The organism is Caulobacter sp. BE254, from assembly GCF_031457295.1.
Lineage (GTDB): Bacteria > Pseudomonadota > Alphaproteobacteria > Caulobacterales > Caulobacteraceae > Caulobacter.
Genome location: NZ_JAVDWJ010000018.1, coordinates 1 through 54,754 on the forward strand (window position 1 = coordinate 1; position 54,754 = coordinate 54,754).

A 54,754-nucleotide genomic window follows, 5' to 3' on the forward strand; every position below is an offset into this window, starting at 1 on the left:
GATCCCGAAACGCGACGAGGCCGTGCGCCCAAGATCCTCCCCCTGTGGGGGAGGTGTCGGCGAAGCCGACGGAGGGGGGAGTGATGGGCTATGGCGAGACCTTACATCCACGATCCCAAACCTCCCCCCACCGATCGCTGCGCGATCGCCTCCCCCACAGGGGGAGGAGCTGAAAAACAAAGGGCGGCTGGATCGCTCCAGCCGCCCTTCGTGTTTCACGTGAAACACCAAGCTTAAGTGTTCATGCTCTGGAAGAAATCGCCATTGGTCTTCGACTGGCGCATCTTCTCCAGCAGGAACTCGATGGCGTCCGAAGCGCCCATCGGGTTGAGAATGCGGCGCAGGACGTAAGTCTTCTGCAGCTGGTCGCGCGGGGTGATCAGCTCTTCCTTGCGGGTGCCGGACTTCAGCACGTCGATGGCCGGGAAGATGCGCTTGTCGGCGACCTTGCGGTCCAGCACGATTTCCGAGTTGCCGGTGCCCTTGAACTCTTCGAAGATCACTTCGTCCATGCGGCTGCCGGTGTCGATCAGGGCGGTGGCGATGATCGACAGCGAACCGCCCTCCTCCACGTTGCGCGCCGCGCCGAAGAAGCGCTTGGGGCGCTGCAGGGCGTTGGCGTCGACGCCGCCGGTCAGCACCTTGCCCGACGACGGGACGGTGGTGTTGTAGGCACGGCCCAGGCGGGTGACCGAGTCCAGCAGGATCACCACGTCGCGCTTGTGCTCGACCAGGCGCTTGGCCTTCTCGATGACCATCTCGGCCACTTGCACGTGGCGGGTCGCCGGCTCGTCGAAGGTCGAGGCGATGACCTCGCCCTTCACCGTGCGCTGCATGTCGGTGACTTCTTCCGGACGCTCGTCGATCAGCAGGACGATCAGGTAGCATTCGGGGTGGTTGGTCTCGATCGACTTGGCGATGTTCTGCAGCATCACCGTCTTGCCGACCCGCGGCGGGGCGACGATTAGGCAGCGCTGGCCCTTGCCCAGCGGGGCGACGATGTCGATGACCCGGCCCGAGCGATCCTTGATGGTCGGATCGGGCAGTTCCATGTGCAGGCGCTCTTCGGGATAGAGCGGCGTCAGGTTGTCGAAGTGGACCTTGTGCTTGACGTTGTCCGGGCCCTCGAAATTGATCTTCGAGACGCCGGTCAGGGCGAAATAGCGTTCGCCTTCGCGCGGCGAGCGGATGGCGCCCTCGATGGTGTCGCCGGTGCGCAGGCCGAACTTGCGGATCTGCGAGGGCGACACGTAGATATCGTCCGGACCCGGAAGATAGTTGGCCTCCGGCGAGCGCAGGAAGCCGAAGCCGTCCTGCACCACTTCCATCGTGCCCGAGCCCGAGATCTCCACGCCTTCCTCGGCCAGGGTCTTGAGGATCGCGAACATCATGTCCTGCTTGCGCATGGAATTGGCGTTCTCGACCTCGAAGGTCTCAGCGAAGGCCAGCAGGTCGGCCGGGGATTTCTCCTTCAGCTCCTGCAGCGACATGGTCTTCAGGCCCATGGCCGCGACGGCGGCGCTGATCTCGGAGTCGTCGTCGCCGTCGTCGCCGTTGGCGGACGGGGTCTCGGCGGCCTCGACCGTCGTGTCGACGACGGGTTCCAGCTCGAGGCCAGGTTGGTTTTCGGTTTGGTCAGTCATAGTGACACTCAACGTCGCTCGGCCCGCGAAACCGCGAGCCGGGCCTTGGTTCTAGAACGGACTCGTCGCGGTGAGGCGGCGAGCGGGTCGCGCCATGACGACGGCGCGTATCGATCGGGGGACAGACCTTCGAAGCTCTTGGCGAAGCGAGAGGCTCCGGGGCGCGTCAGGACGAGCGCCGGTCCGTGGGAGGCGGGAACAGGCCGCGAGGCGACATGTCTCCCGGATGGGAACCACAAGCGGCCTCGCCGGTCAAGCGAAGCCGCTGGGCAGCCGGGCCGACTAGTGGCCCAGGAACTTGGTCGTCACCGACAGCACGATGACGATGGCCGCCAGGAACGGCAGCTCGTTGGTCATCCGCCAGAACTTCTCCGACCGGGTGTTGGTCCCGGCGGCGAACTGGCGGCGGGCCTTGGAGACGAAGCCGTGCCAGGCGAACAGGAAGACCAGGGCGGCGATCTTGGTCAGGGCCCAGGGCTTCAGATAGAAGTCGGGACCCAGGCGCTGGGTGTCGATCATCGCCAGCAGCAGCCCCATCAGCAGGGCCAGGATCATCGCCGGATTGATGATGATCCGCAGCGTCCGCAGCTCGGCCAGCTTGAACACCGCGTCCATCTCCGAGCCGGGCTCGGTCTTCATGTGATAGACGAACAGCCGCGGCAGGATCAGCATGCCGGCGATCCAGGCCATGACGAAGATGATGTGCAGGCCGCGGATCAGGTCGAAGTGACCGGCCAGGAAATCCATCATGCGCAAGCTCCCTGCGTGTTCGGACATTGCGTGCGATCAGCGTCGCAGCGCCAGGCGCAGGTCGTGACCAGCCGATCCCGGGCGCCGACAGCCGCCTGAATGGCGCGGCCCAGGCCCCGGATGAAACCGGGCGCGACGCCCAGGGCCGGCACGCGCACATAGGCCGGACAGCCCGCCTTGGTCGCCACCTCGCGATACTCGTGGTCAAGCTCGACCAGGGTCTCGATGTGCTCGGAGACGAAGGCGATCGGGGTCACGACCAGGGCCAGACCCTGCTGGCTGGCGGCGCGGATCTCGTCCTCGGTCGACGGACCGATCCATTTCATCGGCCCGACGCGGCTCTGGTAGGTCACCCGCCAGTCCCAGCCCTCCCCCAGCCGGGCGGCCACCGCCGCGGCCGTGGCCTCGACCTGCCGCTGGTAGGGATCGCCGGCCAGGATCACCTTTTCCGGCAGGCCGTGGGCTGAGAACAGCAGGCGCGCCGGACCCGGACGTCCAGCCTTGTCATAGGCGGTCTCGATCAGGTCGGCATGGGCCTGAACCAGAGCCTCGTCGACCGGATAGCAGCAGACCGTCGAAACGCGCCCCGGCCCGCCGCGGTAGGCTCGGTTCCAAGCCTTCAGAGAAGACCCCGTCGTCGTCGTCGAATATTGCGGATAGAGCGGCAGCAGCACCACCTCGTCGGGCGCGAAGGCCTTCACGGCCCTGGCGGTCTGGTCAGTCAGCGGCTTCCAGTAGCGCATGGCGATGAAGCAGCGCACGTCCGCGTCGGGGAACCGCGCGGCCAGGTCCGCCTCCAGCGCCTTCGCCTGCTTCTCCGTCTCGGGCAGCAGGGGCGAACCGCCACCCATCAGGGCGTAGTTTTCCTTGGCCAGCTTGGCGCGGGTCCCGGCGATCAGGGCGGCGATCGGATAGCGCAGCAAGGCCGGCAAGCCAATGATCGCCGGATCGCGGAACAGGTTGAACAGGAACGGCCGCACCGTGTCCGGACCGTCCGGGCCGCCCAGATTGAACAGGACGACAGCGATCTTGCGCCTCTTTCCTGTCAGGCTGGTCACTTGCCGGTGACCCGGGCCAGCACCGCCTCGACATGGGCGATCGGCGTGTCGGGCAGGATGCCGTGACCCAGGTTGAAGATGTAGGGTCCCTGCCCCCACTGCTCCAGCAGCTGGTCGACCCGCGCCAGCAGGGCGTCGCCGCCGGCCCGCAGCAGCAGCGGATCGAGCGCGCCCTGTATGGCCTTGGTCTTCTGGATCGCCTGACCCAAAGCCGCGGAGGCCTGGGTGTCCAGCGCCACGCCCTGGACCGGCGCGACCCGGGCATAGGTCTCGACCAGGGTTCCGGCCCCGCGGGGGAAGCCGATCACCGGCGTCGTCACGCCCCGGGCCCGCAGACCCTCGACGATGGCGGTATGCGGCCGGGTTACCAAGCGCTCGAACAGCGGCTCGGACAGGCCCTCGGCCCAGCTCTCGAACAGCTTCAGCACCTGGGCGCCGGACGCCGCCTGCATGGCCAGGTAGTCGATCGTCGCGTCGACCAGAACCTGGATCAGGGCGTCCAGCTTTTCGGCGTTCTGGTAGGCGAAGGTCCGCGCGCCGGAGCGGTCGCTGGAACCGCCCTCGATCATGTAGGTCGCCACGGTCCAGGGCGCGCCGGCGAAACCGATCAGGGTCCGGTCGGGCTCCAGGGCCGAGCGCACGCGGCTCAGCGTCTCGCCCACCGCGCCCAGGGCCTGGCCGGCCTGGCCGGTCAGCTCTCGCATCGACTCGATCGACGGCAGCTCGCCCAGCTTGGGCCCCTCGCCCGCCTCGAACCAGACCTTCTGGCCCAGGGCCTGCGGGATCAGCAGGATGTCGGCGAAGACGATGGCCGCGTCATAGGGGAACCGCCGCATGGGCTGCAGGGTGACCTCGGCGGCCTTTTCCGGGTTCAGGCAGAAATCGATGAAGGTCGGCTCGGTCGCCCGCACCGCTCGGTACTCCGGCAGGTACCGGCCGGCCTGGCGCATGAACCAGACAGGCGGGCGTTCGGCGCTCGCGCCGTCCAGGACGGAAAGGAGCTTGGGCTTTTCGAGCAGGGTCATGCTGGCCTTAAATCCCGTCAGGGCCGTGGGCTCAAGCCCGTATCGCCCCGGAGGCCTTCTTCCCTTCTTCCTTCATTCTTTAAGAAGATTTTAAGGAAGATTGTAGGAGATGGTGAGCAAGTGCCTAACGGGGAAAACCCGTTTGCGCCGCACCATGCCCCCTGCCCATCGCCAATCCGTCCAAGCTCGGTCCCCATGTGGGTTCGAGGCTGTGAACTTTGGGGATAGTCCGCTAGCGCTTCGAAATTCCTAACGAAACGTTAAGATGGTGAACGGCGCCGTAACCATGAGCGTTCGCTCATCCCCGGTCTGGGGGAATCGAATTCGCACGGGCTGTGAAGACGATCCGAGACTGGGGATTGTCCGCGATCAACGCGACCGTTTAACACAGGGGCAGTTCGACGCACCGCAACGAGCCGGGATTCACCCCCGCTCATCCCCAGGGGCCAGGCCAGTGGTTAAGCAACCGTTAACGGATGATCCACAGGAAGCTGGCGCCCCCGAGGGTGAAAGGACCGCGCCGCGCTTCGCGACCTACTTCCACATCCACCTGGTGTCGGACTCCACGGGTGAGACCCTGAACGCCATGGCCCGGGCGGTTTGCGCCCGGTTCACCGACATCCTGCCGATCGAACACATCTACGCCCTGGTGCGTTCCACGCGCCAACTGGACCGAGCGCTGGAGGAGATCGCCGGGGCGCCGGGCGTGGTCATGCACACGATCATCGATCCAAACCTGCGTGCCGCCCTGGAGGAAGGCTGCCGGCGGCTGGAGATGCCCTGCATCGCCGCTCTCGACCCGGTGGTCAGCGCCATGTCGCGCTATCTGGGCGCGCGGATCTCGACCCGGGTCGGGGCCCAGCACGCCCTGAACAACGACTATTTCGACCGCATCGAGGCCCTGGACTACGCCATCGCCCATGACGACGGCCAGGGGGGCCAGGACCTGACCCAGGCAGACGTCATCCTGGTGGGGGTGTCGCGCACTTCCAAGACCCCGACCTGCATCTATCTGGCCCACCGCGGCGTGCGAGCCGCCAATGTGCCGCTGGTCCCGGGCCGGCCGCCGCCTGACGAGCTGTTCACCCTGAAGAACACCCTGATCGTCGGCCTGATGACCTCGCCCGAGCGGCTGATCCAGATCCGCCGCAACCGCCTGCTGTCGTTGAAGGAGAGCCGCGAGAGCGACTATATCGACACCGACGCGGTGCGGCAGGAGATCATCGCCGCGCGTCGGCTGTTCGAGCGCCAGGGCTGGCCGATCATCGACGTCACCCGCCGGTCGGTCGAGGAGACGGCGGCGGCGATCATCAACCTGCTGTCGGGCGGCCGCGGCCAGGTCGAGGTGCTGGGATGACCGCCTCACCCCGCACCCCCGTCACCCTGGCGTCCAAGAGCGCGGCCCGCCAGGCGATCCTGCGCAACGCCGGCGTGGCCTTCGAGGCGGTCGGCTCCGGCGTCGACGAGGACGCCGCCAAGGCCGGCCTGCTGGCCGAAGGCGCCTCGCCGCGCGAGGTCGCCGACGCCCTGGCCGAGCTGAAGGCGTTCAAGGTCTCGACCAAGCGTCCCGGCCTGGTGATCGGCTCGGACCAGACCCTGGACCTGGACGGCGTGCTGTTCGACAAGGTCGACACGGTCGAGGCCGCCCGCGAGCGACTGCTCCAACTGCGCGGCAAGGTCCACAAGCTGCACTCGGCCGTCGTCGTGGCTCGCGACGGCCAGCCGATCTGGCGGGTGGTCGAGACCACCCGGCTGTCGGTCCGCAATTTCAGCGACGCCTGGCTGGACGGCTATCTGGCGCGCAACGCTCCCGACATCCTGTCCTCGGTCGGCTGCTACTTCCTCGAGGGCGAGGGCGTGCAGCTGTTCGACCGCATCGACGGCGACTATTTCGCCATCCTGGGCCTGCCGGTCGTCGGCCTGTTCGATTTCCTGCGTCTGCATGGAGCCCTCGAGACATGAGCGTGACGGGTGCGGCCATCGTGGCGGGCGTCTGCGGCCAGCCGATCCGCCATTCGATGAGCCCGGTGATCCACAACGCCTGGATCGCCGCGGCCGGGCTGAACGCCGCGTACGTGCCGTTCGCCCCGGGCGAGGACAATTTCGAAGCCTTCGTCGAGGGCCTGCGCGGCGGCGCCATCTGCGGCCTCAACGTCACCATTCCGTTCAAGGAACAGGCCCTGGCCTGCGCCGATCGCTGCAGCGACCTGGCCAAGCTGGCCGGCGCCGCCAACCTGCTGGTGTTCGAGACCGACGGGACGATCGCCGCCGACAACACCGACGGCCCGGGGCTGCTGGACGCCATCGCCGTCCAGGCGCCGGGCTTCGACCTGGCCGCCTCGCCGGTGGTGATCCTGGGGGCCGGCGGCGCAGCTCGCGGCGCGGCCGCCGCCCTGGCCCTGGCCGGCGCGCCTCGGGTCAGCCTCGTCAACCGCACCTTCGCCCGGGCCGAGGCCATCGCCCGCTCGATCGGCGGGGTGGTCGAGGCCGCGTCGGACGACGAGCTCGACGCCCTGCTCGCCCAGGCCGGCCTGGTGATCAACGCCACCTCCCTGGGCCTGGGCGGCGGCCCCGGTCCCGCCGCCCGCCTGGAGCTGACGCCGCAAACCGCCGTGGTGGTCGACATGGTGTACAAGCCGCTGCGCACCGAGTTCCTGCGCCGCGCCGAGGCGGCGGGTCGCCGGACGGTGGACGGTCTGGAGATGCTGCTGCGCCAGGCGGTCCCCAGCTTCGAGGCCTTCTTCGGCGTCGCGCCGCCGGCCGGGGTCGACGTTCGCGCCCTGGCCCTGGCCCAACTGGGCGAGGCGGACCGATGATCGTCGTCGGCCTGACCGGTTCGATCGGCATGGGCAAGTCGACGACGGCCCAGATGTTCATCGACGAGGGCGTGCCGGTCTATGATTCCGACGCGGCGGTGCACGCGCTCTACGCCAGCGGCGGAGCGGCGGTCGCCCCGGTCCAGGCGGCCTTTCCCGGCGTGGTGGTCGACGGGGCCATCGACCGGGCCCGGCTCAGCGCGGCGGTGATGGGCGATTCCGAAGCCCTGGCGGTGCTGGAATCGATCGTCCATCCGCTGGTCGGCGCTCATCGGATCGGCTTCTTCGAGGACGCCGAGGCTCAGGGGGCCGACATCGTCGTACTCGACATCCCCCTGCTCTACGAGACCGGCGGCGAGAAGAAGGTCGACGAGGTGGTCGTCGTCTCCGCCCCCGCCGACGTCCAGCGCCGGCGGGTGCTGGCGCGGCCGGGCATGGATCCGGCCAAGTTCGAGGCCATCCTGGCCCGCCAGACGCCGGACGCCGAGAAGCGAGCCCGGGCCGATTTCGTGATCGACACCGGCCAGGGCCTGGACGCCGCCCGCGACCAGGTCCGCGACATCCTGACTCGCCTGCGAGCCCCGGCCGCGCTTGAAGGCGGCGACGAACAGGGTCATTGAAAGCCGATGGCGCGGGAAATCATCCTCGATACCGAAACCACCGGTTTCGACCCCAAGACCGGCGACCGCCTGGTCGAAATCGGCTGCATCGAGGTGGTCGACTTCATGCCCACGGGCCGGTCGTTCCACGAATATTGCGACCCCCTGCGCGACATGCCGGCCGAGGCCCAGAAGGTGCACGGCCTGTCGTCCGAGTTCCTGACCGGCAAGCCCAAGTTCCACGAGATCGCCGACCGCTTCCTGGAGTTCGTCGGCGACAGTCCGGTGATCGCCCACAACGCCGCCTTCGACCGCAGCTTCGTCAATTTCGAGCTGGAGAAGTGCAACCGCCCGCCCCTGCCCGAGGCGCGCTGGGTCGACACCCTGGCCATGGCCAAGAAGCGCTTTCCGGGCATGTACAACTCGCTCGACGCGCTGTGCAAACGCTTCAAGATCAGCCTCGACAGCCGCGACAAGCACGGGGCCCTGATCGACGCCCACCTGCTGGCCGAGGTCTATCTGGAGCTGCAAGGCGGCAAGGAGCGGGCGCTGGAGCTGACGGCGGTGGTCGCCGCCACCGCCGTCTCGGCCGCCCGCGCCGGATCGTACGGCGCCCGGCCCCGGCCGCTGGCCCCGCGCTCGACCGAGGAAGAGCGCCAGATCCACGCGGCGTTCGTGCGCAAGAACCTCAAGGACAAGGCCGTCTGGATCCAGTTCGGGGTCGGGGTTGTCGTCGAGGGCTGAGCCCTTCGGCCAAAGCTCCCACGAACTAGGATTCAAAGAACCAAGGCGTCATGGCGTCGGCCCGGCTTTCCAAAAGGCCCGGCCGATGCGATTTCACCTCCGCCCGCAGCGTCAGCAAGCGAGTCCGCTGCGGACCTGAAGGCGTTCGACCGAGCGCCTCGTCGATCTTCTCCAGCAGGGTGTCGTTCAGCAACAGCGCGGCCTTGACCCCCTCGAGCATCAGCACGCGAAGCTCGTTGCCTCGGCGGATCTTGCGACGGCGGGGTGGTTTGGACTTGGGCATGAGGTTCTCCGTGCTTGAAGAGGTCTTTGGCGGACACGGCTCTTCGACCTCGGGCTTGCGCTGGCGAGTGGATGGGGAGGCGCGGAGCGGTCCGGGCCTGGCCCGGATGACCGTGGGTATTGAGTGTGCGTTTCGGCTAGACCTGACCGCTCCGCGAAACCGTTCTTCTCAAGGGACGGCGATTGAGGGCTTGTTTCATCCCGATCGACGTTTCCCCTCAGGCGGGCAGGATCAAAGTCGCCCGGAAGGGGCCGTCGGCGACTCCGACTGATCCTCGAACAGGCCGGTTTGAACCTCCCGGCCCCGTCGACCCGCCTGTCCCGCCATCGTCCCCGGCTGACCTTGGAGCCTTCTGAGCCCCGCCGCCCGCCGCGGTCCGATCGCCAGGCCCAGGCGGCCCCGCTCGGTTCCACCCCCATCGCCTGCTTGGGCCGGTACCAAGAGCCCTCCCCCGCGATGGGGACAGCTTCGATTGTGCGGGAGGTTTGAGGTCCGAGGACTTGTGACGCTGATTATTTTTCAGGGCGTTGAAAAGACTGGGGTTCTTTGCACCGCCAGCGGGGATTGAGCGTCGTCTGTCCCCTTGGAACCCTCTCTCTTTGAGAGAGGGAGGGGCCCGCCGCGAAGCGGTGGGAGGGTGAGAGGTTTCACCGCTGGCCGGAAAATCCCGATTCCCATCGTTGCGTAATCTTTGCGGTGCTCCAGCATCTCGCCATGGACGCCACCGCTAACGCCCGCCGCCTTCGCCAGAACCAGACCCTGGCCGAGAAGGCGTTCTGGAAGCTGGTGCGCAACCGCCGGCTGGGCGGCTTCAGGTTCCTGCGACAGGTCTCGATCCACAGCTATTTCGCCGACTTCGTCTGCGAGGCGGGCAAGCTGATCGTCGAACTGGACGGCGCCGCTCACGAGGAACGGGAGGATTACGACGCCCGCCGCACGCAGGTGCTCGAACTGTTTGGCTATTTGATCCTGAGGTTCCCCAACGAGCAGGTCCTGGCCGATCCCGGCGGGGTCGCCGACGACATCCTGGCCGTGCTTCGACCGGAGAGGGTGTAGCCTCTCACCCTCCCACCGCCTGCGGCGGCGGGCCCCTCCCTCTCTCTATGAGAGAGGGGTTTAAGTCCGTGAAGGGTCGAAAGCCGTAGCTATCGCCCGCACCGAAAATGGAACACCACCCGCTAGACCAACAGATCCGCCGTCACCGGCGCGTGGTCGCTGGGCCGTTCCCACTCGCGCACCGTGTCGTGAACCTTGGACGAGACCTTGCCGTCGATGATCGCCGCGTCGCGCAGGCCGGGGCTGGCCAGGATGTGGTCCAGGCGCAGGCCGCGGTTGGACTTGCGGAAGTCGGCGGCGCGGTAGCTCCACCAGCTGAACAGCTTCTCGGGTTCCGGCGTGGCCAGGCGCGGCAGGTCCAGCAGGTCCATCGACTTGATCATCGCGTCGAAGGCTTCGAGCTCAGCCGGCGTGTGGCTGACAACCTTCAGCATCTGGCGGTGACTCCAGACGTCGTTTTCGCCGGGCGCGATGTTCAGGTCGCCGGTGACGATCAGCGGCGCCTTGGGATCACGCTTCTTCAAGGCGGCGGTGAGGGTTTCATAGAAGTCGAGCTTGTGGTCGAACTTCGGGTTGCCGATGCGGTCGGGCGTGTCGCCGCCCGCCGGGATGTAGAAGTTCTGGATGTCGACGCCGGCCACCTTGACTGCGACGCAGCGGGCATGGCCCTCGCGGCAGTTCATCAGCGTGGGCACGTCCTCGAACGGCAGGCGCGAGGCGATGGCCACCCCATGCCAGCCCTTCTGGCCCATGATCTTGATGTGCGGCAGGCCCATGGCGACGAAGGCCTCGCGGGGGAACTCCCCCTCCTGGCACTTGATCTCCTGCAGGCAGAGCACGTCGGGCGCCTGCTCGTCGACGAAACGGGCGGCCTGTTCGGCGCGCAGGCGGACGGAATTGACGTTCCAGGTGGCGATACGGAGGCGCATGATCTTCCTCTAGGGCCGGGGACCGCCGGACCACAACGAAAAACGCCCAGGCGCTCGGCGCCTGGGCGAAAGTCGGGTCTCTCATGCCGCCGCCGGGAGGGGATAGGTCCGGCACGGTTGCGATGGGCGGGTCGGGCGCTCATCGCCATGCGTGTTAAATCTGCCACGGCGAGAATCTAAGTCAAGAACAATCGCGTTAACATCTTGCATGTTGTGAAATTGTCGCATTTCGGCCGCGTCGGCGGCGCTTTATGCAACTACGGCTTGCCGACCCGGCGGCGTGGATCGGTAAGGACGAACAGTTTCGGGTCCAGGCCGGCGGTGTTCTCGAAGTCGACCAGCCGCACGCGCGTCTCCCCGCCCTTGGTGTCGGTGACGGTCCAGCCGGTCAGGGTCGGCGCGTTGCTGAAGTTCAGGGCGATGCGGCCAAGGGTCTGGCGCTTGGCGTCGACGGCGGTGATCGTGAAGCCGTCGGCCAGCTTGCGCACGCCGGTGATGACCACGCCGCGGTCCAGCCGCACCTCGCGGGCCAGCAGCAGGTTCAGCGGCGTGCGGCTGAGCGGATAGCTCTCGAAGGTCTTCAGCCGGCTGTTGAAGATGTTCACGGCGCTGCCGTTGCTGACCACCAGCAGGCCGCCCGGGCCGTCATAGGCGAAGCGGGCCTTGCCGGGGCGCTGCAGGTAGAAGGTCCCCTGGGTCTGGGCGCCGCGGGCGTCGGTCTGGACGAAACGGCCCTTGGCCGAGCCCAGCGTCTGGATATAGGCGGTGGCCTTGTCGACCAGGGCCTGCTCCTCGGGCGTCAGCGTGGCGGCGGCGGCGGCGGGCCGGGACGCGGCCAAGGCCTGGCCCGACAGGGCGGCGGCCAGGCCGAAGCCGGCGGTGGCGAGGATCAGACGGCGGGTCGGGGTCGTGGTGGTCATGCGATCTCCTAGGCTCCAACCTTTGCCCCGCCCATGCGACGAGCGAAAGGCCGCGCCGCGACCATTTTCCGGCGCCGCGATGAAGCGCCGTTCATCGGCGGCTGGGGACAGGCGCATGCGCCTGTCCCCGACATCATCCGCGGCGGCCCCTACATCGGCGGGGGCGGCGGGGCCAGGATCTCGCGCTTGCCGGCGTGGTTGGCGGCGCCGACCACGCCCTCCTTCTCCATCCGCTCCATCAGCGAGGCGGCGCGGTTGTAGCCGATCTGCAGGCGGCGTTGGATGTAGCTGGTCGAGGCCTTGCGGTCGCGGGTGACCACCGCCACGGCGTGGTCGTAGAGGTCGTTGGCCCCGCCCTCGCCGGCGAAGGCGCCCTCGATGGCCTCCTCCTGCTCCTCGTCGCCGCCGGCCGTGACCTCCTCCAGATAGTTGGGGATGCCCTGGTCGCGCAGGAACTTGGCCACCGCCTCGACCTCGCCGTCGCTGACGAACGGGCCGTGCAGGCGGGTGATGCGGCCGCCGCCGGCCATGTACAGCATGTCGCCCTGGCCCAGCAGTTGCTCGGCCCCCTGTTCGCCGAGGATGGTGCGGGCGTCGATCTTGCTGGTGACCTGGAAGCTGATCCTGGTCGGGAAGTTGGCCTTGATGGTGCCGGTGATGACGTCGACCGACGGGCGCTGGGTGGCCATGATCAGGTGGATGCCGGCGGCGCGGGCCATCTGGGCCAGGCGCTGGACGGCGCCTTCGATGTCCTTGCCGGCCACCATCATCAGGTCGGCGACCTCGTCGATGACCACCACCAGGTAGGGCATCGGCTCGGGGCGGATCTTCTCGGTCTCGTAGATCGGCCGGCCGGCGTCGTCGAACCCCGTCTGGACGGTCCGCTCGAAGTGCTCGCCCTTGTCCAGGGCCTCGACGGCCTTCTCGTTGAAGCCGCCGATGTTGCGCACGCCGATCTTCGACATCCGCCGGTAGCGGTCCTCCATCTCGCGCACCGTCCACTTCAGGGCGACGACCGCCTTCTTGGGATCGGTGACCACCGGGGCCAGCAGGTGCGGGATGCCGTCGTAGACGCTGAGCTCCAGCATCTTGGGGTCGATCATGATGAAGCGGCACTTCTCGGGCGGCAGCTTGTACAGGATCGACAGGATCATGGCGTTGACGCCGACCGACTTGCCCGAGCCGGTGGTGCCGGCGATCAGCAGGTGAGGCATCTTGGCCAGGTCGGCGATGTAGGTCTCGCCGCCGATCGTCTCGCCCAGGGCCATGGGCAGGATGTGGGTGGCTTTGTCGTAGTCGGACGATGACAGGAGGTCGCGCAGATAGACCGTCTCGCGGCGCGAGTTGGGCATCTCGATGCCGATGGCGTTGCGGCCCTGGGCCACGGCGACGCGGCACGAGATCACGCTCATCGAACGGGCGATGTCGTCGGCCAGGGCCACGACCCGGGCGGTCTTGGTGCCGGCGGCCGGCACCAGTTCGTACATGGTGACCACGGGACCGGGGCGGATCTGGTCGATCTGGCCGCGCACGCCGAACTCGGCCAGCACGCTTTCCAGCAGCCGGGCGTTCTGGCGCAGGGCCTCCTCGTCGAACTCGGCCGAGCGCGGCTTGGGCTTGGCCAGCATGGCCAGCTCCGGCAGCTGGAAGCCGCCCTCGTCCTCGAAGTCGAAGGCCTTCTGCTGCTCGCGCTGTTCGCGGGCGTTGGCCTTGCCCGGGACCTTGGGCTGGGCGATGGCCAGGGGGCGGACCTCGAAGCTGGGCTCGAAGGCGTCGTCGTCCTCGACCGGCGGCGGCGGGGCCTTGGCCGGCTTGGCGGGCTTGCGGGGCGCGGCTTCAGGTTCGATCTCGATGACCGGCGCGGCAGCCTTGCGCGGGGCCTTCGGACGGGCGGCGGGTTCAGGTTGGGGGGCCGCGACGGGCGCGGCCGGGCGCTCGCGCGGCTGCATCAGGCCGTGGACCAGGTCGCCGATCGCCTCGGGATCGATGCGGCGCACGCCGATGGCGTAGCCCAGGGCCACGACCGCGCCGATCGCCAGCAGCACGGCGGCGATCAGGTGGGCGCCGGGCAGGCGGGCGAAGCCGAGCAGCCCGGCCAGCAGGTTCAGCAGGCCGTCGCCCCAGAACCCGCCCAGGCCCTTGGCCAGCGGCCAGGCGGCGGGACGCGGCGGGGCGGCCAGCAGTCCGGCCAGGGCCAGCAGGCCCAGGCCGCCGACCAGGGCGCGGACCCGCAGATCGCGGCGGTGGGCGGCCGGGTCGGGCTGGGTGACGCGCGACAGGCCGAACACCAGCATCAGGGCCGCGGCCATCCAGCCGGCCAGGCCCATCGACTGCATGACGACGTCGGCCAGGGCCGCGCCGGCTCCGCCGAGCGCATTGGTGGCCGGTAGACCGGTGGCGGCGTTCAGGCTGGGATCGGCGGCGTTGTAGGTGGCGACCGACAGCAACAGCCCCGCCCCGATCACGCAGATCACCCCGCCCCGGAAGCGGGCCGACCAGGGCTGGGCCCAGCCGTAGCGCACCGCGTCCCAGACCAGTTCAACGCTCGATCGTCGCGCCGCTCGCGCCATCAGAAGTCACCTTGCACTCGTAGACCCCGCTGTTTTGCCCCAAGAGGGTTAAGGGGCGTTTACTTTGATGGGGTCGGGGCGTGGTTTGAGGTCGCGGGCCGGTGACCAAAAATGGCTGTCCTTCCGGATCGGCGCTCGGCTCCGCCGAGCTTGTCCGGGATGACGGGTTTTTAGAGCTGATCCGCAGGCGAGGCTGACCCAGGGAGAGCATCCTGAAACAGGAACAAAAAGCGAACATACGTCCGGACTCGACGTGGCCGGGAGTCATTCTGGCGCGTAGCCCGCCGCTGTTGGCGGGTCAGTGGGTGCGGTCATGGACAAGGAGCTTTTGAGTCAGTTGCCGATCATTCTGTCGGCGGTCGCGGGGGTGTTCACCGCCCTGGCGACCTTGGTGTGGGCGTTCCGGCGGCGGCCCTGAGGGTCGCCGCCGCGAGGCCTCAGGCCGTGCCCAGATAGTCCTTCTTGCCGATCTCGACGCCGTTCTTGCGCAGGATCGCGTAGGCGGTGGTCAGGTGGAAGAAGAAGTTCGGCTGGGCCTGCCCCTGCAGATAGGCCAGGCCCTTGACCACGCTGGTCTCGCCGCGGCGGGTCAGGGTGATGTCGCGATCCTCGGCGTTCTCGAACCTGGCCGGGTCCAGGCCCTCGACATAGGTGACGGCGCGATCGATCCGGGCGATCAGCGCTTCGAACGTGGTCTCGGCGTCGTCCCAGGCCGGAACCTCCTCGCCGGCCAGGCGCGCGCAGCAGCCCTTGGCGAAGTCGGTGGCGATCTGCACCTGGCGCAGCAGCGGGAACATGTCGGGGAACAGCCGGGCCTTCAGCAGGGCGTCGGGGTCCAGCTTGCGGGTCTCGACATGGGCGGCGGCCTTGGTCAGCACGCCCTTCAGGCCCTTCAGCCCCTGGACGAAGACGGGGACGCTGGCCTGGTGGATGGTGAGGGTCATGGGAACTCCGGGATGGATGCGGATGAATTAGCCTGCGTTGGACGGTGCGCAAACGCTTCTTCCCGCCATCATCCCCCGACTCGTTCCACGACCGTCGGGTTTGGGAAGGCGTGAGTTTGTTGGCTCCCGACGGCGGTGGGAGAAATCCTCGTCCTTCGACAAGCTCAGGATGAGGATTTCTACTGAACCGCCGTCAAATTCGTCCTCATCCTGAGCCTGTCGAAGGACGAGGACGCCCCCAGGCGTCGGTTCCCAGATAAAGCGAGGATAACGACGTTTGGATGATGTGGCTTAGGCCGCCGCGTCCTCGGCGTCGTAGCGGGCCCGGGCCGCGCGGATGTCGGCGTGGTTGCGTTCGGCCCAGGCCACCAGCGCGGCCACGGGCTCCAGCAACGAGGTCCCCAGCGGCGACAGGCTGTATTCGACGCTGGGCGGCTTGGTCGGAAACACCTGGCGGCCGATCAGCCCGTCGCGCTGCAGGTCGCGCAGGGTCTGGGTCAGCATGCGCTGGGAGATGTCGGGCACCGTGCGGCGCAGGACGCCAAATCGACGCGGCCCATCGGCCAGGGCGATCAGCAGCAGGGTGCTCCACTTGTCGCCCAGCTGGTCGAGCACGTCGCGCACCGGACAGCCGGCCGGACTGAGGTCGTTCGACGACATCCAGCCCTGGAAGCCCTGGACCAGGCTGGCCGCCGCGGCGGTGGGCGGGTTCGGCGCGGGCGGTTCCCTCAAGCTGCCTATCTCCCGTCAAACTGCCGTCTTTACGGCGGCGATCCAGTCTCACATCTACACGTGGTCTCATTTCGAGACCACTGAAAAGGACGAAACCCATGAGCGCCTCCTCTCCCCGCCTCCTGGTCACCGGCGCCGGCGGCCAGCTGGGTCGTCGCGTCGTCGAGCTGCTGCTCGAAGCCGGCGTTCCCGGCCTCGTCGCCGCCAGTCGCGACCCTTCCAAGCTGGCCGACCTGACGACCCGGGGCGTCGAGACCCGCCGCGTCGATTTCGACGACCCGGCCTCGCTGGCCGAAGCCTTCGCCGGTGTCGAGCGCCTGCTGCTGATCAGCACCGACAGCATGGGCGAGCCCGGCCATCGCATCGGCCAGCACCGCGCCGCGATCGCCGCGGCCGAAGCGGCCAAGGTCAAGCACGTGGTCTACACCTCCGCGCCGGGCGCGCGGCCCCAGGTCGGCGGCGGGGTCATCGACGACCACTTCTGGACCGAGCAGGCCCTGGCCGCCAGCGCCATCCCCGGCTGGACCATCCTGCGCCACAACATCTATGCCGAAGTCCTGCTGATGGGCGCGTCCCAGGCCGTGACCAGCGGCGCGCTCTATTCGGCCACCGCCGGCGCCGGCCGCGCCTATGTCAGCCGCGAGGACTGCGCCCGCGCCGACACCGCGGCCCTGGTCAAGGGCGAGGGCCGCCAGATCCTCGACGTCTCCGGCCCCGCCGCCGTGACCCAGGACGAGGTCGCCGCCCTCCTGTCCCAGCTCTCGGGCAAGTCGGTCAAGCACCAGGACCTGCCGCTGGCGGCCTATCGCGAAGGCCTGGTGGCCGCCGGCCTGCCGCCGTTCTACGCGGATATCCTGGCAAGCTTCGACCACGCCGCCAGCGAGGGCCAGCAGGCCATCGTCACCGACGTGGTCGAGACCCTGACGGGCAAGCCGCCGGTCTCGGTCGCGGCGTTCCTGGAGGCGAACCGGGCGGCCTTCAGCTAGGCCGCAACGGAACGGGCGCGTCAGCGCGGGGTTTCTCAGGGGTTCAATTCACTCCCTCAAGGAGCTTCCCGATGAAAGTCAGCGACGCGATGACCAGCCAGGTCTCCACCGCCGCCCCCACCGACACCGTGCGCAAGGTCGCCCAGGTGATGGCCCATGTCGAAACCGGCGCCGTGCCGATCGTCGAGAACGGCAAGGTGGTGGGCCTGGTCACCGACCGCGACATCGTCCTGCGCGTGGTCGCCGAGGGCCGCAGCTTCGACAGCCCCATTTCCGAGGCGATGAGCGAGGGCGAGGTCCAGAGCGTCAAGGAGGACGACGTCCTGGCCGACGCCACCGCCAAGATGGCCAGCCACCAGATCCGCCGCCTGGTCGTGCTCAACGAGGCCGGAAACCTGACCGGCATCCTGTCCCTGGGCGACGTGGCCAAGGACTACGGCGCCAAGCAGGTGGGTCGGACGCTGGAGGAGATCTCGGCGGAGGGCGGCGAGGCGGCGCACTAGCGCAGTGGCTCACCCACTTGCCCCCACCTGACCGCTTCGCGGTCTGTCCGCCCCCATAGGGGGCGGAGCCTTGCACCGGAGCGCTCTTCCCCCTTCGGGGGAAGACGATCGCGAAGCGATCCGTAGGGGGCAAGTGTTCACCGCACAAAAGAAAAAGGGCGGCCCCTTTCGGAGCCGCCCTTTCCGTAGCTGAAGCTCGAACCCCGCCTAGACCAGCGAGCTGTCGATGCCCTTGCAGGCTTCCATCAGGCCCTTCACCGACTCGACGGACTTGGCGAACATCGCCTTTTCCGCGTCGTTGGTTTCGAACTCGATGACCTTCTCCGCGCCGCCGGCGCCGATCACGACCGGCACGCCGACATAGAGGCCGTCCAGGCCGTATTGGCCGGTCAGGAAGGTGGCGCACGGCAGGACGCGCTTCTTGTCCTTCAGGTACGAGGTCGCCATGGCGATCGCCGATTCCGCCGGGGCGTAGAAGGCCGAGCCGGTCTTCAGCAGGGCGACGATCTCGCCGCCGCCCTTGCGGGTGCGGTCGACGATGGCGTCCAGCTTTTCCTGGGTCAGCCAGCCTTGCTTGACCAGTTCCGGCAGCGGCAGGCCGCCGACCGTCGAGTGACGGACCATCGGCACCATGTCGTCGCCGTGACCGCCCAGGGTCCAGGCGTGGATGTCTTCCACCGACACGCCGGTGGCCTCGGCCAGGAAGTAGGCGAAGCGCGCCGAGTCCAGGACGCCGGCCATGCCGATGACCTTTTCCTTGGGCAGGCCCGAGAACTGCTGCAGCGCCCAGACCATGGCGTCCAGCGGGTTGGTGATGCAGATGACGAAGGCGTTGGGGGCGTGGGCCTTGATGCCTTCGCCGACGGCCTTCATGACCTTCAGGTTGATGCCAAGCAGGTCGTCGCGGCTCATGCCCGGCTTGCGCGGCACGCCGGCGGTTACGATGCAGACGTCGGCGCCGGCGATGTCGGCATAGTCGTTGACGCCCTTCAGCGCGACGTCCTTGCCGAACACGGCCGAGGCCTCGGCGATGTCCAGGGCCTTGCCCTGCGGGGTGCCTTCGGCGATGTCGAACAGCAGGATGTCGCCCAGCTCCTCGCGCGCGGCGATGTGGGCCAGGGTGCCGCCGATCATGCCGGCGCCGATGAGGGCGATCTTCGCGCGAGCCATGGGGTCTCCGTCAAGGCTGTGGACGAGAATGTCGGGCGCGGTCTACGCCCGCTGCGGTTCAGTCTCAAGCCCTCTTTCCCGTTTCGCCGCGGTGCGGCAAGACTGCCTGGAGGACGGCTCGGGACGCCCTTGGGGAGACGCGGGATGAGCAAGACCGATCCGGGGAACTATTTCGAGGACTTCAGGCTCGGCCAGGTCATCGTCCACGCCACCCCGCGCACCATCACCGCCGGCGACGTGGCGCTGTACACGGCGCTTTACGGGCCGCGCTTCGCGCTGTTCTCGTCCGACGTCTTCGCGCGCGATTGCGGACTGGAGACCGCCCCGGTCGACCCGCTGGTCGCTTTCCACGTGGTGTTCGGCAAGACCGTGCCCGACATCAGCCTGAACGCCGTGGCCAACCTCGGCTACGCCGAGGGCCGCTTCCTGGCGCCCGTGCATCCGGGCGACACCCTGTCGGCCCGGTCCGAGGTGATCGGGCTGAAGGAGAACTCCAACGGCAAGACCGGCGTCGTTCATGTCCGCACCACGGGCGTGAACCAGCGCGGCGTGGCGGTGCTGAGCTATGTGCGCTGGGTGATGGTCAGGAAGCGCGACCCGGCCGCGAGGGTCGAGGCGTCGTCGGTTCCGCAACTGGCCGACGCCGTGGCGGCCGGCGACCTGGCCCCGCCGCCGGGCCTGGACTTCAAGCGCTACGACTTCGCCCACGCCGGCGCGCCGCACGGCTATGAGGACTACGAAATCGGCGAGAGGATCGACCATGTCGACGGCATGGTGGTCGAGGAGGCCGAGGCGCAGCTGGCCACGCGGCTGTGGCAGAACACCGCCAAGGTCCATTTCAACCAGTTCGAGCGCGGCAAGGACCCGTCCGGGCGGCGGCTGGTCTATGGCGGGGTGGTAATCTCGACCGCCAAGGCCCTGTCGTTCAACGGCCTGCAGAACACCGGCCTGATCCTGGCGATCAACGGCGGCCGCCATGTCAGCCCTTACTATGCCGGCGGCACGGTGTTCGCCTGGTCGCAGGTGCTGGACAAGGCCGAGCTGTCGCCGACCGTCGGGGCGCTGCGCCTGCGGCTGGTGGCCACCGTCGACCGGCCTTGCGCCGACTTCCCCGACAAGGACGAGACCGGGGCCTACGCGCCCGGCGTCATCCTCGACTTCGACCATTGGGCGGCGGTTCCCAGGCGTGGCTGAGTTCGTCCTCGATCCGGCCTTCGCGGCCACCTCGGCGGCGTTGGGCGACCTGCCGCTGTGCCAGGCCCGCCTGCAGCTGGACGCCCGCTATCCGTGGGTGGTGTTGATCCCGCGCCTTGCCGGCCTGCGCGAGCTGGAGGACCTGTCCCCGGCCGACCGCATCCGGCTGGTGGAGGAGACGGTGCTGGCCGGCGCCGCCGTCCGCGCCGTGGGGCGCGCGCTGGGCCTGGCGGTGGACAAGCTCAATGTCGGCGCGCTGGGCAACGTCACCCCGCAGCTGCATGTCCATGTCGTGGGCCGTCGGGCCGGTGATCCGGCCTGGCCGGGACCGGTCTGGGGCCATTCGCCGGGCGACGCCTATGAGCCTGAAGCGCTGGAGTGGGCGATCGCGGCGGCGAAGGCGGCGTTGTCCGTCTAGGCCCTATCGGCGCTTCTTCCGGCTCGACCCCTTGGCCGCCTTGCCCTTGGCCTTGCGCGACGTCACGGCCTTGCCCTTGCCGCCCTTCTTGCCCTTGACCGCCGTGGCCTTGCCCTTGCCGGCCTTGCGGGCGGCGGCGGCGCACTTGGCCTTGGCGGCCTTCAGCGCCTTGCCCTTCTTGCCCCGGGTCGAGCAGGCCTGGGCCTTGGCCGGCGCGGCGGCCACGATGCGCGGCGCGGCCGGGCGCGCGCCCCAGATGACCGGCCCACGGCCGGTCGGGACATAGCCGGCCGGCACCGTCGCCTGGGCCAGGCGGCGGGCGGTGACCAGGATCTGCGTCCCGTTCTCGTTCAGCTTGCCGGTCCACGACCCGTCGCCACGCGGCGTCAGGTCCAAGGTCGCCAGCTGACCGGCGCGCGGCGAGAACCGGGCCAGGAAGCCGCTGTCGGAGCGGTCGACGACGTCGATCAGGCCGGTGGAACCCACGGCGCCGGCGCGGCGCGGGTCGCGCCAGGCGCCTTCCACGGGACCGCCGCCGCCGACCCTGTCAACCAGCTGCAGCACGTACAGCCCCGCCCCGTCCGGCCCCTCGATCGACCAGCCGCCGTCCAGCGGGCCCTGCAGGCCCTGGGCGGCCAGGATCGAGCCCTTGACCCGCAGGTCGTAGGCCTCGGCGACCGGCACATAGCCGCCCTGCGGGATGGCGTGGCCGGGCAGTTCGTCGGGGTCGGGCGCGGGGATCGGCAGGATGGTCGGCTTGTGCGGCGGGGCCGGCGCCTGGGGCGCGTCCTCTTCCTCGTCGGTCGTCTGCGGGCCGCTCTGGGAGATCAGGTCGGCCAGGGGATCGACGGCCTGGTCGGCCGAGACCGCCGTGTCCGGGGCCGGCGGGGCGGCCACGACGGGGATGGCGTCCGGATTGGCGGCGGGCGGCAGGGTGGTCTGGGGCGCCGGGCTGGAGGCCGGCGCCGGCGGAGCGGGCGCGCTCGCCATCGGCGCGGTGACGACCGGCGCCTCCTGGGCCCAGGACAGGACGGGAGCGGCGGAAAGGGCCAGCAGGGAGATCAGGAGCGCGCGCATGAGGGGCTGGGACGGTCTTTCGGGTCTAGGCGGCCGAGCGTTCGGCGATGGCGGCGGCCACCGCCACCAGCCGTTCAGCCTGAACCAGGTGCAGCCGCTCGGCCATCCGGCCCTCGACCCGCAGGGCGCCCTTGCCGGCGTTCTCGGGGGCGGCGAAAGCGGCGATCACCGCCCGGCTCCAGGCGATCTCGTCGGCGGTGGGCGAGAAGGCGCGGTTGCAGATCGGAAGATGCTTGGGATGGATCAGGGTCTTGCCGTCGAAGCCGAAGTCGACCGCCTGGCCGCAGACCGCCTCCAGGGCGTCCAGGTCGTCGATGTCGTTGTGCACCCCGTCGAGGATGGTCAGGCCGTGGGCCCGGGCGGCGGCCACCGACAGCGACAGGATCGGCAGGAAGGCCTCGCGGCCGGGCGTCTGGCGGGCCCGCATCTCCTTGGCCAGGTCGTTGACCCCCATCACCCAGCCCGAAAGCCGGGTGGCGCGCGCGGAGCCTGCGATCTCCCACAGGTGGAAGGCGGCCTTGGCGGTCTCGATCATGGTCCACAGCTGGGTGTGGACCGGGGCGGCGTGCAGGGCGGCCTGGTAGGCGTGGACGTCGGCGGCGTCGTTGACCTTTGGCACGAGCACCGCGTCCGGGCCGGCCTCGGCGAGCGCCTTCAGGTCGGCCTCGCCCCAGGGGGTGTCCAGGCCGTTGGTCCGCACGACCACCTCGCGCGGGCCGAAGCCCCCGGCCTTGACCGCCGCCACGGCGGCCTGCCGGGCGGCGTCCTTCATCTCCGGCGCGACGGCGTCCTCGAGGTCCAGGATGATCACGTCGGCGTCCAGCGTGCGCGCCTTGTCCACCGCCTTGGCGTTGGAGGCGGGCATGTACAGGGCGCTACGGCGCGGCCGGGCGAGGTCGGACATGGGGCTCCCGCGAGACGTCTTGCTGTTGCCCTTTCTCTTAAGCACCGGAACGACGCCACCGGAAGCCAGATTCCCCGGCCACATTCCCCGGAATGGGGTTAAGCTCGGCGCCATGACCACGCGCTACGACGACACCGCCAAGAACGTCCTGGGCCAGGAGCTGCAGCCCTGCTCGCTGAACCCGGTGACCGGCTTCTATCGCAACGGCTGCTGCGAGACCGGGCCGCACGACCTGGGCCTGCACACGGTCTGCGCGGTGATGACGGCGGAATTCCTGGCCTTCTCGGTCGCCACCGGCAACGACCTGTCGACCCCGCGCCCGGAATTCGCCTTCCGCGGCCTGCTGCCCGGCGACCGCTGGTGCCTGTGCGCCGGCCGCTGGAAGGAAGCCCTCGACGCCGGCGTCGCCCCGCAGGTGGTGCTGGAGGCCACGCACGAGGAGATGCTGGCGGTGGTGCCGCTGGGCGTGCTGAAGGACCACGCGGTGGCGTGAGGTCGTAGCCTGAGCATAGAGAAGTTGTCATCCCGGCCGAAGCGAAGCGTAGGGCCGGGATCCAGGACAACCGCACCGCATCAGCCCAGTCCCCTGGGTCCCGGACAGCCTCTACGAGGCTTCCGGGATGACAACGGATTTTATCTAGACCAGCGGCTTCAGCTCCCCCAGCATCGTCGGGATCAGTTCCGACACGGTCGGGTGGATGTGCACCGCGCGCTGGATCACCGTGTAGGGGGCCTTGGCGTACATCAGGTCGATCAGGCCGTGGACCGCCTCGTCGCCGTTCAGGCCCAGGATCGCCGCGCCGAGGATCTGCCTGGTCTCGGCGTCGACCACCACCTTCATGAAGCCCTGGGTCTCGCCCTTCTCGACCGCCCGGCCGACCCGGGTCATGGGGCGCTGGCCGACCAGCAGCGGCCGCCCGGTCGCGCGGGCCTGGGCCTCGGTCAGGCCGACGCGGCCCAGCGGCGGATCGATGAACAGGCCGTAGCAGGGGATGCGGTCGCTGACCTTCCTGGGATCGCCGTCCAGCAGGTTGGCGGCGATGATCTCGAAATCGTTGTAGGCGGTGTGGGTGAAGGCCCCCTTGCCGTTGCAGTCGCCCATCGCCCAGACCCCGGGATTGCTGGTCTTCAACTGATCGTCGACGACCACGTAGCCGCGGGGGTCTAGGTCGATCCCGGCCTTGTCCAGGCCCAGGTCGTCGGTGTTGGGCCTGCGGCCGATGGCCAGCAGGACGTGCGAGCCCACCACCTGGGGCGCGCCGTCCTCGCAGGTGACGTGGACGCAGACGCCCTCGTCACTCCCTTCCGTCTTGCCGGGCGCGAAGGCGATGCACTCGGCGTTGAGGCGGATGTTCACCCCCTCGGCCTCGAGGATCTCGCGCACGGCGTCGGAGATTTCCGGGTCCTCGCGGCCGATCAGCCGCCGGCCCATCTCGACCACGGTCACCTCGGCGCCAAAGCGCCGGTACATCTGGGCGAACTCCAGGCCGATATAGCTGCCGCCGACGATGACCAGATGCCGGGGCAGCGTCTCGACCTCCATCATGCCGACATTGGTCAGGTACGAGATCTCGGCCAACCCGGGCATGTCCGGCGCATTGGCGCGGCCGCCGACATTGAGGAAGATCTTCGGGGCGGTCAGCAAGTCGTCGCCGACCCGCACGGTGTCGGGGCCCTCGAAACGGGCGTGGCCTCGGAAGACCGTGCAGCCCTTCATGCCGCCCAGCCACTTTTCCAGGCTGCCACGGGCGTTGAGGGTGACCGCCCGAGCCCGGTCGTGGACCCGCTTCATGTCCACCGCGACCTCGCCCTGGAGGACGACGCCGTATTCCCCCGACCGCCGCGCCAGGTGGGCGGCGTAGGCGCTGGCCACCAGGGTCTTGGTCGGCATGCAGCCGGTGTTGACGCAGGTGCCGCCGAAGTCCTTGCGCTCGACCAGGGCGACGGTCCAGCCGGCGTCCGTCAAGCGGCCGGCCAGCGACGGCCCCGCCTGACCGGCTCCGATGATGATGGCGTCGAAGCGTTGAGCCGCCATGGTCAGAGGGCCGAGACGACCAGGGCCGCGCCGCCCACGGCGACCACGTCCTCCAGCAGGCCGGCCGGCAGGTCGCGGCCGAACGCCTTGGCCAGGCGGCCGCGGACGTCCGCCCCGCCCAGGGTCCCGACTACGGCGCCGATCGCCCCGAGCACCGCGCCCGCGATCCAGGCGTCCGACGCGATGCAGACCGCCGCCCCGCAAAACGCGCCGCTGAGGAGCCGCGTGCCGAACTGCACCGGGACCTTTCGGCTGGGGGTCTTGGGCAGCTGGTCGCCGACCAGTTCCAGGACGGCCAGGGCGGTGAACGTCCAGGTCGCGATCGTCCCGCCCAGCCAGGCCAGCGGCGTGCCTTCGAGCGGGATCAGACCCAGATGCGCGCCCCAGGCGACGGCGGCCGGAGCGGTCATGGCGCGAAGGCCCGCGACCACCCCGATCAGCAGGGCGAACAGATAGAGTGACATGCGGATCTCCGGGCGTCAGGCGCCGCCGTGATCTGGCGCGCCAAGGGATCAAACCGCAAGAGTGAACGGCGTTCTTGGACGTTTCGGCTCTGGCCGACGCCTTGCGTCCTTCGAGGCTCGGCTACGCCTCGCACCTCAGGATGAGGATTTCAGCAAGACGCTCCTCATCCTGAGGCGCCGCGAAGCGGCCTCGAAGGACGCACGGCCTCAGCCCAGCGGATAGTCCGCCTCCAGCCGGTAGGCCGAGCCCTCGCTGGTCCGCCAGCTGGAATAGAGGCCGAAGCGGTCGACGCGGAACGGCGGCGAATGCAGCAGGTTGTTGGCCTGGATCCAGGCGGCGACCTCGGGGACGGCGGGTCGCTTCAGATAGGCCAGGGTGACGTGCGGCGTATAGACCCGGGTCTCCGGCTTGAGGCCAGCCCGGCGGGCCGCGCTCTCGTTGGCCTTGGCCAGGCGGCGCAGGTCGGGGTTCTCGGCGAGCCCGGCCCAGACCGCGTGGATCTCGACGCCCTCGCCGAAATGGCCGACGCCCTGCAGTTCGAGGTCCAGGGCCGGGGCCTGGATCCCCCGCAGTGCCTCGTCCAGGTCGGCGGCGGTGGTTTCCTGCACGTCGCCGATGAACTTCAAGGTGACGTGGAACGCCTCGCGCGGCCGCCAGCGCGCGCCCTCGATCCCGTGCTGGCGGGACAGGAGGTGCTCGCCGACCTCGGCGGGAATGGCGATGGCGGTGAACAGGCGGATCATGGGAGAGGTTTAGCCGATCCTCCCCCCGTGGGGGAGGTGTCGGCGAAGCCGACGGAGGGGGGATGGTCGGAAGGCCACCACAACTCGGATTGACGACCCTACAACTCCCCCCACCGGCCTTCGGCCGCCTCCCCCACAGGGGGAGGATTTAGGGACAGGGATTGGGCTGAAGCGCGTGCAGCGCGTTGACGGCTTTTTCCATCTCCTCGGTCCAGGTCAGGTCGAAGGCGGCGATATTGGTCTTCAGCTGGTCCATTGAGGTGGCGCCGATGATGGTGGCGGTGACGAACGCGCGGGTGTCGCAGAACTTCAGGGCCAGCTGCGCCGGGTCGACGCCGAAACGGCCGGCCAGCTCGACATAGCCGCGGATCGCCTCCTCGGCCCCGGGACCTTCGTAGCGCTGCATGCGGTTGTAGAGCGCCTTGCGCGAGCCGGCCGGCAACTTGCCGTCCAGGTACTTGCCGGTCAGGGCGCCCTGGGCCAGCGGCGAATAGGCCAGCAGGCCGACCTGCTCGCGCATGGCGATCTCGGCCAGGCCGTATTCGAAGGTGCGGTTGGCCAGGTGGTAGGCGTTCTGGATCGAGGCGATGCGCGGCAGGCCGCGCTGTTCGGACTCCGCCAGGAAGCGCATCACGCCCCACGGAAACTCGTTGGAGACCCCGACGGAGCGGATCGCCCCCTTCTTCACGTGGGCGTCCAGGGCCTGCAGGATGTCGCCGAAGGCCTCGAAGTCCTGCTCGTAGTCCTTGAAGGTCTGGCCGCCGAACACCCGCACCGGGCGGTCGGGCCAGTGCAGCTGGTAGAGGTCCAGATAGTCGGTCTGCAGGCGTTTCAGCGACTGCTCGACCGCGTAGTCGATCTGGGCCTTGGTCTGGCGGGTCGAGCCGCCGTCCGGCCGCATCCAGGACAGGCCGCCGAACGCGGCGCCGCGGCCGGCCACCTTGGAGGCCAGGACGATCTCCTGGCGCTTGCCGGTCTTCTTCAGCCACGAGCCGATATGGCGCTCGGTCGAGCCTTGCGTCTCAGGATTGGGCGGGCTGGCGTACATCTCGGCGGTGTCCCAGAAGGTCACGCCCTGGCCGAGCGCGTAGTCCATCTGTTCGTGGGCTTCCGCCTCGCTGTTCTGCGAGCCCCAGGTCATGGTGCCCAGGCAGCAGCGCGAGACCTGGATGCCGGTCCGGCCGAGTTCGACGTAGTCCATGTCGCCCCTTTCAAGGATGTGCCGGATCCATCTTAAGGGCGGCGCGCGCCACGGAAAGCGCAACATCTTGCATGATACTCGCGGGGCCCCGATATTCGGGAGGCGTCCAAGATGGGCGCGCTGCTTTTTCGAAGGGCCTTAACCCGATGAACGACTTCAACCGCGGCTACGCGCGCTCGATCCCGGCGGATCGCGCCGACATGTCGGTTGACGCCGGCCTGCGTAGTTTCATGCTCGGCGTCTACAACAAGGTGGCGCTGGGTCTTCTGCTTTCCGCCGTCCTGGCCTTCCTGACGACCGCCTATGCGCCGGTCGCCAACCTGCTCTACGTCCTGACCCCGGACGGCCGCCTGGCCGGCTTCACGGTGCTGGGCATGGTGCTGCGCTTCGCGCCGCTGGCCATGATCCTGGTGTCGATCTTCGCCATGCGCAACCCGACCGCCCGCTCGTCCGGCGCGCTGTACTGGGCGCTGGTGGCCTCGATCGGCGCGGGCCTGGGCCTGTGGCTGCTGGTCTACCAGATCCAGTCGGTGTTCACGACGTTCCTGATCACCGCCATCGCCTTCGGCGGCCTCTCCCTGTTCGGCTACACCACCAAGAAGGACCTGACCGGTTTCGGCAGCTTCCTGATCATGGGCCTGATCGGCCTGGTGCTGGCCTCGCTGGTCCAGATGTTCCTGCACCTGCCGGGCCTGAGCTTCATCATCAGCATCCTGGGCGTGTTCATCTTCGCGGGCCTGATCGCCTACGACACCCAGAACCTGAAGATGAGCTACTACCAGATGGGCGGCGACCAGAACTCGATGGCCGTGGCCACCAACTACGGCGCGCTGAACCTCTATCTGAACTTCATCAATCTGTTCCAGTTCCTGCTCAGCATCTTCGGCTCGCGCCGCTAGATCCGGGTTCGGACCTGAAACGCGAAAGCCCCGGCGGGAAACCGCCGGGGCTTTTTGTTTGGGCGTGGGCGTCCAGCCGCCAATCCTCAATCCACCACCTTGAACCGGCCCTTGTCGAACATCCGCAGCACTTGGCTGAGGTCATGGCCGCGCTTCAGGGTCAGGCCGCCCTGGCCGATCACCGCCCATTCGCCCTGCTTGCGGGCCAGGGCCGGACGCTTCTCGATCCGGTAGAGCGGGGCTTCGGCCGCGTGGCGGAACACCGAGAACACCGCATGGTCGCTTTGGCCGGCCATGCCGTAGTCGCGCCACTCGCCGGCGGCGACCATCCGGCCATACAGCCGCAAGAGCTGGTCGATCTCGCGACGCTCGAAGAAAACGACGCCGGCGGCGGGGCGGGAATCCAGGGCCATCGGACGAATCCTAAACCCAAATCGGGCCCGGACGCGAGCGGCGCCGTGCACGCTCCTTGTCGGCGTTGCGGCGACGCTACAGTCGCGCTTGATAATGTCTGGCCCGCCGCCGCCGGACACGAAATGACCTTAATTTGGACCCGCCGCCGCCCGCTTGCCCCGCCATCTTGACGGTGTCGGCTGATCGGACATCCTGCGGTTCAGGATCCTGAACAGCCCCCCCAGCCCCCTTGATCGTGGGCCGGTCGGCCGACAGACGACCCCTCTATTTGATACCCGCTCGAGACCCCGCGTGGCGCCCCTCTCCACGCGGGGTTTTCGCGTGCGCGCTGTCCCGTGGCCGTTGAAACGGCGGACACATCCCCGACACGAACGGCCGTGAAACGACCTTGTTCACGCCCTTCCAGCGCCGGCTTGGCCCGTCATAAGAGCAGTGTCGGCTGATCGGACGTCCTGGCTCGGACCCTGATTGCCCCCCAGCCCTCCGACCCGGGCTCCGGTCAGCCGACGGTCTAACATTCCCCTCCCCTAAGAGGCCCGCGCGGTGTCCCCTCCCTGCGCGGGCTTTTCTTTTGGGCGCGGGTCCTCCCCCTGTGGAGGCGATCGCGTAGCGATCGGCGGGGGGAGTGCTACGAGGGCGGCTTTACGGATCGACGATCCGACAACTCCTCCGTCGGCTGCGCCGACACCTCCCCCACAGGGGGAGGATCTTCTACTTCTCCGCGGCTTCCTGCAGCACGCCGATCACCCGGCCGCCCTTGGCGCCCTGGACGATGATCACCGTCTTCAGCGTCTCGTCGGCGGGCGCCGGCAGGCGGTACAGCTTCGGCCGGCCGTTCCAGGCGCCCAGGCGGACCAGTTCGCGCACGACGTTGCGGTGGACCAGGGTCTGGCCGCGGTTGTCGCCGCGCTTGACGGCGATGTCCTGCTCGCGCGCGTCGTAGCGCACCAGCCAGACCTCGCCGCCGCCGCGCGGCGCGGGGCCCGAACCGACCGCGACGCGGCGGCCGTCGCCGACGAACTCCATGTCCGGCGGGTCGGACGGGGCCTTGGCGGCCTCCTTGACCAGGGTCTCGACCGCCTCGGCCTTGGCCCCCGAGGCCTGCTGGTGGCCGGCGACCACCACCTGCGGGGTCGGCACGTCGCGCAGCGAGAACCGCGTGGCGTAGGCGCGCTGGCGCGCGGCGAAGGCCGGCTTGGCGAAGGTGTCGGTCCAGCCCAGATAGTCCCAGTAGTCGACCGAATAGGTCAGGGCCAGAACGCCCTTCTCGTCGGCCATGTCGGCGACGACCTGGTTGGCCTTGCCGCAGGACGAGCACCCTTGGGCGGTGAACAACTCGACGACCACCGGCGGTTTCGCGGCGAGCGCGGGCGCGGCCGAAAGGCTCGCGAGAGTCGTGACGAGGAGAGTGAGAAAGGCCTGACGCATGTGCGGGGCACTTAAGCCAAGATCGCGGACGATGACCGTTCACGAGGCCGTGAAGGCGAGCTTTCCACGCAAAAACCGTCAACTGCAGGGTGCGCGACGGCCCGGGCAAAGAAAAAGCCGGGCCCTTTCGGACCCGGCTCGATCTCGTCCGGCGCTGAAGGCGCCCCGACCAGGGGCCTTAGTCGGCCTTGGCCAGGTTGCGCAGCACGTAGTTCAGCACGCCGCCGTTCTTGAAGTATTCAAGCTCGGTCGGGGTGTCGATGCGGCAGCGGACCGGGAAGCGGGCGATGCGGCCGTCGGTCGGGCGGTAGAGCTCGACGATCAGCTGCTTGCGCGGGGCCAGGTCCTGCAGGCCGCGGATCGAGACGATCTCCTCGCCCGTCAGCTCCAGCTTCTGCCAGCCTTCCTGGACGAACTGCAGGGGCAGCACGCCCATGCCGACCAGGTTCGAACGGTGGATGCGCTCGAAGCTCTCGCAGATCACCGCCCGGACGCCCAGCAACTTGGTGCCCTTGGCGGCCCAGTCGCGCGAGCTGCCGGTGCCGTATTCCTTGCCGCCGAACACCACGGCCGGGCGGCCCTCGGCCTGGTACTTCATGGCCGCGTCATAGATCGACATCACTTCGCCCGAGGGGAAGTGCTTGGTCACGCCGCCTTCGATGTCCGGGGTGATCCGGTTGCGGATGCGGATGTTGGCGAACGTGCCGCGCATCATCACCTGGTGGTTGCCGCGACGGGCGCCGTAGCCGTTGAAGTCCAGCGGGTCGACACCGTGGTCGATCAGGTACTGGCCAGCGGGGCTGGTCTTCTTGATCGAACCGGCCGGGCTGATGTGGTCGGTGGTGATCGAGTCGCCGAACACCGCCAGCACGCGGGCTTCCACGATGTCGGTGACCGGGGTCGGGGTCATCGACATGTTGGGGAAGTAGGGCGGGTTCTGCACGTAGGTCGAGTCGCCTTCCCAGGCGTAGGTCTGGCCGCCGGTGATCTTGATCCCCTGCCAGTTCTTGTCGCCCTTGAAGACGTCGCCGTAGCGGCTGGCGAACATCTTTTCGGTGACGGACTTGCGCTGCAGGGCGGCGATGTCCTCGTTCGAGGGCCAGATGTCCTTCAGGAAGACGTCATTGCCCTTCTTGTCCTGGCCCAGCGGCTGGGTGGTCAGGTCGATCTTCATCGAGCCGGCCAGGGCGTAGGCCACCACCAGCGGCGGCGAGGCCAGGTAGTTGGCGCGGACGTCCGGGTTCACCCGGCCTTCGAAGTTGCGGTTGCCCGACAGCACCGAGCAGGCCACCAGGTCGGCGTCGTTGACCGCCTTGCTGATGTTCTCCGGCAGCGGGCCCGAATTGCCGATGCAGGTGGTGCAGCCATAACCCACGAGGTTAAAGCCGAGAGCATCGAGGTGCTTGGTCAGGCCGGCCTTCAGCAGATAGTCGGTGACCACCTGCGAGCCGGGGGCCAGCGAGGTCTTCACCCACGGCTTGACCTTCAGGCCCTTGGCCACCGCGTTCTTGGCCAGCAGGCCGGCGGCGATTAGCACCGAGGGGTTGGAGGTGTTGGTGCAGCTGGTGATGGCCGCGATGACCACGTCGCCGTGACCGACGTCGAAGTTTTCGCCCTCGACCGGCACGCGGGCGTTGGGGGCCTCGGCCTTGCCGAATTCACCGGCCAGCGACTCGGCGAACTTGGCCGCGGACTCGGTCAGCAGCACGCGGTCCTGCGGACGCTTGGGGCCGGCCAGCGACGGCAGCACCGACGACAGGTCCAGCTCCAGGGTGTCGGTGAAGGTCGGCTCGGCGACGCCGGGCTCCCACCACAGGCCCTGCTCCTTGGCGTAGGCCTCGACCAGGGCGACGCGGGCGGCGTCGCGGCCGGTGCCCTTCAGATAGGCCACGGTCGAGGCGCTGATCGGGAAGAAGCCGCAGGTGGCGCCGTATTCCGGAGCCATGTTGGCGATGGTCGCCTGGTCTTCCAGGGTCAGGTTGGCCAGGGCGTCGCCGAAGAACTCGACGAACTTGCCGACCACGCCCTTCTTGCGCAGCATCTGGGTGACGGTCAGCACCAGGTCGGTGGCCGTTGCGCCTTCCGGCATGGCGCCGGTCAGCTTGAAGCCGATGACTTCCGGGATCAGCATCGGGATCGGCTGGCCCAGCATGGCGGCCTCGGCCTCGATGCCGCCCACGCCCCAGCCCAGGACCGACAGGCCGTTGACCATGGTGGTGTGGCTGTCGGTGCCGACCACGGTGTCGGGATAGGCGACTTCGGCGCCGTCGACCGCGGCGGTCCAGACGGTCTGCGCCAGGTATTCCAGGTTCACCTGGTGACAGATGCCGGTGCCCGGGGGCACGACGCGGAAGTTGTTGAACGCCGACGAACCCCAGCGCAGGAAGCGGTAGCGCTCGATGTTGCGCTCGTATTCCTTGGCGACGTTCTCGTCATAGGCCTTGGGCGAACCGAAGTTGTCGACCATCACCGAGTGGTCGATGACCAGGTCGACGGGGTTCAGCGGGTTGATCTTGGCCGGGTCGGCGCCCAGCGACACCATGGCGTCGCGCATGGCGGCCAGGTCGACGACGGCCGGAACGCCGGTGAAGTCCTGCATCAGCACGCGGGCCGGGCGGAAGCTGATTTCGTGCTCGACGCTGCCCTTGTTGTTCAGCCAGTTGGCCACGGCCTTGAGGTCGGCTTCGTTGACCGACACGCCGTCTTCGTAGCGCAGCAGGTTCTCCAGCAGCACCTTCATCGACACCGGCAGCTTGCTGGCGTCGGCCAGACCGGCTTCCTCAGCGGCGCGAAGGCTGTAATAGACGTAGGTCTTGCCGCCGACGACAAGTTCGCGGCGGGTTTTGAGGCTGTCTACAGACGCCATTTCGAAGGATCCCTTCTCTGTCCACGGCCGCCGGAAAACCTCTCCAGGGATCGCGCGATCGAGGCGGACCCACAGCGTCCATCCTCGCGCCGCGTACGCCCCATCCAATGCGGAGGGTGACGGCCGAGGGCTTCTTAGCCGTCGCCGTGGGCAACGTCCATGCACAGGGCAGGGTCTTGAGGGCTTGCGGCCTATGTTGAGAACTATTCGCATCAAGGACTTAAGTCTTGTTCGCGGCGAACGGCGGCTGTTCTCGGGGCTGGACCTGGAGGTTTCGGCCGGCCAGGCCGTGGCGCTGACGGGACGCAACGGGGCGGGCAAGACCAGTCTTTTGCGGGCGGTGGCGGGACTGTTGCGGCCGTCGCACGGCGTCATCGGCTTCGACGGCCAGGCCGGTCCGCTGGAGGCCGAGGTCGCGCGGTCCGACGCCCTACACCTGGTCGGCCATCACGACGGCCTGAAGTCGACCCGCTCGGCCTGGGAGGAGCTGTTGTTCCAGGCCCGCTGGACGGGCGGGTCGGAGACCTCGGCCCGCGCCGCGGCGACCCGGCTGGACCTGGACCGCCTGCTCGACCTGGAGGTCCGCCGCCTGTCGGCCGGCCAGCGGCGGCGCGTGGCCCTGGCGCGGCTGCTGGCCAGTCCCCGGTCGCTGTGGCTGCTGGACGAGCCGATGGCCCCGCTGGACGCCGGCCATCGCGAGGGCTTCGGCATACTGATGGCCGAGCACCTGGCCGGCGGCGGCATGATCCTGGCGGCGGTGCACGATCCCCTACCCGTTCCGGCTCGGGCGGTGGAGGTCGGAGGATGAGGGCCTTCCTGATCCTGCTGCGCCGCGAACTGGCCCTGGCCTGGGGCAAGGGCGGTGGTCCTCTGCTGGCCCTGGCCTTCTATGCCTGCGTGGTGACCCTGCTGCCCCTGGCCGCCGGCCGCGCCCCCGAGCGGCTGGCGAGCCTGGCCCCTGGCATCGCCTGGCTGGCCCTGGCTCTGGCGGCGCTGCTGTCGCTGGAGCGGCTGTTCGAGCGCGACTTCGAGGACGGGGCGCTGGACCTGCTGGCCCTGGGCCCCGCTCCGCTTGAGGCTGTGGCCGTGGCCAAGTGCCTGGCCCACTGGCTGGCGGCCGGCGCGCCCCTGGCCCTGGCCGCCCCGGTCGCCGCCCTGGCCCTGGGGGCCTCGCCGCACATCATCCCGCTGCTGATCCCCTGCGCCCTGGCCGGGGGCCTGGCCTTCTCGTTCCTCGGCGGGCTGGGCGCGAGCCTGGCCCTGGGCAGCAAGCGCGGCGGCCTGCTGGTGGCCGTGATCGTCCTGCCGCTCTACGTGCCGCCGGTGATCTTCGGCGCCGGCGCCCTGGACGCCCTGGCCGGCGGCCTGCCTTGGACCGGCGGCCTGTTCCTGCTGCTGGCCTATTCGGCGGCGGCCGTGGCGCTGGGGCCGATCGCCATGGCCGCGGCTTGTCGGAATGCGCTGGATTGAGGGTTCACCAAGACCCTCTCTCATGGAGAGAGGGAGGGGCCCGCCGCAAAGCGGTGGGAGGGTGAGAGGTTTCACCGCTGGCCGGTAGTTCCAAGAGGTTCCGCAACGCTTCCAGATGCAAGAAGGCGCACGACGACCGCCGCTATGGATAGGGGCGCGATCGGAGTATCCGCTGAACGACAGCGATCTATTCGGTGAGAGTGTAACCTCTCACCCTCCCACGGCTTCGCCATGGGCCCCTCCCTCTCTCAAAGAGAGAGGGTTTTAGATCGGCCCCGCGCTGGCGCAGACGGACTGGCTCCGTCGCTCGCCCAGCACCACCGCGAAGCTGCCGGCGATGATCATCAGCCCGCCGGCCGCCAGGGCCCAGGTCAGGTGGTCGCCGAACAGCATCACCCCGACACAGGCCCCCATCAGCGGTTCGATATTGATGAACACCCCGGCGCTGGCGCTGTCGACCCGGGCCGAGCCGAACTGCCAGGCGGCCGTGGCCACCAGGGTGCTCAGGACCCCCAGGCCCAGGATGCCGCTCCAGGCGACCGGGCTGAGGTCCAGCTTCGGCGGGCCGTGCATCAGGAAGGCGATCGGGGCCACGGTGACGGCGGCGACGATCACCGTCACCGCCGGTATGGCCATCTCGTTGGGCGCCTTGGGCGCGCGGCGCAGCACCGTCAGCCAGGCCAGGAAGATGAACAGCGAGCCCAGCGACAGGGCCACGCCCAGCGGCGAGCCGGCCCCGTCGGGCTTGCCGGCGATCAGGGCCGCTCCCAGGGTCGCGGCGGCGACCCCGGCCCAGGAAGCGCGGCTGACCTTTTCGCCCAGCAGCTTGGCCGCGATGGCGATCAGGGCCGGCATGGCCCCGACCAGCAGGGCCGCCAGGGTGACGCTGACATGGGCCAGGCCCTCGAACTGCACCATGAAGGCGATCCCGTAGAGCGCGCCGGCCAGCAGGACGACCGGCGAGCGGAACAGGGCCCGGGTCTCGGCGCTGCGCAGGGCGAACGGCGCGGCCACGACCGCCGCCACCACGAAGCGCAGCAGCACCATGTGGGCGGAATCGGTCTCGCGCAGCACCAGCTTGCCCAATGGAAAGCCGAGGCCCCAGCACAGGCCGGAGACGATCAGGGCGAGGAAGGCGATGCGTTTGTTGGAGCGGTTCATGGCCGGGCTTCTAACCGTATTCGCGCCGAGTTGCGTCAGCACCGAGCGCTGCGGGGCGAATTCCTCGTCCCCAGTTTGCTTTGGCGACAAGCTCAGGATGAGGCGTTCGAACGCCACCACCGCAAAGGTAGCCCTCATCCTGAGCTTGTCGAAGGACGAGGGCGGCCCACGAGCCGCTAGAGCTTCAGCCCGAAACGGGGGCCGATCGCCGTCATCGTCAGATAGAGGCCGATGGTGACCACGCAACCGGCCCCCAGCGCCGCCCAGAAGTTCACGCCCCGCCGCAGCAGGGCCGGCACGATCAGGAACATCGGCAGGGACGGCAGCACGTACCAGAAGGTGGCCTCGACATGGGTCGCCATCCGCTTGACGTCATGGGTGTCGCGCCACAGCCACAGCATGCCCAGGATCGAGATCAGCGGCAGCGAGGCGACCAGGGCGCCGAAGCCCGGCTGGCGCTTGGCGATCTCGGACACCAGGGCGATGATCACGCCCGAAATCGCGGCCTTGGCCAGCAGGTACAGCATCGCGCGGGTCTCCCTGGACGGCGGCCGCGGGACTGCGTCGCGGCGGCGAGGTGTTTATGCATCGCGGCGTTCGTCAGTTCTGCAACATTCGCCGGCGATCCTGACATTCCGGGGTTACACGCCGAATCGAGGGTCCGCTCCAGGAACAATCTCTTGGAGCAAACCATGCGCCTGCAACCCAGCCGTCTCGCCCTGGTGGCCGCGGCCGTCTTTACCCTCTGCGGCGCGGCGGCCGCCATCGCCCAGGACGGTCCGCCGCTGCCCGGTCCGCCGCCGATGGCCGATGATGGTCCGGACGGTCCCGGCGGGCCGCCGGTGATGATGCGCCACCACCGCCTCGACCCCGCAACCCACGCCCAACATCTGCGCGACGTGCTGCAGCTGCGCGCCGACCAGGACGGGGCCCTGAAGGCCTATCTGGACGCCGTCGCCCCCAAGGACTGGACCAAGGACCATCCGAAGCGCGAAGCGGTCGACGCCCCGCGCCAACCCCCGACCACGCCCGAACGCCTGGACCGCGAGGCCGAGCGCCTGGACCGCGCCAGGGCCCGGATCGACGCCACCCGCGCCTTCTACGCCGCCCTGTCGCCCAGCCAGAAGAAGGCCTTCGACGCCCTGGGCCCGATGGCCGGCGGTCCCGGTCCGATGATGCGCCGGGTCGAATTCCGTCACCTCGGGGGCGGTCCGGACGGCCCGCGCCTGGCTCCCCCCAAGGCCGACTAGCGCCCCTAGGTAGCCTCCACGATTGCGGGCGCCCTTCAGGTCTTCTAAGGCTCGGACATGGGCGCCCGTGATCCACACCATCCGCTGGACTTCCTGACCAACCCCGAGCGGTTCATGGCCTTTTCCCGCTGGGCCGCGCCGATGTTCGGCGTGGTCGCCGCGGTGCTGGCCGCCGTCGGCTTGGTGCTGACCTTCGCCGCGCCCGAGGACTACCAGCAGGGCGACACCGTGCGGATGATGTTCATCCACGTGCCGGCCGCCTCGCTCAGCCTGTTCGTCTATCTGTGCCTGGGCATAGCCAGCTTCCTGGCCCTGGTGTTCCGCCATGCCCTGGCCGACGCCGCCGCCGTGGCCTGCGCCCCGCTGGGCGCGGCCTTCACGGCCCTGGCCCTGGCCACCGGCTCGCTGTGGGGCAAGCCGATGTGGGGAACCTGGTGGGTGTGGGACGCCCGCCTGACCTCGGTGCTGGTGCTGCTGCTGTTCTATCTGGGCTACTTGGCCCTGCGCTCGGCGCTTGAGGACGAGCAGAAGGCGGCCCGGGCCGCCGCCATCCTGGCCCTGGTCGGCCTGATCAACCTGCCGATCGTCAAGTTCTCGGTCGAGTGGTGGAACAGCCTGCACCAGGGCAGCTCCACCCTGTTCGCCAAGCCGGAGAATCGGCTGCCCGCCGTCTATGCCTGGCCGATGCTGGTGATGAGCCTGGCCTATATGTCGGCCTTCGGGTCGCTGTGGCTGGTGCGGATCCGCGCCCTGGTCTGGCGGCGCAAGGCCCGCGCCCTGGCCCTGCAGCAGGCTGAAAACTAGGAATTGGGGGCTAGCCGATGCACTTCGATTTCGACGCCGGCAAGTACGCGATCTATGTCTGGCCCGCCTTCGCCCTGACGGCGGGCGCCTTCGTCTGGATGATCGCCGACAGCCTGGCCTCGGCCCGCCGCTGGCGGCGCGAGGCCGAACGGCTTCAGGCCCAGCGGGACGCGAGGAAGCCGTGAGGCGCTGGATCGGTTTCGCGCCGCTGGTCGTGCTGCTGGGCCTGGGCGTGCTGTTCGCCGGCTATGCCCTCAAGCACGATCCGCACGTCCAGCCCCACGCCCTGGTCGGCAAGCCCGTCCCGGCCGTCAGCCTGCCCGACCTCGATACGGGAGCGATGGTCGCCGTGCGCGACGCGCCGTCCGGACCCCGCCTGATCAACTTCTTCGCCTCTTGGTGCGCCCCCTGCCGGGTCGAGGCCCCGCAGCTGATGGCGCTGAAGGCCCGAGGCGTCACCCTGGTCGGGGTGGCCTACAAGGACGAGCCGGCCCGTACCCAGGCCTTCCTGGCCGAGTTGGGCGACCCGTTCGCCGCCAAGCTGATGGACCGCAATGGCCGGGCCGGCATCGAGTTCGGCGTCACCGGCGTGCCCGAGACCTTCCTGGTCGGGGCCGACGGCGTGATCCTGGCCAAGCACAGCGGCCCCCTGACCGACGACGACGTCCAGGAGATGCTCGGGAAACTGCGCTAGCTGGACGCCAAAAGGCCCGGACGGCTTTCGCGGTCCGGGCCCTTGGCCTGTTCGGCGATCAGGCGGTTAGCAGCGGTGGCCCTTGCCGATCTGGCTGCCGGCATAGGCCCCGACGCCCGCGCCCAGCAGGGTGCCGGGGGTGCGGTTGCCGTTCGAGACCGAGTTGCCCAGCAGGCCGCCGGCCAGGGCGCCGATCACCGCGCCGGTCGCCTTGCCGTGCTTACGGTCGGTGCGGCAGCTTTCATAGCGGTCATAACGGCGGTCATAGCGACGATCGTAGCGGCTGTCGTAGCGCGACTCATAGCGGTGATGGTCGCGATAATAGCCGTCATGGGCCGAGGCGAAGCTTGGGGCCGAAGCCAGGCTCAGAGCGGCGGTGGCGGCGGCGATCATCGAGAGGGTGGTCTTGGTGGCGGTACGCATCGGGTGTCCCTTTCCGTTCAAAGTCATGTCCGACCGGCCCCGATCCGGTCGATCTTGGGGACACCCTACGCCCCGCCGCCTGAACGGCGTCGACAACCCGACTTTCATCTGGCGTTCAGGTTGGCGTCCGGTTTTGGCCGTGTTTCGTCGAACTGAGCCGCGACCATTAACCGCGCGTTGACCATGCTCGCCGACCTTGCATTAACCATGATAGAGTCGCGTCCATGAGCACGATCCGCCCGACAGGCCTGCCGGCCGTTCCGCAGAGACCCGCCTCGCCGCAGGGCTCGACGGGCGCTGGCGGCTCGCGCGCGGCGGCGTTCTTCCAGGCGGCCGTCGGCGACGCCGCCGCGGCCCGGCCAACCGCGCCGCCGATCGCCGTCCAGCTGCAGACCCAGGCCCAGCCGCAGCGCCAGCCGCCGGCCCGCCCGTTCGCCCAGCCGACCGAACAGCCGCGGACGATCCTGCGCCCCGGCTCGCTGCTGAATATTCTCGTCTAGCCTAGACCGGCCAGGTCTCCGGGCTCATCGCCAGAACTTCTCCCGCCAGGTAGAGCGAGCCGCAGATCAGCACGTGCGGCGTCGGCTCGAGCGCCAGCGCCTTGTCGAGCGCCGTCTCGACGCTGTCGCAGGCCTGGGCCCGCAGCCCGGCCAGTTCGGCGGCCGCCGCCGTCTGGGCGGCGCTGGCCGCGGCGTGGCCCTCGAACGTCACCGAGAAGACCTTGGCGTTCAGCGGCGCGAACGGCGCGAAGAACCCGGTGGCGTCCTTGTTGGCCAGCAGGCCCGAGATCAGGGCCACGGGCCGGCCGTCGCGGGCCGCCAGGTCGCCCAGCGCCCGGGCCACCGCCTGGCCGGCGTGGGGATTGTGGCCGCCGTCCAGCCAGAGGTCGGCGCCGGCCGCCGTGGCGCGCTCGGCCAGCGGTCCGGCGGTCAGCCGCTGGAACCGCGCGGGCCAGGTCGTGGCGGCGATCCCCCTGGCCATGGCGGCCTCGTCGACGCGCGGATCGTTCAGGACCAGCAGCGCCGCCACGGCCAGGCCGGCGTTGGCGAACTGGTGCTCGCCCGGCAGGGACGGGGCCGGCAGGTCCAGCAGGCGGTCCTGCGTCTGGACCAGCAGCCGGCCGCGCTCGTTCCAGGCGTCGAAGTCACGGCCCATCAGGGTCAGGGGCGCCTCGAACAGGTCGGCCTCGCGCTCGACCACCCGTTCGGCCTCCTCTTGTTGGCGGGCCGAGACGACAGGCGTGTTGGGCTTGATGATCCCGGCCTTCTCCTGGGCGATGGCCGCCAGGGTGTCGCCCAGGAACTCACGATGGTCGATGTCGATCGGGGCGATGACGCTGACCGCGGGCAGGACCACGTTGGTGGCGTCCAGGATCCCGCCCAGCCCCACCTCGACCAGGCACAGGTCGGCCGGAACCTCGGAAAAGGCCTGGAAGGCCGCGGCGGTAGTGATCTCGAAGAAGGTGATCGGCAGGCCGGCGTTGGCGGCCTCGACGCGGTCGAGCACCTGGGCCAGGTGCTCGTCGGTGATCAGCGTTCCAGCCAGGCGGATGCGCTCTGCAAAGCGCACCAGGTGCGGCGAGGTGAAGACGTGGACGCGCAGCCCGGCCGCCTCGGCCATGGCTCGCAGATAGGCCACCGTCGAGCCCTTGCCGTTGGTGCCGGCCACGTGGATCACCGGCGGCAGTTTCTTTTGCGGATCGCCCAGGGCGGCGCACAGCCGCACCATGCGGTCCAGCGACAGGTCGATCAGCTTGGGATGCAGGGCCTGCAGCCGGGCCAGCGCGGCGTCATGGGCGCGGAGGTGGTCGGTCATCTGATGAACCTTCCCTCCCCCTTGTGGGGAGGGTGGCCCCGAAGGGGTCGGGTGGGGGTTCGGTGCAGAGAGGTCCGTGCGGCGGCGGGCCCCACCCACCAGCTTCGCTGGTCCCCCCTCCCCACAAGGGGGAGGGAAACGGGGTTGTTCAGGCGGCCTTCAGCGCCCGCCCCATCATCAGTGTGCCCAAGATCGACCCCAGCACCGCCGGCAGGTCCTTGCGCGGGGTCACGCGGTCGACCATGCCCTTCTCGACCAGGTATTCCGAGCGCTGGAAGCCTGGCGGCAGAGTCTCGCGGATGGTCTGCTCGATCACCCGCGGGCCGGCGAAGCCGATCAGGGCCCCCGGCTCGGCCAGGTGCACGTCGCCCAGCATGGCGTAGGAGGCGGTCACGCCGCCGGTGGTCGGGTCGGTCAGCACCACCACATAGGGCAGGCCGGCGTCCTTCATCTCGTTGATGGCCAGGGTGGTGCGGGCCATCTGCATCAGGGACAGCGCCCCTTCCTGCATCCGCGCGCCGCCGGCGGCGGTGAACACCACCAGCGGGACCTGGCGGGTGATCGCGGCCTCGGCGGCGGCGATGAAGCCTTCGCCCGCGGCCATGCCCAGCGAACCGCCCATGAAGGCGAAGTCCTGGACCAGGACCACCGCGTCGACGCCGCCGACCTTGCCGAAGCCGATGGCCATGGCGTCCTGCTCGCCGGTCGCCTTGCGGGCGGCGGCCAGGCGCTCCTTGTAGGGCTTGCCGTCCGAGAACTTCAGCGGGTCCTCGACCACGGCCGGGGTCGGCAGCACCTCGTGCACGCCGCCGTCGAACGTGTATTTGAAGCGCGCTTCGGGACCGATGCGCATGTGGCGTCCGGCCGGGGTGACCCACAGGGCCGCCTCCAGGTCGGAGCGGTAGATCATCTCGCCGGTGTCGGGGCACTTGACCCAGAGGTTCTCGGGCGTCTCGCGCTTGGCGAACGCGCCGCGCACGCCGGGCGCGATCCGCGACAGCCAGCCGCCGCGCCGCTCGGTCGCGACCTTGGTCTTGTCGCCCTTCTTGGGCCCCTGGGGTTCAGCCATCGCCATAGCCTTCAGCCTCACGCCATTTCGAGTCGCGCCGACCGCACAGCCTTAGCCAGCTCCGACGCCTTGAGAAGAACCTTCTCGGTCACGTTTTCGTTCACCTTGGCCGCGGATTCGATTTCGTCGACCAGGGCCGAGCCGACCACGGCGGCGTCGGCGATGCGGGCGACGGCGGCCGCCTGCTCGGCGGTGCGGATGCCGAAGCCGACGGCCACGGGCAGGCCCGAGGCGGCGCGCAGCCGGGCCACGGCCGGGGCCACGTCGCCGGCGTCGGCCGACTTGACGCCGGTCACCCCGGCCACCGACACGTAGTAGAGGAAGCCCGAGGTGCGGCGGACCACGGCCGGCAGGCGCGCGTCGTCGGTGGTCGGGGCGGCCAGGCGGATCAGCGAGACGCCGTGGGCCTCCAGGGCGTCGGCCAGGGGATCGGCCTCCTCCGGCGGGCAGTCGACGACGATCAGGCCGTCCACCCCGGCCTGGGCGGCCTCGCGGGCGAAGGTCTCGAAGCCCTTGTTCAGCAGCGGGTTCAGATAGCCCATCAGGATCAGCGGGGTGTCGTCGTCGCCCTGGCGGAAGGCGCGGACCAGGTCCAGCGTGCCGTTCAGGGTCATCTTCTGGGCCAGGGCGCGCTGGCTGGCGCGCTGGATGGTCGGGCCCTCGGCCATTGGGTCCGAGAACGGGAAGCCCAGCTCGATGATGTCGGCCCCGGCGGCCGGCAGGCCTTCCAGGATCGCCAGCGCCGTGGCGGCGTCGGGGTCCCCGGCCATCACATAGGAGACGAAGCCGGCCCGGTTCTCGGCCTTCAGCGCCGCGAACCGGCGGTCGATACGGTCTTTGGTCAAAGTCGCTCTAGCCCTAGATCGTCCGCCCGAGGGCGTCGGCCACGGTGAAGATGTCCTTGTCGCCCCGGCCCGACAGGCACAGCACGATCACCCCGCCCTCGCCGATCTCCTTGGCCAGCTGCGGCAGCTTGGCCAGGGCGTGGGCGCTTTCCAGGGCCGGGATGATGCCCTCGAGCTCGGCGCACAGCTGGAAGGCCGCCAGGGCCTCGTCGTCGGTGCAGGTCAGGTATTGGGCCCGGCCGACGTCGTGCAGGAACGAGTGCTCCGGCCCGATGCCCGGATAGTCCAGGCCGGCCGAGATCGAGTGGGCGTCCAGGATCTGGCCGTCGTCGTCCTGCAGCAGGTAGGTCTTGTTGCCGTGCAGCACGCCCGGGCGGCCGCCGGTCAGGGAGGCGGCGTGCTTGTCGGTCTCCAGCCCGTGGCCTGAGGCCTCGACGCCGAAGATCTTGACGCTCTCGTCGGCCAGGAAGGGGTGGAACATGCCGATGGCGTTCGAGCCGCCGCCGACGCAGGCCACGACCGCGTCGGGCAGACGGCCTTCCAGTTCCTGGATCTGCTGGCGGGTCTCATTGCCGATCACCGCCTGGAAGTCGCGGACCATGGCCGGATAGGGGTGAGGGCCGGCGGCGGTGCCGATCATGTAGTAGGTGTCGGCCACGTTGGTGACCCAGTCGCGCATGGCCTCGTTCATGGCGTCCTTCAGGGTCGCAGCCCCCGAGGTCACCGGGCGAACTTCGGCGCCCAGCAGGTTCATGCGGAAGACGTTGGGCTTTTGCCGGGCGACGTCGACGGCGCCCATATAGACCACGCAGGGCAGGCCGAAGCGCGCCGTCACGGTGGCCGAGGCGACGCCGTGCTGGCCCGCGCCGGTCTCGGCGATGATCCGGGTCTTGCCCATGCGCTGGGCCAGCAGGATCTGGCCCATGCAGTTATTGATCTTGTGCGCGCCGGTGTGGTTCAGCTCCTCGCGCTTGAAGTAGATCTTGGCCCCGCCGAGATGGCGGCTCAGGCGCTCGGCGAAATAGAGCGGCGACGGGCGGCCCACATAGTGGGTCAGGTAGCCGGCCAGCTCCTTCTGAAAGCTGGGGTCGTTCTTGGCCTCGGTATAGGCGCGGTCCAGCTCGAGCACGAGCGGCATCAGGGTCTCGGCCACATAGAGGCCGCCGTAGTCGCCGAAGCGGCCCTTGGCGTCCGGATAGGCGGACCAGTCGTTAGGTTTCACCGAAGCGTTCACGGGCTCGTTCCAGACGTCAGGCGCGTTTGACGGCGTCCAGGAACGCCGTGATCAGAGCCGGGTCCTTTAGGCCGGGACCCCGCTCGACGCCAGAGGAAACGTCCACTAGCGGCGCGCCGGAGGCCCGGACCGCCTCGGCGACGTTCCACGGATCCAGCCCGCCGGCCAGGAAATGCGGGCGAGAAAATCGCCGGCCATCCAGCAGGCTCCAGTCGAACCTTGCGCCGGTGCCGCCGGGCAGGGTGGATCCTTCCACGGGTCTCGCGTCGAACATCAGGTGCTCGGCGACGCCGTCGAAGGCCCGGGCCTGGTCGACGTCGGCGGCCGACGAGACCGAGAAGGCCTTGATCACCCCGGCGCCGGAGCGCTGGGCGATCTCGCGGACCCGGGACGGGGTTTCCTTGCCGTGCACCTGGATCAGGTCGGGCTTGAGCGTGGCCATCAGCCGGTCGACCAGGGCGTCGTCGGGATCGACGGTGACGGCCACGGTCTTGACCGGGCCCTGGCGCAGCGGCGCGGCCAGCCGGGCGGCGGCCTCGGGGTCGAGGTTGCGCGGGCTTTTGGCGAAGAAGATGAAGCCGACATAGGCCGCCCCGCCGGCGACGGCGGCGGCGACGCTCTCGGCCGTGGACAGCCCGCAGATCTTGGCCCGGATGGTCATGGGGGGGAGGTACGGCGGGCGGGGGCTTGGCGCAAGGGCTCGTCCACTTGCCCCCACCTGACCGCTTCGCGGTCTGTCCGCCCCCATAGGGGGCGGAGCCTTCGCGCTTAGGCTCTTCCCCCTTTGGGGGAAGACGATCGCGAAGCGATCCGTAGGGGGCAAGCGTTCGCCGCCTAACCCCCAAGCGGCCCCGCTCCCTCCACCGGGTCCGACAAGGTGGCGCGCATGGTGCAGACCAGGCCCTCCGGCCGGTAGTCCATGGTCGCCGCGCCCTTCAGCTCGCCGCGCAGGCTGCGCTCGATCAGCCGCGAGCCGAAGCCGCGGCGGCGGGGCGGGGCCACGGGCGGGCCGCCGGTCTCGGTCCAGGCCAGGGCCAGGTCGCGGGTCGCTGCGTCATAGGTCCAGCTCAGCACCACCCGGCCCTCGCCGCTGACCCCCTCGCCGCTGGACAGCGCCCCGTACTTCAGGGCGTTGGTGGCCAGTTCGTGGAAGATCAGGGCCATGGTCAGGGCCCCGCCCGGCGCCAGCCAGACCGGCGGGCCGTCGATCGTCAGGCGCTCGGCGCCCTGCGTCGGCGGGGTGAACGGCGCCAGGGCCCGCTCGGCCACGTCGCGCAGCCCCGCCCCGTGCCAGCTCTCGCGGGTCAGCACGTCGTGCACCTGCGACAGACCCAGCAGCCGCGACTCGAACTTCTCGAACGCCGTCAGCGGGTCGGGCTCGGTCTTCAGGGTCTGGCTGGCCATCGACTGGACGGTGGCCAGGGTGTTCTTCACCCGGTGGTTCAGCTCGTTGATCAGCAGGCGCAGCTGGCCCTGGTAGCGCTGCTGCTCGGCCTCGACCTGCTTGCGGGCGGTGATGTCGGAGATGATCACCACCAGGTAGGGCCGCCCGTCGCCGGGATCGACCCGCGAGGCGGTGACATGCACCCAGACCGGCCCGTCGCGGCCGTCGACCCGCCGCTCGAGCGCATAGGTGTCGATCTCGCCGGCCAGCAGGGCCAGGCCCTGGGTGACCGCGGTGGCGACATTGTCCTCGCCCGGCGCGATGTCCATGAAGGTCGAGGCCAGCAGGGTTTCGCGGTCGCGGCGGGTGATGGCGCAGAACTTGTCGTTGACCTCCAGGAACCGGCCGCTGCCCGACACCCGGGCCACGCCCATCGCCGCCTGGTCGAACACCGCCCGGTAGCGGGCCTCGGCCGCCTGCAGCCGCTGGCGGGCCTGCACCGCGGCGGTGACCATCTCGGTATAGAGCACCAGCCCGCCGATCCGGCCGTCGTCGGTGCGCCAGGGGGCCATCGACCAGCGCACCCAGTGCACCCGGCCCTCGCCGTCGACATAGCGGTCGCCCTCGTCCTCGCGCAGCTCGACCCCCTCGGCCAGGACTTGGGCGTGCTTGTCGCGCCAGAACTGCGGGATCTCCGGGAAGACGTCGTAGTGGCGGCGGCCCAGCAGCGGGGTGTCGGGCGACATGCCCTGGTCGGTCAGGTACTGGCGCGAGGCGGCCAAGTAACGCATCTGGTCGTCGAAGATGGCGATGCCCATCGGCGCGTGCTTCAGGGCCGTGGTCACGCTGGGCGAGACGGGGGGCGCCGCCGCCGGGGACGGCATGTCCTCCGGGGCGTTCTGGACGGCGTCCTCGAGCGTGTCCTCGATCTCGGTCGGCGATCGCGCGGCCATCGCGCTCCTTTGCTCGGCTCGTTCGTGCGGGCGCGCCATCTTGCTCAGGTTGCAGCGGCTGTCGATGGGGCAATCTCGCGCAGTGGATTGATTTCGCGACGGATCCCCGCCCCTCCCCCCGTGGGGGAGGCGATCGCGCAGCGATCGGTGGGGGGAGTTTTGGGGTCGAAGATCGTAGAACGGGCCATCGGCCGATCACTCCCCCCTCCGTCGGCTTCGCCGACACCTCCCCCACAGGGGGAGGATCTTGGATGCACGATCTCTCGTCCTCACGCGGCTAGCCGCTGAGCTATCGGAAAGGGACGCGGAGCGCCGGACATCGTCCGGAGTTCTTTAAGTTGTTACCGTTTCGACGAAGCCGATCGCTCCGCGCGCTCGTTTTCCGCCAGCGTCCGGTGGGCAGCCCTGTTGAGGCTTAGCCGGACCCGGTCTCGATCCCTTTCGGGAGAAACCGGACGCCGGGGGCGCGGGCCTATGGGCATACTCGCGCTTTGTCCCCGTGCGACGCCGACGGCGGGCGGGGCCTGCAACGCCAGGCTCCCCGGACACGCTGGAGTAACCCCCTCCAGCCCAGTCCCGCTCGATCGCCCCCCGCCGCCGCATCGGTCGCTGGCCATGCGCCCTTTCCCCGCGACGAGGTGGGATCAGGATAAGGGCGGTCTGGGAGGGTGGGGATCAAATCGGGTCGAGAAAGTTCAGGGCGTTGAAATCGCGGAAGTTTGTCCGCTATCCGCCGAGCATAAGTCATTTCGAACCCTCTCCCGTGGGGAGAGGGAGGGGCCCGCCGCGCAGCGGTGGGAGGGTGAGGGCGTAAGCCGCCGGCCGGCGCGCCGGCAGGGCGTTCGTGAGAAACCGGACAGGGCGTCACCCCTCTCCCTCCCACGCTTCGCGCGGGCCCCACCCTCTCCCCTCCGGGAGAGGGTGCGCCAACCGCCGCCCCCTTCGCCCGGCCGGACCGCCCCGGCGGCCACGCCACGCCCAGAGCTCCAATTCCACCAAGGGTTTCAGGATGTGGCGTCATCCGCTGGGGGGGCGGATGGCCAGAGTAGAATTTTTATCCGTCCGCAACTTTGAAGGTTGCTGGGCCGTGACTTATGGTTAAGCTCCAGTCAATCGGCATTTCATCGGTCGGCTATAAAAAATGAAGACGAAGTTCAATTGGTATCTTGAGCCCAGCTCAGACGAGATCAGGCGCGTATGGCGCAATGGCATTTTGACTTTAGACGCAAATGTTCTGCTGGATCTTTATAGATACCATACTCAAACTAGAGAAAATTTGCTGACCGCGATCGAGGGTTTTGGAAAAAGGGTTTGGATATCGAACCAGTCAGCCAGGGAATTCATCAGGAATAGAAAAAATGTAATCGCGTCGGCAGAAAGAACGTTCCGTGATGCGTCGAAATCGCTGGACGAATTGTCTTCCAATATTGGTGGAGTCATAGGAAATCTGCGAGGCTTCCGTCTTGTTCCAAGGTCGGGATTGGATATTTTGGGCGAGAAGATATTGTCTGCTATTTCAGAGTCCAAAGAAATGGTAAAGTCGGCGCAAGAAAGTCATCCAAACTACCTAAGAGAAGATGATATCTTGAAAAGGATACTAAAGGTATTTGACGGCCGTGTTGGCGAGGCATTTGACGAGGTAGATTATGCTGCCGCTATAGTTGAGGCGCAGCGACGAATGGCGGAGAAGATTCCTCCGGGATACATGGACGACGACAAAGATGCGGAGCGTCCATATGGCGATTTCATGCTCTGGAGACAAACGCTTGAATTTTCCAAATCTTCCTCTTCGCCTATAGTATATGTGACTTCAGAGAAGAAGGAAGATTGGTGGGAAGTTAGGTCCGGGAAAACCATGGGCCCAAGAATTGAGCTGATGGAGGAGGCCTTTCGATATACGGGGCAACGAATAATTATATATCAAACGGACTCATTTCTCGAGGTTTCATCAAGTCAATCTGGGAAGGAGATTGACGCTACTGCATTGGAGGAGATCCGCGAGATAGGATCTCGGCGTATCCATAGAAAGCTGTCTGATGCTGCGGTTCGTGTGCGCCAATATGTCCAGGAAGCAGATATGCTGGATAACAGCGGGATCTTAGAGATCGAACTTCTGAGGCCCGTACACATGATGACTGGATCCGGAGCGTTCGACCCTCATATGGATTCCGTACCCGAAGTAAATGTAGAAGTTATCAGCAGTCCGATTGGGGCACCAGAATTACAAGTTAGGGCAGCCACGGGAACCAAGTATGACTTTAACGTTCACATGCGGTCGGCGGAAAAGGGCGTGCACCTTCCAGTTGGCGTATACCAGGTAAGGTACTACGCTAACGGATGGTCAGGAATACTGGAGAGTATTGGCGACGTCGACGAACCTACAGAGTAAAAAAGCTCTCTTTTTCAGTGCGATGCTATATGGGCCGGCGGGACGTAATGCCGGTACCCCCTACTCCGCCGCCGACAGATCCCCCGCCCCCTCGTACGCCGCCATCATCGCCATGTTCAGAATCTTCGACACCGACGCGCTCAACGGCGCGATCTGGACCGGCTTGCCCAGGCCCAGCAGCACCGGACCGATCACCGTCGCCCCGCCCAGCGACTGCACCAGCTTGGTGGCGATCGAGGCCGAGTGGATGGCCGGCATGACCAGGATGTTGGCGCTGTCGGTCAGGCGCATGAACGGGTAGTTGGCGCGCTTTTCCGGGTCCAGCGCCAGTTCGGGCGGCATCTCGCCCTCGTACTCGAAGTCGACGTCCATCTCGTCGAGCATGGCCACGGCCTCGCGCACCTTGTCCGAGCGCTCGCCCATCGGGTTGCCGAAGGTGGAATAGCTCATGAAGGCCACGCGCGGCTTGAAGCCCAGGCGCTTGACGGCGCGGGCGGCCTCGCAGGCGATCTCGACCAGCTCGTCGGCGTCGGGCAGTTCGGTGACGTTGGTGTCGGCCACGAACACGGTGCGGCCCTTGGCCAGGACGACGGACATGCCCATGATCCGGCCGCCGGGGGCCGGGTCGACGACGCGCAGCACCTCCTCCAGGGCCTGGTCGAAGCTGCGGGTGACGCCGGTGACCATGCCGTCGGCCTCGCCCAGGGTGACCATCGAGGCGGCGAAGCTGTTGCGGTCCTGGTTGATCAGCCGCTGGACGTCGCGCTTCAGGTAGCCCTGGCGCTGCAGGCGCTTGTACAGATAGTCGACATAGTCGGGATTGCGGTCGCTGAGCCGGGCGTTGTGGATCTCCAGGCCCGCGGTGGCCGGGTCCAGACCGACGACGCGCATGTTCTCGTGCACCAGGTTCTCGCGGCCGCAGAGGATGGCCTTGCCGAAGCCGCCGGTCTGGTAGGCGTAGGCGGCGCGGATCACCGACGGGTCCTCGCCCTCGGCGAAAACGATGGTCTTGGGGTTGGCCAGCACGGCGCCGCTGATCTTCTGCAGGAAGCCGGCGGTGGGGTCCAGGCGCTGGGCCAGGCTGGCGCGATAGGCGTCCATGTCGGCGATCGGCCGGCGGGCCACGCCGGTGTCCATGGCCGCCTGGGCCACGAACGGCGGCACGTACCAGATCAGCCGCGGGTCGAAAGCCGAGGGGATGATGTATTGCGGGCCGAACTTCAGCTGGCGGCCGTGATAGGCGGCGGCGACCTCGTCGGGCACGTCCTCGCGGGCCAGCATGGCCAGGGCGTTGGCGCAGGCGATCTTCATCTCGTGATTGACCCGCCGGGCCCGCACGTCCAGGGCGCCGCGGAAGATGTAGGGGAAGCCCAGGACGTTGTTGACCTGGTTGGGATAGTCGCTGCGGCCGGTGCCCATGATCGCGTCCTTGCGGATGGCGTGCACCTCCTCCGGGGTGATCTCCGGGTCCGGGTTGGCCATGGCGAAGATCACCGGGTTGGGCGCCATGCTGGCGATCATCTCGGGGGTGAAGGCGCCCTTGGCCGAGAGACCCAGCAGCACGTCGGCGCCCTTGACCGCCTCGGCCAGGGTGCGCAGCGGCGTGTCGACCGCGTGGGCGCTCTTCCACTGGTTCATGCCCTCGGTGCGGCCCTGGTAGAGCACGCCCTTGCTGTCGACGGCGATGACGTTCTCGGGCCGCACGCCCATGGCCTTGATCAGCTCCATCGAGGCGATGCCGGCCGCGCCGGGGCCGTTGAGCACCACCTTCACGTCGGCCAGGTTCTTGCCGGTGATGTGGCAGGCGTTGATCAGGCCGGCGGCGCAGATGATCGCCGTGCCGTGCTGGTCGTCGTGGAACACCGGGATGTCGAGCAGCTCCTGCAGCTCGGTCTCGATGCGGAAGCATTCGGGGCTCTTGATGTCCTCCAGGTTGATGCCGCCGAAGGTGACGCCGATGTTCTTGACGACGGTGATGATCTCGTCGGCGTCCTTGGAGCTGATCTCGATGTCGATGGAGTCGACGTCGCCGAAGCGCTTGAACAGCACCGACTTGCCCTCCATCACCGGCTTGGAGGCCAGAGCCCCCAGGTCGCCGAGGCCCAGGATCGCGGTGCCGTTGGAGATCACCGCCACCAGATTGCCCTTGGAGGTGTATTCGTAGGCCATGTCCGGGTCGGCGGCGATGGCGTGGACTGGCACGGCGACGCCGGGGGAATAGGCCAGGGAGAGGTCGCGCTGGGTGGCCATCGGCTTGGTGGCGACGACGCCGATCTTCCCGGGCGTGGGATAGCGGTGGAAGTTCAGCGCTTCCTCGTCCGTGAAGGTCTTCTTTTCCGCGTCGCTCATTGGCGCGTTTCCCCTGTCCTGATGTCCTGCAGTCACACATGCTGGAGGCGCCGAACGATGCGACGCGCCCTTATGGGGCCGCACCGTAGCGACCGGGCGGGGGCGTAACAACCTCGGGCGCTTGAAGTTTTTTGACGCAAACGCTTGTTCTGCTTGGGATTGCGCCTGTCCAGCGTTGTCATCCGGCCGCTGTTTTCCTTGACCTGAGGGGGCGGGTCGGGAGACTAACCGGCCGCGCCACTCCCGGGAGATCGCCTTGAGCCAGAACGACTTAGCCGCGCCGTCCAGCGCCGCCGAAGGTACCGTTACCATCGCCCTGGCCGGCGCGCTGGGCCGGATGGGCCAGGCCCTGGCCAAGACGCTGGACGGGCGGGCCGACGCGGTGGTCGTGGCGCGATTTGATCGTCCTGGCGCGGTCGGCGAGGGCCTGGTCGAGCGCGACGCGGCGCTGAAGGCCGCCGAGGTGGCCATCGACTTCACCATCCCGGAGGCGTCGGTCGCCCTGGCCGAGGCGGCGGCGGCGAACGGGGGTCCCGCCCTGGTCATCGGCTCGACCGGCTTTTCCGACGACCAGAACGCCCGCATCGCCGCGGCGGCGACCAGGGTGGCGATCGTCAAGTCCGGCAACTATTCGCTGGGCGTCAACATGCTGATGGGCCTGGTCCGGCAAGCCGCCGCCGCCCTGCCCGCCCGCGACTGGGACGTCGAGGTCCACGAGGCCCACCACAAGCGCAAGATCGACGCCCCCTCCGGCACCGCCCTGATGCTGGGTCAGGCGGCGGCCGACGGGCGCGGCGTAGGCCTGGGCCAAGTGGCCGACCGCGGCCGCGACGGCATGACCGGCCCGCGCAAGGAAGGGGCCATCGGCTTCTCGGTGGTGCGCGGCGGTGGGATCATCGGCGAGCACAGCGTGATCTTCGCCGGCGAGGAGGAGGTGCTGACCCTGTCGCACTCGGCCACCGACCGGGGCCTGTTCGCGCGGGGCGCGGTCGCCGCCGCCTTGTGGGTCAAGGGAAGGCCGCCCGGACTCTACGACATGCAGGACGTGCTGGGTTTCGAAAACTAAGGCCTAACAATCGCCGCAGCTTGCGGCATTGTGCCCCCTGATGGCCGAGACCCCACCGCCAGAGCCCCAAGCCGACGCCAAGCCGTCCTCACCCTCGCGGTTGCGCCGCGCGGCGCTGGTCGACGCCGGCCTGGAGGCGATGAGCCTGGCCGCCCTGGCCTTCGTGGCCATCGGCTTCTCCGCCTATGCCGGCCGCCGCGAGATCAGCCGCGAGCTGGCCCTGGCCTGGCTGAACGACAAGGGGATCGAGGCCAACGTCGACCTGGACGACCTGGACGCCACCGGCTTCGCCGGCGCCATCCGCCTGGGCCCGAAGAACGCGCCGGTGTTCTCGGCCGAGCGGATCGAGGTGGCCTACGACCTGGCCTCGCCGTGGACCGGCGGCAAGTTCGCGCTCAACACGCGGGCCGTGCGGCTGGTGCGGCCCCGGGTCAACGCCCGGCTGGACCAGAACGGCCTGAACTTCGGGATCCTGCAGCCGCTGATCGACGAGGCGCTGAAGTCGCCGGCCGAGCCGTCGGCGCCGGGCCCGGCCATCCTGATCGAGGACGCCCGGGTGCTGCTGCGCACCCCCGGCGGCCCGGCCCGCCTGACCGGCGACGCCAGCCTGGACGACGGCAAGCTGCTACGCTTCGACGGCCGGCTGGCGGCCATGCGCTACGCGACGCCGGCCCTGTCGTTCGAGGCCGACGGGGCACTGGTCAAGGCCCGCAAGCGCGGCGACCGGCTGACGGTCGACGTCCAGCTGGGCCTGAAGACCTTCAGCGCCGGCCAGCTGGACCTGACCGAGGCGCAGGGGACCCTGCAGGCCGACCTGACCTATCCGGACCTCAAACAGCTGTCGATGATCGGCCCGGCCGAGGCGCGGCTGGCCCTGCAGGCTCGCGGGGCCGAGGTCGAGGCCGCCAGCCTGGGCGGGCTTGAGGCCAACCTGGCGGTGTCGGGCCTGCTGAGCGGCGATTTGCGGCGCGGCGGTCTGGTCGGCAAGACGACCCTGCACGCTCGCGGCGAGCGTTTGACGGCCCAGGGCCTGGACAGCCGCGACGTGGTCGCCGACCTGGACCTGTCGAACCTGGCCCTGACCTACGATCCCAATGGCCTGCGCGGCTCGGCCCGCACGCGCCTGACCGCCAACGCCGAGCGGGCGGTGGCCGGCGGGGCGGCCCTGTCGCGCACGGCGCTGGAGGTCCAGTCCTCCAGCCTGACCCTGGTCTCGGACAAGGCGCGGAGCACGATCGGCGGACCGCTGTCGGCGACGATCGGCAGCGGCCGCGCGGCGATGGGCGGGGTCGTGCTGTCCGACCTGACCGCTGACGGCCGGGGCCGGTTCTCGGCCGGGACCGACGGGATCGCCCTGGCCCTGGACGCCCGCGCCGACGCCGACGGGGCCATGAGCGGGCCGGACGCCCAGCGCGTCACCGAGGCCCTGCCCAATCCGGACTACGCCCAGGCCGCGGCCCGGGCCCTGTCGCGGTTCGCCCTCAGCGCCCCGGCCCTGAAGCTGGGGATCACCGGCGGTCAGACGATCCTGTCCCTGCCCCGCCCCGTCGCCCTGACCGCCGCCAGCGGCGCCAAGGTGGTGCTGGACGCGCCCGGCGGCCCGCTGGTCGCGGCGCGCGGTGAGGCGGCCAGCGGCCGGGCGGCGGTCGCCCTGGGCGGCGGCGGCCTGCCCGAGATCACCCTGAAGGTCCCCAGCTGGCGCTCGAACGCCGCGGGCCTGACCAGCGACGTGGTCGTGGCCGGGGCCGTGGACGTGCCGCCGTTCATCGGCGTGGGCGGAACCCTGGCCGGCCGGGCCCAACTGGCCGGCGGCGGGCTGAGCATCCGGTTGAACGGCTGCACGCCGATGACCGCCAAGGCCATCGCCATGGGCGAGCCGCCGATCAGCGACGTAACCTTCAAGCTGTGCCCGACCGCCCAGCCCCTGGTCACGGCCAGCGGCGGGCTGTGGCGCGCCTCGGCCCTGGTCCGCGACGGCGCGGCCATGGTCAATGTCGCCCAGGCGCGGCTGGAGGAGGTCGAGGCCAGCTTCGTCGGCGGCGGGCGCGGCTTCGACACGGCCCAGGTCAAGGTCACCGGCGGCCGTGTGGTCGAGGCCTCGACCGAGGACAAGCGCTTCGAGACCATCGCCGCGACCGGCGAGGTCGACCTGGCGCGCGGCCAGTGGACCGGCGCCCTGGACGGCAAGACCCTGAACGGCCGGCCGCTGGGTCGGGTGACGATCCGCCACGACGTGGCCAGCGGCCGCGGCCAGGCCGACATCGACGCCTCGACCCTGACCTTCGCCAAGGGCGGGCTGCAGCCGCTGGAGCTGACGCCCCTGGCCGTGGTCGCCCGCGACGCGGAAGGCCCTGTCGTGTTCACCGGCCGCTTCGCCTGGCACGACGAGATCATGACCAGCGAAGGCCGGGCGTCGACCACGGGCCTCGACTTCAAGAGTCCGCTGGGCCCGGCCCACCGGCTGAAGGGCGAGATCGTCTTCGACAGCCTGGCCCCGCTGACCGCCGCGCCCGGCCAGGTCGTGACCCTGGACAGCATCGACGCCGTCGTGCCGATCCAGTCGATCCGGGCCAGCTTTGGCCTCGGCGCCGAGGCCCTGCACCTTGAGGCGACCACCTTCGAGGCCTCGCAGGGCAAGATCAGCATCGAGCCGTTCGACGTGCCGCTGGACGGCAAGGGCGCGATGAAAGGGGTGGTCAACATCGCCGGCCTGGACCTGGGCCAGCTGGTCGCCGGCTCGTCCCTGTCCGACAAGGTCAAGATCGAGGCGATCGTCGACGGCCGCCTGCCGTTCGAGGCCAGCCCGGACGGCTTCCGCTTCGTCGACGGCAAGGTCTACGCCACCGGCCCCGGCCGGCTGTCGATCGCCCGCGAGGCCCTGACCGGGGTCGAGGCGGGCCAGGGCACGATCGATCCGGCCGACCCGCTGACCGCGCCCAAGGCCGTTCCGGTCAACGCCATCCAGGACTTCGCCTACCAGGCGATGGAGAACCTGCATTTCGAGACCCTGGAGGCCGGGGTCAACAGCACCGAAAAAGGCCGGCTGGGCGTACTGTTCCACATCAAGGGCGAGCACGACCCCAAGGTGGCCGAAAAGGCCCGGATCGGCCTGATGGAGCTGCTGAACGGCAGCGCCTTCCAGCGCCGCATCCCCCTGCCGGCCAAGACGCCGGTCGACCTGACCCTGGATACGTCGCTAAACTTCGACGAGCTGATCGCGGCGGCCAAGCGCGCCTGGGAGGAAGCCCAGGCTCGCGCGGCCGCGGCCTCGGCGGCGACCCCGCCCCCGCCTACACCCTCTACGTCGCCTACGCCCCAGCTTACGCCGACCCCGCCGCCGCGTTCAGGCACGGTTCAGCCTTGAAGCCGCACATTCCCCGAGAACTGGAGACACCCGCCATGAAGCGCGCCCTGATCCTTCCCCTCCTCGCGGTGGGCGCCCTCGCGGCGTGCACACCGACGGTGCGGGTGAAGGT

53 protein-coding genes and 1 pseudogene (1 of these 54 cut by a window edge) are annotated in these 54,754 nt (G+C 69.0%); 24 read left to right on the top strand and 30 right to left on the bottom strand.

Translation table 11 applies throughout. The features are described from left to right. Positions 1-233 precede the first annotated feature (233 nt). From rho to hemE, 4 genes are all read right to left on the bottom strand, one after another. The gene (gene rho, locus J2X41_RS22705; RefSeq protein WP_028039626.1) at positions 234-1,643 is read right to left on the bottom strand and encodes a transcription termination factor Rho; all 1,410 of its coding nucleotides are present in this window, start codon (positions 1,641-1,643) and stop codon (positions 234-236) included. Positions 1,644-1,925: 282 nt separating this feature from the next. After that, complete coding sequence (locus J2X41_RS22710; protein WP_310086282.1) at positions 1,926-2,393, bottom strand: CopD family protein; 468 nt, start codon at positions 2,391-2,393, stop codon at positions 1,926-1,928. Beyond that, the gene (hemH, locus tag J2X41_RS22715) at positions 2,390-3,442 is read right to left on the bottom strand and encodes a ferrochelatase (RefSeq protein ID WP_310086478.1); all 1,053 of its coding nucleotides are present in this window, start codon (positions 3,440-3,442) and stop codon (positions 2,390-2,392) included. The genes J2X41_RS22710 and hemH overlap by 4 nt, the downstream gene beginning before the upstream one ends. 5 nt (positions 3,443-3,447) lie before the next feature. Further along, positions 3,448-4,476, bottom strand: coding sequence for a uroporphyrinogen decarboxylase (hemE, locus tag J2X41_RS22720; protein ID WP_310086285.1), 1,029 nt, complete (start codon positions 4,474-4,476; stop codon positions 3,448-3,450). 454 nt (positions 4,477-4,930) lie between these two features. On the opposite strand from hemE, the gene J2X41_RS22725 reads away from it, so the two are divergent. From J2X41_RS22725 to dnaQ, 5 genes are read left to right on the top strand one after another with little or no spacing between them, the layout of a single operon-like run. Beyond that, the gene (locus J2X41_RS22725) at positions 4,931-5,833 is read left to right on the top strand and encodes a pyruvate, water dikinase regulatory protein (RefSeq protein WP_310086287.1); all 903 of its coding nucleotides are present in this window, start codon (positions 4,931-4,933) and stop codon (positions 5,831-5,833) included. Further along, entirely contained in the window at positions 5,830-6,438 is a 609-nt protein-coding gene (locus tag J2X41_RS22730) for a Maf family protein (protein ID WP_310086289.1), read from the top strand. Before J2X41_RS22725 ends, J2X41_RS22730 begins: the two co-directional genes overlap by 4 nt. Continuing rightward, positions 6,435-7,292 (top strand): shikimate dehydrogenase, encoded by an 858-nt coding sequence (aroE, locus tag J2X41_RS22735; protein WP_310086290.1) that lies wholly within the window; start codon positions 6,435-6,437, stop codon positions 7,290-7,292. The genes J2X41_RS22730 and aroE overlap by 4 nt, the downstream gene beginning before the upstream one ends. Next, positions 7,289-7,912: a dephospho-CoA kinase gene (gene coaE / locus J2X41_RS22740; RefSeq protein WP_310086292.1), complete on the top strand. Its 624-nt coding sequence runs from the start codon at positions 7,289-7,291 to the stop codon at positions 7,910-7,912. Before aroE ends, coaE begins: the two co-directional genes overlap by 4 nt. A 6-nt stretch (positions 7,913-7,918) precedes the next feature. Next, positions 7,919-8,635, top strand: a complete 717-nt coding sequence (gene dnaQ / locus J2X41_RS22745; protein WP_310086293.1) for a DNA polymerase III subunit epsilon — start codon at positions 7,919-7,921, stop codon at positions 8,633-8,635. 25 nt (positions 8,636-8,660) lie between these two features. On the opposite strand, the gene J2X41_RS22750 is transcribed toward dnaQ, so the two are convergent. Continuing rightward, positions 8,661-8,918, bottom strand: a complete 258-nt coding sequence (locus J2X41_RS22750) for a hypothetical protein (protein ID WP_310086295.1) — start codon at positions 8,916-8,918, stop codon at positions 8,661-8,663. Positions 8,919-9,632: 714 nt separating this feature from the next. Here J2X41_RS22750 and J2X41_RS22755 point away from each other — a divergent pair. Continuing rightward, positions 9,633-9,974 (top strand): endonuclease domain-containing protein, encoded by a 342-nt coding sequence (locus tag J2X41_RS22755; RefSeq protein WP_310086297.1) that lies wholly within the window; start codon positions 9,633-9,635, stop codon positions 9,972-9,974. A 122-nt stretch (positions 9,975-10,096) separates the two neighbouring features. On the opposite strand, the gene J2X41_RS22760 is transcribed toward J2X41_RS22755, so the two are convergent. From J2X41_RS22760 to J2X41_RS22775, 4 genes are all read right to left on the bottom strand, one after another. Then, the gene (locus J2X41_RS22760; protein ID WP_310086299.1) at positions 10,097-10,903 is read right to left on the bottom strand and encodes an exodeoxyribonuclease III; all 807 of its coding nucleotides are present in this window, start codon (positions 10,901-10,903) and stop codon (positions 10,097-10,099) included. A gap of 257 nt (positions 10,904-11,160) precedes the next feature. Further along, a complete protein-coding gene (locus J2X41_RS22765; RefSeq protein ID WP_310086302.1) occupies positions 11,161-11,823 on the bottom strand; it encodes an outer-membrane lipoprotein carrier protein LolA in 663 nt (220 codons plus the stop codon). A gap of 149 nt (positions 11,824-11,972) precedes the next feature. Then, positions 11,973-14,393, bottom strand: coding sequence for a DNA translocase FtsK 4TM domain-containing protein (locus J2X41_RS22770; RefSeq protein WP_310086304.1), 2,421 nt, complete (start codon positions 14,391-14,393; stop codon positions 11,973-11,975). A gap of 437 nt (positions 14,394-14,830) precedes the next feature. After that, positions 14,831-15,337, bottom strand: a complete 507-nt coding sequence (locus J2X41_RS22775) for a DUF1993 family protein (protein ID WP_310086306.1) — start codon at positions 15,335-15,337, stop codon at positions 14,831-14,833. Between the two features lie 135 nt (positions 15,338-15,472). Here J2X41_RS22775 and J2X41_RS25380 point away from each other — a divergent pair. Continuing rightward, positions 15,473-15,573 (top strand): annotated as a pseudogene (locus tag J2X41_RS25380) (hypothetical protein); the annotation flags it as partial. 55 nt (positions 15,574-15,628) lie between these two features. On the opposite strand, the gene J2X41_RS22780 reads toward J2X41_RS25380, so the two are convergent. Further along, positions 15,629-16,069, bottom strand: coding sequence for a helix-turn-helix domain-containing protein (locus J2X41_RS22780; protein WP_310086309.1), 441 nt, complete (start codon positions 16,067-16,069; stop codon positions 15,629-15,631). 98 nt (positions 16,070-16,167) lie between these two features. On the opposite strand from J2X41_RS22780, the gene J2X41_RS22785 reads away from it, so the two are divergent. Then, positions 16,168-17,055: an SDR family oxidoreductase gene (locus J2X41_RS22785; RefSeq protein ID WP_310086312.1), complete on the top strand. Its 888-nt coding sequence runs from the start codon at positions 16,168-16,170 to the stop codon at positions 17,053-17,055. Positions 17,056-17,126: 71 nt separating this feature from the next. Then, a complete protein-coding gene (locus J2X41_RS22790; protein WP_028041281.1) occupies positions 17,127-17,558 on the top strand; it encodes a CBS domain-containing protein in 432 nt (143 codons plus the stop codon). Between the two features lie 207 nt (positions 17,559-17,765). Here J2X41_RS22790 and mdh read toward each other — a convergent pair whose 3' ends face one another. Continuing rightward, positions 17,766-18,728: a malate dehydrogenase gene (mdh, locus tag J2X41_RS22795; RefSeq protein WP_310086317.1), complete on the bottom strand. Its 963-nt coding sequence runs from the start codon at positions 18,726-18,728 to the stop codon at positions 17,766-17,768. Between the two features lie 144 nt (positions 18,729-18,872). Here mdh and J2X41_RS22800 point away from each other — a divergent pair, with 144 nt between their 5' ends. Both J2X41_RS22800 and J2X41_RS22805 read left to right on the top strand, forming a co-directional pair. Then, the gene (locus J2X41_RS22800) at positions 18,873-19,922 is read left to right on the top strand and encodes a MaoC family dehydratase (RefSeq protein WP_310086320.1); all 1,050 of its coding nucleotides are present in this window, start codon (positions 18,873-18,875) and stop codon (positions 19,920-19,922) included. Next, the gene (locus J2X41_RS22805; protein WP_310086322.1) at positions 19,915-20,340 is read left to right on the top strand and encodes an HIT domain-containing protein; all 426 of its coding nucleotides are present in this window, start codon (positions 19,915-19,917) and stop codon (positions 20,338-20,340) included. Before J2X41_RS22800 ends, J2X41_RS22805 begins: the two co-directional genes overlap by 8 nt. Before the next feature lie 3 nt (positions 20,341-20,343). On the opposite strand, the gene J2X41_RS22810 is transcribed toward J2X41_RS22805, so the two are convergent. Continuing rightward, the gene (locus J2X41_RS22810) at positions 20,344-21,417 is read right to left on the bottom strand and encodes a hypothetical protein (protein ID WP_310086325.1); all 1,074 of its coding nucleotides are present in this window, start codon (positions 21,415-21,417) and stop codon (positions 20,344-20,346) included. Between the two features lie 25 nt (positions 21,418-21,442). Further along, on the bottom strand, positions 21,443-22,321 hold the full coding sequence (locus J2X41_RS22815; RefSeq protein WP_310086328.1) for a CoA ester lyase: 879 nt from the start codon (positions 22,319-22,321) through the stop codon (positions 21,443-21,445). A gap of 112 nt (positions 22,322-22,433) precedes the next feature. On the opposite strand from J2X41_RS22815, the gene J2X41_RS22820 reads away from it, so the two are divergent. Next, positions 22,434-22,814, top strand: a complete 381-nt coding sequence (locus J2X41_RS22820) for a DUF2237 family protein (RefSeq protein WP_310086330.1) — start codon at positions 22,434-22,436, stop codon at positions 22,812-22,814. Positions 22,815-22,958: 144 nt separating this feature from the next. On the opposite strand, the gene J2X41_RS22825 is transcribed toward J2X41_RS22820, so the two are convergent. The 4 genes from J2X41_RS22825 to J2X41_RS22840 form a co-directional block, all read right to left on the bottom strand. Continuing rightward, positions 22,959-24,356, bottom strand: a complete 1,398-nt coding sequence (locus tag J2X41_RS22825; protein WP_310086333.1) for an FAD-containing oxidoreductase — start codon at positions 24,354-24,356, stop codon at positions 22,959-22,961. Between the two features lie 2 nt (positions 24,357-24,358). Further along, entirely contained in the window at positions 24,359-24,820 is a 462-nt protein-coding gene (locus J2X41_RS22830; protein WP_310086336.1) for a DUF4126 family protein, read from the bottom strand. A gap of 207 nt (positions 24,821-25,027) precedes the next feature. Continuing rightward, positions 25,028-25,564: an RNA 2',3'-cyclic phosphodiesterase gene (thpR, locus tag J2X41_RS22835; RefSeq protein WP_310086339.1), complete on the bottom strand. Its 537-nt coding sequence runs from the start codon at positions 25,562-25,564 to the stop codon at positions 25,028-25,030. A 148-nt stretch (positions 25,565-25,712) separates the two neighbouring features. Then, positions 25,713-26,765, bottom strand: a complete 1,053-nt coding sequence (locus J2X41_RS22840) for an aldo/keto reductase (RefSeq protein WP_310086343.1) — start codon at positions 26,763-26,765, stop codon at positions 25,713-25,715. 146 nt (positions 26,766-26,911) lie between these two features. Between J2X41_RS22840 and J2X41_RS22845 the strand changes: the two genes are divergently transcribed. Next, on the top strand, positions 26,912-27,664 hold the full coding sequence (locus J2X41_RS22845) for a Bax inhibitor-1/YccA family protein (RefSeq protein ID WP_310086345.1): 753 nt from the start codon (positions 26,912-26,914) through the stop codon (positions 27,662-27,664). An 86-nt stretch (positions 27,665-27,750) separates the two neighbouring features. Here the strand turns inward: J2X41_RS22845 and J2X41_RS22850 are convergent, their stop codons facing one another. The 3 genes from J2X41_RS22850 to acnA all read right to left on the bottom strand — a co-directional run bounded on the left by J2X41_RS22850 (position 27,751) and on the right by acnA (position 32,372). Next, the gene (locus tag J2X41_RS22850) at positions 27,751-28,077 is read right to left on the bottom strand and encodes a DUF2794 domain-containing protein (RefSeq protein ID WP_057187285.1); all 327 of its coding nucleotides are present in this window, start codon (positions 28,075-28,077) and stop codon (positions 27,751-27,753) included. Between the two features lie 712 nt (positions 28,078-28,789). Beyond that, positions 28,790-29,506, bottom strand: coding sequence for a DUF1223 domain-containing protein (locus J2X41_RS22855; protein WP_310086348.1), 717 nt, complete (start codon positions 29,504-29,506; stop codon positions 28,790-28,792). A gap of 178 nt (positions 29,507-29,684) precedes the next feature. Beyond that, complete coding sequence (acnA, locus tag J2X41_RS22860) at positions 29,685-32,372, bottom strand: aconitate hydratase AcnA (protein ID WP_310086350.1); 2,688 nt, start codon at positions 32,370-32,372, stop codon at positions 29,685-29,687. Between the two features lie 193 nt (positions 32,373-32,565). Between acnA and ccmA the strand changes: the two genes are divergently transcribed. Both ccmA and ccmB read left to right on the top strand, forming a co-directional pair. Continuing rightward, positions 32,566-33,180: a heme ABC exporter ATP-binding protein CcmA gene (gene ccmA, locus J2X41_RS22865; protein ID WP_310086353.1), complete on the top strand. Its 615-nt coding sequence runs from the start codon at positions 32,566-32,568 to the stop codon at positions 33,178-33,180. Continuing rightward, positions 33,177-33,842, top strand: coding sequence for a heme exporter protein CcmB (gene ccmB, locus J2X41_RS22870; protein WP_310086356.1), 666 nt, complete (start codon positions 33,177-33,179; stop codon positions 33,840-33,842). The genes ccmA and ccmB overlap by 4 nt, the downstream gene beginning before the upstream one ends. 264 nt (positions 33,843-34,106) lie before the next feature. Here the strand turns inward: ccmB and J2X41_RS22875 are convergent, their stop codons facing one another. After that, the gene (locus tag J2X41_RS22875; protein WP_310086358.1) at positions 34,107-35,003 is read right to left on the bottom strand and encodes a DMT family transporter; all 897 of its coding nucleotides are present in this window, start codon (positions 35,001-35,003) and stop codon (positions 34,107-34,109) included. A gap of 176 nt (positions 35,004-35,179) precedes the next feature. Further along, positions 35,180-35,530 carry a DUF3147 family protein gene (locus J2X41_RS22880; protein WP_310086360.1) on the bottom strand — a complete coding sequence of 117 codons (351 nt, stop codon included), beginning with the start codon at positions 35,528-35,530 and terminating at the stop codon, positions 35,180-35,182. A gap of 165 nt (positions 35,531-35,695) precedes the next feature. Here J2X41_RS22880 and J2X41_RS22885 point away from each other — a divergent pair, with 165 nt between their 5' ends. From J2X41_RS22885 to J2X41_RS22900, 4 genes are read left to right on the top strand one after another with little or no spacing between them, the layout of a single operon-like run. Further along, positions 35,696-36,253 (top strand): Spy/CpxP family protein refolding chaperone, encoded by a 558-nt coding sequence (locus J2X41_RS22885; RefSeq protein WP_310086364.1) that lies wholly within the window; start codon positions 35,696-35,698, stop codon positions 36,251-36,253. A 57-nt stretch (positions 36,254-36,310) separates the two neighbouring features. Continuing rightward, positions 36,311-37,057: a heme ABC transporter permease CcmC gene (gene ccmC / locus J2X41_RS22890; protein ID WP_310086367.1), complete on the top strand. Its 747-nt coding sequence runs from the start codon at positions 36,311-36,313 to the stop codon at positions 37,055-37,057. A gap of 17 nt (positions 37,058-37,074) precedes the next feature. Then, a complete protein-coding gene (gene ccmD / locus J2X41_RS22895; RefSeq protein ID WP_310086370.1) occupies positions 37,075-37,242 on the top strand; it encodes a heme exporter protein CcmD in 168 nt (55 codons plus the stop codon). Next, positions 37,239-37,751 (top strand): DsbE family thiol:disulfide interchange protein, encoded by a 513-nt coding sequence (locus tag J2X41_RS22900; RefSeq protein ID WP_310086373.1) that lies wholly within the window; start codon positions 37,239-37,241, stop codon positions 37,749-37,751. The genes ccmD and J2X41_RS22900 overlap by 4 nt, the downstream gene beginning before the upstream one ends. A 66-nt stretch (positions 37,752-37,817) precedes the next feature. Here J2X41_RS22900 and J2X41_RS22905 read toward each other — a convergent pair whose 3' ends face one another. Continuing rightward, positions 37,818-38,174, bottom strand: a complete 357-nt coding sequence (locus tag J2X41_RS22905; protein ID WP_310086375.1) for a glycine zipper 2TM domain-containing protein — start codon at positions 38,172-38,174, stop codon at positions 37,818-37,820. Between the two features lie 224 nt (positions 38,175-38,398). On the opposite strand from J2X41_RS22905, the gene J2X41_RS22910 reads away from it, so the two are divergent. After that, the gene (locus tag J2X41_RS22910; RefSeq protein WP_310086377.1) at positions 38,399-38,674 is read left to right on the top strand and encodes a hypothetical protein; all 276 of its coding nucleotides are present in this window, start codon (positions 38,399-38,401) and stop codon (positions 38,672-38,674) included. A 1-nt stretch (position 38,675) separates the two neighbouring features. Here J2X41_RS22910 and J2X41_RS22915 read toward each other — a convergent pair whose 3' ends face one another. From J2X41_RS22915 to J2X41_RS22940, 6 genes are all read right to left on the bottom strand, one after another. Next, on the bottom strand, positions 38,676-39,989 hold the full coding sequence (locus J2X41_RS22915) for a folylpolyglutamate synthase/dihydrofolate synthase family protein (RefSeq protein ID WP_310086379.1): 1,314 nt from the start codon (positions 39,987-39,989) through the stop codon (positions 38,676-38,678). Between the two features lie 148 nt (positions 39,990-40,137). Beyond that, a complete protein-coding gene (locus tag J2X41_RS22920; protein ID WP_310086481.1) occupies positions 40,138-41,064 on the bottom strand; it encodes an acetyl-CoA carboxylase carboxyltransferase subunit beta in 927 nt (308 codons plus the stop codon). Between the two features lie 11 nt (positions 41,065-41,075). Then, entirely contained in the window at positions 41,076-41,903 is an 828-nt protein-coding gene (gene trpA, locus J2X41_RS22925) for a tryptophan synthase subunit alpha (protein WP_310086382.1), read from the bottom strand. A 13-nt stretch (positions 41,904-41,916) separates the two neighbouring features. Further along, positions 41,917-43,137: a tryptophan synthase subunit beta gene (gene trpB, locus J2X41_RS22930; RefSeq protein WP_310086386.1), complete on the bottom strand. Its 1,221-nt coding sequence runs from the start codon at positions 43,135-43,137 to the stop codon at positions 41,917-41,919. Positions 43,138-43,153: 16 nt separating this feature from the next. Next, positions 43,154-43,798 (bottom strand): phosphoribosylanthranilate isomerase, encoded by a 645-nt coding sequence (locus J2X41_RS22935; protein WP_310086388.1) that lies wholly within the window; start codon positions 43,796-43,798, stop codon positions 43,154-43,156. A gap of 173 nt (positions 43,799-43,971) precedes the next feature. After that, the gene (locus J2X41_RS22940) at positions 43,972-45,474 is read right to left on the bottom strand and encodes an HWE histidine kinase domain-containing protein (protein ID WP_310086391.1); all 1,503 of its coding nucleotides are present in this window, start codon (positions 45,472-45,474) and stop codon (positions 43,972-43,974) included. A 1,141-nt stretch (positions 45,475-46,615) separates the two neighbouring features. On the opposite strand from J2X41_RS22940, the gene J2X41_RS22950 reads away from it, so the two are divergent. Continuing rightward, positions 46,616-47,863 (top strand): PIN-like domain-containing protein, encoded by a 1,248-nt coding sequence (locus tag J2X41_RS22950; RefSeq protein ID WP_310086393.1) that lies wholly within the window; start codon positions 46,616-46,618, stop codon positions 47,861-47,863. Positions 47,864-47,923: 60 nt separating this feature from the next. Here J2X41_RS22950 and J2X41_RS22955 read toward each other — a convergent pair whose 3' ends face one another. Then, positions 47,924-50,212 (bottom strand): NADP-dependent malic enzyme, encoded by a 2,289-nt coding sequence (locus tag J2X41_RS22955; protein ID WP_310086395.1) that lies wholly within the window; start codon positions 50,210-50,212, stop codon positions 47,924-47,926. Between the two features lie 256 nt (positions 50,213-50,468). On the opposite strand from J2X41_RS22955, the gene dapB reads away from it, so the two are divergent. The 3 genes in view from dapB to J2X41_RS22970 are tightly spaced (at most 40 nt apart) and all read left to right on the top strand, a layout consistent with a single transcriptional unit that may run on beyond the window. Next, positions 50,469-51,278, top strand: coding sequence for a 4-hydroxy-tetrahydrodipicolinate reductase (dapB, locus tag J2X41_RS22960; protein ID WP_310086398.1), 810 nt, complete (start codon positions 50,469-50,471; stop codon positions 51,276-51,278). A gap of 40 nt (positions 51,279-51,318) precedes the next feature. After that, positions 51,319-54,642 carry a YdbH domain-containing protein gene (locus J2X41_RS22965; protein ID WP_310086401.1) on the top strand — a complete coding sequence of 1,108 codons (3,324 nt, stop codon included), beginning with the start codon at positions 51,319-51,321 and terminating at the stop codon, positions 54,640-54,642. A gap of 35 nt (positions 54,643-54,677) precedes the next feature. Then, a protein-coding gene (locus J2X41_RS22970; RefSeq protein WP_081684574.1) for a YnbE family lipoprotein crosses the window boundary here: on the top strand, positions 54,678-54,754 show its 5' end (the start). The gene runs 100 nt beyond the window's last position; the window shows 77 of its 177 coding nt (coding positions 1-77); the start codon lies at positions 54,678-54,680; its stop codon lies off the right edge, out of view.

Excerpts from the sequence above, each read along its gene's own strand:
- rho (WP_028039626.1), bottom strand. The coding sequence starts at position 1,643 with ATGACTGACCAAACCGAAAACCAACCTGGCCTCGAGCTGGAACCCGTC.
- J2X41_RS22710 (WP_310086282.1), bottom strand. The coding sequence starts at position 2,393 with ATGATGGATTTCCTGGCCGGTCACTTCGACCTGATCCGCGGCCTGCAC.
- hemE (WP_310086285.1), bottom strand. The coding sequence starts at position 4,476 with ATGACCCTGCTCGAAAAGCCCAAGCTCCTTTCCGTCCTGGACGGCGCG.
- J2X41_RS22730 (WP_310086289.1), top strand. The coding sequence starts at position 5,830 with ATGACCGCCTCACCCCGCACCCCCGTCACCCTGGCGTCCAAGAGCGCG.
- aroE (WP_310086290.1), top strand. The coding sequence starts at position 6,435 with ATGAGCGTGACGGGTGCGGCCATCGTGGCGGGCGTCTGCGGCCAGCCG.
- coaE (WP_310086292.1), top strand. The coding sequence starts at position 7,289 with ATGATCGTCGTCGGCCTGACCGGTTCGATCGGCATGGGCAAGTCGACG.
- dnaQ (WP_310086293.1), top strand. The coding sequence starts at position 7,919 with ATGGCGCGGGAAATCATCCTCGATACCGAAACCACCGGTTTCGACCCC.
- J2X41_RS22750 (WP_310086295.1), bottom strand. The coding sequence starts at position 8,918 with ATGCCCAAGTCCAAACCACCCCGCCGTCGCAAGATCCGCCGAGGCAAC.
- J2X41_RS22755 (WP_310086297.1), top strand. The coding sequence starts at position 9,633 with ATGGACGCCACCGCTAACGCCCGCCGCCTTCGCCAGAACCAGACCCTG.
- J2X41_RS22760 (WP_310086299.1), bottom strand. The coding sequence starts at position 10,903 with ATGCGCCTCCGTATCGCCACCTGGAACGTCAATTCCGTCCGCCTGCGC.
- J2X41_RS22765 (WP_310086302.1), bottom strand. The coding sequence starts at position 11,823 with ATGACCACCACGACCCCGACCCGCCGTCTGATCCTCGCCACCGCCGGC.
- J2X41_RS22770 (WP_310086304.1), bottom strand. The coding sequence starts at position 14,393 with ATGGCGCGAGCGGCGCGACGATCGAGCGTTGAACTGGTCTGGGACGCG.
- J2X41_RS22775 (WP_310086306.1), bottom strand. The coding sequence starts at position 15,337 with ATGACCCTCACCATCCACCAGGCCAGCGTCCCCGTCTTCGTCCAGGGG.
- J2X41_RS22785 (WP_310086312.1), top strand. The coding sequence starts at position 16,168 with ATGAGCGCCTCCTCTCCCCGCCTCCTGGTCACCGGCGCCGGCGGCCAG.
- J2X41_RS22790 (WP_028041281.1), top strand. The coding sequence starts at position 17,127 with ATGAAAGTCAGCGACGCGATGACCAGCCAGGTCTCCACCGCCGCCCCC.
- mdh (WP_310086317.1), bottom strand. The coding sequence starts at position 18,728 with ATGGCTCGCGCGAAGATCGCCCTCATCGGCGCCGGCATGATCGGCGGC.
- J2X41_RS22800 (WP_310086320.1), top strand. The coding sequence starts at position 18,873 with ATGAGCAAGACCGATCCGGGGAACTATTTCGAGGACTTCAGGCTCGGC.
- J2X41_RS22810 (WP_310086325.1), bottom strand. The coding sequence starts at position 21,417 with ATGCGCGCGCTCCTGATCTCCCTGCTGGCCCTTTCCGCCGCTCCCGTC.
- J2X41_RS22815 (WP_310086328.1), bottom strand. The coding sequence starts at position 22,321 with ATGTCCGACCTCGCCCGGCCGCGCCGTAGCGCCCTGTACATGCCCGCC.
- J2X41_RS22820 (WP_310086330.1), top strand. The coding sequence starts at position 22,434 with ATGACCACGCGCTACGACGACACCGCCAAGAACGTCCTGGGCCAGGAG.
- J2X41_RS22825 (WP_310086333.1), bottom strand. The coding sequence starts at position 24,356 with ATGGCGGCTCAACGCTTCGACGCCATCATCATCGGAGCCGGTCAGGCG.
- J2X41_RS22830 (WP_310086336.1), bottom strand. The coding sequence starts at position 24,820 with ATGTCACTCTATCTGTTCGCCCTGCTGATCGGGGTGGTCGCGGGCCTT.
- thpR (WP_310086339.1), bottom strand. The coding sequence starts at position 25,564 with ATGATCCGCCTGTTCACCGCCATCGCCATTCCCGCCGAGGTCGGCGAG.
- J2X41_RS22840 (WP_310086343.1), bottom strand. The coding sequence starts at position 26,765 with ATGGACTACGTCGAACTCGGCCGGACCGGCATCCAGGTCTCGCGCTGC.
- J2X41_RS22845 (WP_310086345.1), top strand. The coding sequence starts at position 26,912 with ATGAACGACTTCAACCGCGGCTACGCGCGCTCGATCCCGGCGGATCGC.
- J2X41_RS22850 (WP_057187285.1), bottom strand. The coding sequence starts at position 28,077 with ATGGCCCTGGATTCCCGCCCCGCCGCCGGCGTCGTTTTCTTCGAGCGT.
- J2X41_RS22855 (WP_310086348.1), bottom strand. The coding sequence starts at position 29,506 with ATGCGTCAGGCCTTTCTCACTCTCCTCGTCACGACTCTCGCGAGCCTT.
- acnA (WP_310086350.1), bottom strand. The coding sequence starts at position 32,372 with ATGGCGTCTGTAGACAGCCTCAAAACCCGCCGCGAACTTGTCGTCGGC.
- ccmA (WP_310086353.1), top strand. The coding sequence starts at position 32,566 with ATGTTGAGAACTATTCGCATCAAGGACTTAAGTCTTGTTCGCGGCGAA.
- ccmB (WP_310086356.1), top strand. The coding sequence starts at position 33,177 with ATGAGGGCCTTCCTGATCCTGCTGCGCCGCGAACTGGCCCTGGCCTGG.
- J2X41_RS22875 (WP_310086358.1), bottom strand. The coding sequence starts at position 35,003 with ATGAACCGCTCCAACAAACGCATCGCCTTCCTCGCCCTGATCGTCTCC.
- J2X41_RS22880 (WP_310086360.1), bottom strand. The coding sequence starts at position 35,530 with ATGCTGTACCTGCTGGCCAAGGCCGCGATTTCGGGCGTGATCATCGCC.
- J2X41_RS22885 (WP_310086364.1), top strand. The coding sequence starts at position 35,696 with ATGCGCCTGCAACCCAGCCGTCTCGCCCTGGTGGCCGCGGCCGTCTTT.
- ccmC (WP_310086367.1), top strand. The coding sequence starts at position 36,311 with ATGGGCGCCCGTGATCCACACCATCCGCTGGACTTCCTGACCAACCCC.
- ccmD (WP_310086370.1), top strand. The coding sequence starts at position 37,075 with ATGCACTTCGATTTCGACGCCGGCAAGTACGCGATCTATGTCTGGCCC.
- J2X41_RS22905 (WP_310086375.1), bottom strand. The coding sequence starts at position 38,174 with ATGCGTACCGCCACCAAGACCACCCTCTCGATGATCGCCGCCGCCACC.
- J2X41_RS22910 (WP_310086377.1), top strand. The coding sequence starts at position 38,399 with ATGAGCACGATCCGCCCGACAGGCCTGCCGGCCGTTCCGCAGAGACCC.
- J2X41_RS22915 (WP_310086379.1), bottom strand. The coding sequence starts at position 39,989 with ATGACCGACCACCTCCGCGCCCATGACGCCGCGCTGGCCCGGCTGCAG.
- J2X41_RS22920 (WP_310086481.1), bottom strand. The coding sequence starts at position 41,064 with ATGGCGATGGCTGAACCCCAGGGGCCCAAGAAGGGCGACAAGACCAAG.
- J2X41_RS22935 (WP_310086388.1), bottom strand. The coding sequence starts at position 43,798 with ATGACCATCCGGGCCAAGATCTGCGGGCTGTCCACGGCCGAGAGCGTC.
- J2X41_RS22940 (WP_310086391.1), bottom strand. The coding sequence starts at position 45,474 with ATGGCCGCGCGATCGCCGACCGAGATCGAGGACACGCTCGAGGACGCC.
- J2X41_RS22950 (WP_310086393.1), top strand. The coding sequence starts at position 46,616 with ATGAAGACGAAGTTCAATTGGTATCTTGAGCCCAGCTCAGACGAGATC.
- J2X41_RS22955 (WP_310086395.1), bottom strand. The coding sequence starts at position 50,212 with ATGAGCGACGCGGAAAAGAAGACCTTCACGGACGAGGAAGCGCTGAAC.
- J2X41_RS22965 (WP_310086401.1), top strand. The coding sequence starts at position 51,319 with ATGGCCGAGACCCCACCGCCAGAGCCCCAAGCCGACGCCAAGCCGTCC.